The 57,671-nt window shown below is 70.5% G+C and carries 46 protein-coding genes (2 of these 46 cut by a window edge); 23 read left to right on the top strand and 23 right to left on the bottom strand.

Features of this window, described 5'->3' with window-relative positions; all coding sequences use genetic code 11:
• A protein-coding gene (locus WME96_RS27630; protein ID WP_437284577.1) for a hypothetical protein crosses the window boundary here: on the top strand, window positions 1-115 show its end. 326 nt of this gene lie to the left of the window's left edge; the window shows 115 of its 441 coding nt (coding positions 327-441); its start codon lies off the left edge, out of view; its stop codon occupies window positions 113-115.
• A gap of 37 nt (window positions 116-152) precedes the next feature.
• Window positions 153-764 carry an antibiotic biosynthesis monooxygenase family protein gene (locus WME96_RS27625; protein WP_437284576.1) on the top strand — a complete coding sequence of 204 codons (612 nt, stop codon included), beginning with the start codon at window positions 153-155 and terminating at the stop codon, window positions 762-764.
• 25 nt (window positions 765-789) lie between these two features.
• Here the strand turns inward: WME96_RS27625 and WME96_RS27620 are convergent, their stop codons facing one another.
• On the bottom strand, window positions 790-1,416 hold the full coding sequence (locus tag WME96_RS27620) for a TetR/AcrR family transcriptional regulator (protein ID WP_437284575.1): 627 nt from the start codon (window positions 1,414-1,416) through the stop codon (window positions 790-792).
• 100 nt (window positions 1,417-1,516) lie between these two features.
• On the opposite strand from WME96_RS27620, the gene WME96_RS27615 reads away from it, so the two are divergent.
• Together WME96_RS27615 and WME96_RS27610 are read left to right on the top strand one after the other, a co-directional pair.
• Window positions 1,517-2,587, top strand: a complete 1,071-nt coding sequence (locus WME96_RS27615) for a DUF6268 family outer membrane beta-barrel protein (RefSeq protein WP_437284574.1) — start codon at window positions 1,517-1,519, stop codon at window positions 2,585-2,587.
• Window positions 2,588-2,792: 205 nt separating this feature from the next.
• On the top strand, window positions 2,793-3,425 hold the full coding sequence (locus WME96_RS27610) for a MarC family protein (protein WP_433926894.1): 633 nt from the start codon (window positions 2,793-2,795) through the stop codon (window positions 3,423-3,425).
• A gap of 49 nt (window positions 3,426-3,474) precedes the next feature.
• Here WME96_RS27610 and WME96_RS27605 read toward each other — a convergent pair whose 3' ends face one another.
• Both WME96_RS27605 and WME96_RS27600 read right to left on the bottom strand, forming a co-directional pair.
• On the bottom strand, window positions 3,475-4,344 hold the full coding sequence (locus WME96_RS27605; protein WP_437284573.1) for a PAS domain-containing protein: 870 nt from the start codon (window positions 4,342-4,344) through the stop codon (window positions 3,475-3,477).
• Window positions 4,345-4,556: 212 nt separating this feature from the next.
• Window positions 4,557-5,504 (bottom strand): LysR substrate-binding domain-containing protein, encoded by a 948-nt coding sequence (locus WME96_RS27600; protein ID WP_437284572.1) that lies wholly within the window; start codon window positions 5,502-5,504, stop codon window positions 4,557-4,559.
• A 96-nt stretch (window positions 5,505-5,600) separates the two neighbouring features.
• On the opposite strand from WME96_RS27600, the gene WME96_RS27595 reads away from it, so the two are divergent.
• Together WME96_RS27595 and WME96_RS27590 are read left to right on the top strand one after the other, a co-directional pair.
• Window positions 5,601-6,515: an NAD-dependent epimerase/dehydratase family protein gene (locus WME96_RS27595; protein WP_437284571.1), complete on the top strand. Its 915-nt coding sequence runs from the start codon at window positions 5,601-5,603 to the stop codon at window positions 6,513-6,515.
• A 256-nt stretch (window positions 6,516-6,771) separates the two neighbouring features.
• Complete coding sequence (locus tag WME96_RS27590) at window positions 6,772-8,889, top strand: hypothetical protein (RefSeq protein ID WP_437284570.1); 2,118 nt, start codon at window positions 6,772-6,774, stop codon at window positions 8,887-8,889.
• Window positions 8,890-8,943: 54 nt separating this feature from the next.
• On the opposite strand, the gene WME96_RS27585 is transcribed toward WME96_RS27590, so the two are convergent.
• Entirely contained in the window at window positions 8,944-9,684 is a 741-nt protein-coding gene (locus tag WME96_RS27585) for a translation initiation factor IF-2 (RefSeq protein WP_437284569.1), read from the bottom strand.
• A gap of 759 nt (window positions 9,685-10,443) precedes the next feature.
• Between WME96_RS27585 and WME96_RS27580 the strand changes: the two genes are divergently transcribed.
• From WME96_RS27580 to WME96_RS27570, 3 genes are all read left to right on the top strand, one after another.
• Window positions 10,444-10,974, top strand: coding sequence for an N-acetyltransferase family protein (locus WME96_RS27580; protein ID WP_437284568.1), 531 nt, complete (start codon window positions 10,444-10,446; stop codon window positions 10,972-10,974).
• Between the two features lie 8 nt (window positions 10,975-10,982).
• Window positions 10,983-11,123 (top strand): RICIN domain-containing protein, encoded by a 141-nt coding sequence (locus WME96_RS27575; protein WP_437284567.1) that lies wholly within the window; start codon window positions 10,983-10,985, stop codon window positions 11,121-11,123.
• A gap of 310 nt (window positions 11,124-11,433) precedes the next feature.
• The gene (locus WME96_RS27570; RefSeq protein WP_437284566.1) at window positions 11,434-12,537 is read left to right on the top strand and encodes a glycosyl hydrolase family 8; all 1,104 of its coding nucleotides are present in this window, start codon (window positions 11,434-11,436) and stop codon (window positions 12,535-12,537) included.
• 93 nt (window positions 12,538-12,630) lie between these two features.
• Here WME96_RS27570 and WME96_RS27565 read toward each other — a convergent pair whose 3' ends face one another.
• Window positions 12,631-14,283 (bottom strand): serine/threonine-protein kinase, encoded by a 1,653-nt coding sequence (locus WME96_RS27565; protein WP_437284565.1) that lies wholly within the window; start codon window positions 14,281-14,283, stop codon window positions 12,631-12,633.
• A 730-nt stretch (window positions 14,284-15,013) separates the two neighbouring features.
• Between WME96_RS27565 and WME96_RS27560 the strand changes: the two genes are divergently transcribed.
• Window positions 15,014-19,891 carry a protein kinase domain-containing protein gene (locus tag WME96_RS27560; protein WP_437284564.1) on the top strand — a complete coding sequence of 1,626 codons (4,878 nt, stop codon included), beginning with the start codon at window positions 15,014-15,016 and terminating at the stop codon, window positions 19,889-19,891.
• 90 nt (window positions 19,892-19,981) lie between these two features.
• On the opposite strand, the gene WME96_RS27555 is transcribed toward WME96_RS27560, so the two are convergent.
• Window positions 19,982-20,806: an endo-1,4-beta-xylanase gene (locus WME96_RS27555; RefSeq protein ID WP_437284563.1), complete on the bottom strand. Its 825-nt coding sequence runs from the start codon at window positions 20,804-20,806 to the stop codon at window positions 19,982-19,984.
• On the opposite strand from WME96_RS27555, the gene WME96_RS27550 reads away from it, so the two are divergent.
• The gene (locus tag WME96_RS27550; protein ID WP_437284562.1) at window positions 20,769-21,197 is read left to right on the top strand and encodes a hypothetical protein; all 429 of its coding nucleotides are present in this window, start codon (window positions 20,769-20,771) and stop codon (window positions 21,195-21,197) included. The genes WME96_RS27555 and WME96_RS27550 overlap by 38 nt on opposite strands.
• 340 nt (window positions 21,198-21,537) lie before the next feature.
• Here the strand turns inward: WME96_RS27550 and WME96_RS27545 are convergent, their stop codons facing one another.
• From WME96_RS27545 to WME96_RS27530, 4 genes are all read right to left on the bottom strand, one after another.
• Complete coding sequence (locus WME96_RS27545; protein ID WP_437284561.1) at window positions 21,538-22,242, bottom strand: CTP synthase C-terminal region-related (seleno)protein; 705 nt, start codon at window positions 22,240-22,242, stop codon at window positions 21,538-21,540.
• Between the two features lie 129 nt (window positions 22,243-22,371).
• Window positions 22,372-22,935 carry a DinB family protein gene (locus WME96_RS27540; protein WP_437284560.1) on the bottom strand — a complete coding sequence of 188 codons (564 nt, stop codon included), beginning with the start codon at window positions 22,933-22,935 and terminating at the stop codon, window positions 22,372-22,374.
• Window positions 22,936-22,998: 63 nt separating this feature from the next.
• The gene (locus tag WME96_RS27535; protein ID WP_437284559.1) at window positions 22,999-23,952 is read right to left on the bottom strand and encodes a hypothetical protein; all 954 of its coding nucleotides are present in this window, start codon (window positions 23,950-23,952) and stop codon (window positions 22,999-23,001) included.
• A gap of 3 nt (window positions 23,953-23,955) precedes the next feature.
• Window positions 23,956-24,516 carry a hypothetical protein gene (locus tag WME96_RS27530; RefSeq protein ID WP_437284558.1) on the bottom strand — a complete coding sequence of 187 codons (561 nt, stop codon included), beginning with the start codon at window positions 24,514-24,516 and terminating at the stop codon, window positions 23,956-23,958.
• A 159-nt stretch (window positions 24,517-24,675) separates the two neighbouring features.
• Here WME96_RS27530 and WME96_RS27525 point away from each other — a divergent pair, with 159 nt between their 5' ends.
• The 5 genes from WME96_RS27525 to WME96_RS27505 all read left to right on the top strand — a co-directional run bounded on the left by WME96_RS27525 (window position 24,676) and on the right by WME96_RS27505 (window position 28,698).
• Window positions 24,676-25,512 (top strand): SDR family NAD(P)-dependent oxidoreductase, encoded by an 837-nt coding sequence (locus WME96_RS27525; protein WP_437284557.1) that lies wholly within the window; start codon window positions 24,676-24,678, stop codon window positions 25,510-25,512.
• Between the two features lie 176 nt (window positions 25,513-25,688).
• Complete coding sequence (locus WME96_RS27520) at window positions 25,689-26,066, top strand: metalloregulator ArsR/SmtB family transcription factor (RefSeq protein WP_433926860.1); 378 nt, start codon at window positions 25,689-25,691, stop codon at window positions 26,064-26,066.
• The gene (locus WME96_RS27515) at window positions 26,063-26,566 is read left to right on the top strand and encodes an SRPBCC family protein (protein ID WP_437284556.1); all 504 of its coding nucleotides are present in this window, start codon (window positions 26,063-26,065) and stop codon (window positions 26,564-26,566) included. The genes WME96_RS27520 and WME96_RS27515 overlap by 4 nt, the downstream gene beginning before the upstream one ends.
• Window positions 26,567-26,815: 249 nt before the next feature.
• Entirely contained in the window at window positions 26,816-27,853 is a 1,038-nt protein-coding gene (locus tag WME96_RS27510) for a hypothetical protein (RefSeq protein WP_437284555.1), read from the top strand.
• Between the two features lie 56 nt (window positions 27,854-27,909).
• Window positions 27,910-28,698 carry a phytanoyl-CoA dioxygenase family protein gene (locus WME96_RS27505; RefSeq protein ID WP_437284554.1) on the top strand — a complete coding sequence of 263 codons (789 nt, stop codon included), beginning with the start codon at window positions 27,910-27,912 and terminating at the stop codon, window positions 28,696-28,698.
• Window positions 28,699-28,750: 52 nt separating this feature from the next.
• Here WME96_RS27505 and WME96_RS27500 read toward each other — a convergent pair whose 3' ends face one another.
• From WME96_RS27500 to WME96_RS27475, 6 genes are all read right to left on the bottom strand, one after another.
• Window positions 28,751-29,581, bottom strand: a complete 831-nt coding sequence (locus tag WME96_RS27500) for a hypothetical protein (protein WP_437284553.1) — start codon at window positions 29,579-29,581, stop codon at window positions 28,751-28,753.
• Between the two features lie 193 nt (window positions 29,582-29,774).
• Window positions 29,775-30,764 carry a hypothetical protein gene (locus WME96_RS27495; protein ID WP_437284552.1) on the bottom strand — a complete coding sequence of 330 codons (990 nt, stop codon included), beginning with the start codon at window positions 30,762-30,764 and terminating at the stop codon, window positions 29,775-29,777.
• 76 nt (window positions 30,765-30,840) lie between these two features.
• Window positions 30,841-31,554 (bottom strand): ABC transporter ATP-binding protein, encoded by a 714-nt coding sequence (locus tag WME96_RS27490; protein ID WP_437284551.1) that lies wholly within the window; start codon window positions 31,552-31,554, stop codon window positions 30,841-30,843.
• Window positions 31,529-32,299 (bottom strand): ABC transporter ATP-binding protein, encoded by a 771-nt coding sequence (locus WME96_RS27485; protein WP_437292367.1) that lies wholly within the window; start codon window positions 32,297-32,299, stop codon window positions 31,529-31,531. Before WME96_RS27485 ends, WME96_RS27490 begins: the two co-directional genes overlap by 26 nt.
• A complete protein-coding gene (locus WME96_RS27480; protein WP_437284550.1) occupies window positions 32,299-33,267 on the bottom strand; it encodes a branched-chain amino acid ABC transporter permease in 969 nt (322 codons plus the stop codon). The genes WME96_RS27485 and WME96_RS27480 overlap by 1 nt, the downstream gene beginning before the upstream one ends.
• The gene (locus WME96_RS27475; RefSeq protein WP_437284549.1) at window positions 33,264-35,423 is read right to left on the bottom strand and encodes an ABC transporter substrate-binding protein; all 2,160 of its coding nucleotides are present in this window, start codon (window positions 35,421-35,423) and stop codon (window positions 33,264-33,266) included. The genes WME96_RS27480 and WME96_RS27475 overlap by 4 nt, the downstream gene beginning before the upstream one ends.
• Window positions 35,424-35,613: 190 nt before the next feature.
• On the opposite strand from WME96_RS27475, the gene WME96_RS27470 reads away from it, so the two are divergent.
• Window positions 35,614-37,308, top strand: coding sequence for a GH3 auxin-responsive promoter family protein (locus tag WME96_RS27470; RefSeq protein WP_437284548.1), 1,695 nt, complete (start codon window positions 35,614-35,616; stop codon window positions 37,306-37,308).
• A 173-nt stretch (window positions 37,309-37,481) separates the two neighbouring features.
• On the opposite strand, the gene WME96_RS27465 is transcribed toward WME96_RS27470, so the two are convergent.
• Window positions 37,482-39,125 (bottom strand): glycoside hydrolase family 5 protein, encoded by a 1,644-nt coding sequence (locus tag WME96_RS27465; RefSeq protein WP_437284547.1) that lies wholly within the window; start codon window positions 39,123-39,125, stop codon window positions 37,482-37,484.
• A gap of 752 nt (window positions 39,126-39,877) precedes the next feature.
• Between WME96_RS27465 and WME96_RS27460 the strand changes: the two genes are divergently transcribed.
• Window positions 39,878-40,714, top strand: coding sequence for a hypothetical protein (locus tag WME96_RS27460; protein WP_437284546.1), 837 nt, complete (start codon window positions 39,878-39,880; stop codon window positions 40,712-40,714).
• Between the two features lie 486 nt (window positions 40,715-41,200).
• Complete coding sequence (locus WME96_RS27455) at window positions 41,201-46,096, top strand: AAA family ATPase (RefSeq protein ID WP_437284545.1); 4,896 nt, start codon at window positions 41,201-41,203, stop codon at window positions 46,094-46,096.
• Window positions 46,097-46,102: 6 nt separating this feature from the next.
• On the opposite strand, the gene WME96_RS27450 is transcribed toward WME96_RS27455, so the two are convergent.
• Complete coding sequence (locus WME96_RS27450) at window positions 46,103-46,837, bottom strand: YbhB/YbcL family Raf kinase inhibitor-like protein (RefSeq protein WP_437284544.1); 735 nt, start codon at window positions 46,835-46,837, stop codon at window positions 46,103-46,105.
• 452 nt (window positions 46,838-47,289) lie between these two features.
• Between WME96_RS27450 and WME96_RS27445 the strand changes: the two genes are divergently transcribed.
• Entirely contained in the window at window positions 47,290-48,285 is a 996-nt protein-coding gene (locus WME96_RS27445) for a quinone oxidoreductase family protein (RefSeq protein ID WP_437284543.1), read from the top strand.
• A 37-nt stretch (window positions 48,286-48,322) separates the two neighbouring features.
• Here WME96_RS27445 and WME96_RS27440 read toward each other — a convergent pair whose 3' ends face one another.
• The 3 genes from WME96_RS27440 to WME96_RS27430 form a co-directional block, all read right to left on the bottom strand.
• The gene (locus tag WME96_RS27440) at window positions 48,323-49,828 is read right to left on the bottom strand and encodes a trypsin-like peptidase domain-containing protein (protein WP_437284542.1); all 1,506 of its coding nucleotides are present in this window, start codon (window positions 49,826-49,828) and stop codon (window positions 48,323-48,325) included.
• A gap of 252 nt (window positions 49,829-50,080) precedes the next feature.
• On the bottom strand, window positions 50,081-50,956 hold the full coding sequence (locus WME96_RS27435; RefSeq protein WP_437284541.1) for a haloalkane dehalogenase: 876 nt from the start codon (window positions 50,954-50,956) through the stop codon (window positions 50,081-50,083).
• Window positions 50,953-51,861, bottom strand: coding sequence for an RNA polymerase sigma factor (locus WME96_RS27430; RefSeq protein WP_437284540.1), 909 nt, complete (start codon window positions 51,859-51,861; stop codon window positions 50,953-50,955). The genes WME96_RS27435 and WME96_RS27430 overlap by 4 nt, the downstream gene beginning before the upstream one ends.
• A 288-nt stretch (window positions 51,862-52,149) precedes the next feature.
• On the opposite strand from WME96_RS27430, the gene WME96_RS27425 reads away from it, so the two are divergent.
• Window positions 52,150-53,631 (top strand): PQQ-dependent sugar dehydrogenase, encoded by a 1,482-nt coding sequence (locus tag WME96_RS27425; RefSeq protein ID WP_437284539.1) that lies wholly within the window; start codon window positions 52,150-52,152, stop codon window positions 53,629-53,631.
• A 74-nt stretch (window positions 53,632-53,705) separates the two neighbouring features.
• Here WME96_RS27425 and WME96_RS27420 read toward each other — a convergent pair whose 3' ends face one another.
• The gene (locus tag WME96_RS27420) at window positions 53,706-54,746 is read right to left on the bottom strand and encodes a hypothetical protein (RefSeq protein WP_437284538.1); all 1,041 of its coding nucleotides are present in this window, start codon (window positions 54,744-54,746) and stop codon (window positions 53,706-53,708) included.
• A gap of 469 nt (window positions 54,747-55,215) precedes the next feature.
• Between WME96_RS27420 and WME96_RS27415 the strand changes: the two genes are divergently transcribed.
• Both WME96_RS27415 and WME96_RS27410 read left to right on the top strand, forming a co-directional pair.
• On the top strand, window positions 55,216-55,587 hold the full coding sequence (locus WME96_RS27415) for a DUF4180 domain-containing protein (protein WP_437284537.1): 372 nt from the start codon (window positions 55,216-55,218) through the stop codon (window positions 55,585-55,587).
• Window positions 55,588-55,971: 384 nt separating this feature from the next.
• Window positions 55,972-57,051, top strand: a complete 1,080-nt coding sequence (locus WME96_RS27410) for a cytochrome P450 (protein WP_437284536.1) — start codon at window positions 55,972-55,974, stop codon at window positions 57,049-57,051.
• Between the two features lie 100 nt (window positions 57,052-57,151).
• Here WME96_RS27410 and WME96_RS27405 read toward each other — a convergent pair whose 3' ends face one another.
• Window positions 57,152-57,671, bottom strand: partial view of a glutathione S-transferase family protein gene (locus tag WME96_RS27405; RefSeq protein ID WP_437284535.1) — the 3' portion only. Its footprint extends 140 nt past the window's final position; only the last 520 of its 660 coding nucleotides appear in the window; its start codon lies off the right edge, out of view — the gene reads right to left on this strand; its stop codon occupies window positions 57,152-57,154.

Below are 57,671 nucleotides of genomic sequence, written 5' to 3'. Positions count from 1 at the left end.
CGTCGGCACGCCGGTGCAGGTGCGGAGCATGGGCCGCCGGACGAACTTCCACTCACGCCGCCTCGAGCGGACGTTCCCCGAGCTCGTCTTCGGGATCGTCTCGCGCGCCGACTGAGCTCCCCGCAGCGCACGCAACCGAAAGGACCATGACCATGACGACACGTACCTTGAATCCTGCGTCGACCGCCACGCTCGAGCGATCATCGCGCGCAATCGCCGCCGCCGTCCTCGCGGCGCTCGGGGTGACCCTGTCGGCGTGCGGCTCGGACTCCGGCGCGGCGACGCCCGGGCCTTCCGCCCCCGAGTGCACGGGCGGCGTGCTCGAGGCCGATCTGCAGGCGGAGCCGCTGAGCGGGCCCGGCGTCGATCCCGCCACCGGGAAGCTCCGGCCTGCCCCGGAGGGCTCGTCGTACACGGTCAGCTCGACCTACGGCATTCCGAGGCCGGGCGACGCCGTGATGGAGCGCTACGGGCAGATGTTCGGCGCGGTCCAGGCGCAGCTCGCGTCGCAGCGCGGGCTCGTGGCGATCCAGCTCGCCCAGTCGACGTCGTGCGGCTCCGGGCGCACGCTGGCCGTCTGGGAGTCGACCGAGGCGATGTACGAGTTCGTCATGAGCCCGGCCCACCTGGCGGCCATGGACGCGGTGGACGAGCTGGTCCAGCCCAACTACGCGGTCACCCACTGGGAGACGAACCGGGACGACGAGATGACCCTGGAAGAAGGCGTCCGTCGCATTAAGGCGAGCCAGGCCCCCACGCCATGAGCTGACGCCGCGGCGGCGCGCGCCGTCACCGCGCCGGTGAGGCGCTGGCCGCCGGGGGCGCCAGCGTCCGCCGCGCCAGCTCTTCCACGTAGGCGAGGCGGTCGGCCGGCGAACCGAGCGCGTTCAGCCCTCCATAGAGCCCCGCGAAGAACGCCGGGAAGAACACCGCCGACAGCGCGGCCACGACCCGCTGCGCGGCCGCTCGCTCCTCGAGCCCAGGCACGGCCGCCTGGACGAGATCGCGCAGGCGCTCCATCACGGGCGCGAAGAGCGTGGGGAACGGACCGCTGTAGTCGTCGGCGTGGAACGCGCCGTGGAGGTGGGCCCTGCCCACGTTCGGATAGCGCAGGCTGCCCTCGAGGTAGTAGCCGAGGAGCCCGCGGAGCGCCCCCAGGGGGTCGCCAGGCATCCGGGCGAGGAACTCGTCGGTGTCCTCCAGCATGTGCCGGATCGATCCCTCGAGCGCCGCCGCGAGCAGCGCCTCCTTGGACCGGAAGTAGTAGTTCACCGCGGCGATGTTCACGCCGGCCGCGGCCGCGATCTTGCGCACCGTCACCTGCCCGATGCCGTGCTTCTCGATCTGGTCGATCGCAGCGACGACGAGCCTCTGCCGGGGATCGTCCGCGTGGGCGGGTCGGTCTCTGTCGTTCATACAGTTGTTTGAAACGCACCTTGACAAGCTCGCGCACAAGCGTCAATGGTTGAAATGTTTGTTTCAATCACTTGTTTCATCCAGGGCTGGAGGTGCACCGATGATCGAGCGGCGGAGCTTTGCGGGGGGCGCGATGAGGCGGGCCGATCGTCCTGTCGCGCGCTCCCTCGCGGCGAGGCGAGGGGAGGGCGCCTCCCGCCGGCGCGCGCGGACCTCGCGGCTCCTCGCCCTGGCGGCGCTCCTGTGGGTGCTCGCGCCCGGCGTGGCGCTGGCCCAGTTCCCCGATCTCGTGGACCTGAGCGCGCAGTACATGCCGGGCGTCGCGCTCGAGGACCCGCGTCCCGCGCGGGCGCAGGTCACGTCGTACGAGGTGAGCGCCAATGTGCCGATCCCGCTCGGAGAGCGGACGTACCTGATCCCTGGGGCGACATACCACGTCGAGTCGGTCTCGTACGCCGGGGCGCCGCCCGGCTTCGACCAGCTCCGCGCGTTCCACTCCGTCGACGTCCCCTTGCTGTTCGTCCAGCTCCTCCCGCGCGACTGGTCGCTCTCGCTGCGCGTCGCGCCAGGGCTGGCGGGCGACTTCGAGGGCCTCGACGGCGGGCTCGCGCGCGTGAGCGGGCTCGCGCTGGCGACCCACACGCTCTCGGAGAAGCTCGTCCTCGGGGGTGGCGCGCTCGCGTCGTTCAGCTTCGGCTCGTTCCTCCCGCTGCCAGCCGCTTACGTCGACTGGACGCCGAACCCGTATTTCCGCCTCGAGGCCTTCGTCCCGGGCTTCGCCGCGGCGAAGCTCACGTTCTGGGATCGCCTCGAGATCGGCCTGCGCGCGGACGTGGCGGGGAACGCCTACGCGGTGCGCGACGCGCGCGTCACGGGCGCGTGGCCCTGCGCGGCCCGGCCGGACGACGACCCGGCGACCGCGCCGGATGAGCGGGTGGCGCGGCCCGAGCAGTGCGTCGACCACATCGCCTACTCGGTGGCGACCGCGGGCGTCACGCTGGGCGTGCGCGCCTTCTCCTCGGTGTGGCTGACCGCCCAGACCGGCCACAGCCTGTTCCGCCGCTTCGAGCCGATGAACGACGACGATGAGGGCATCCCCGGAGGCGGGCAGAGCATCCCCAACACGTTCTTCTTCCGCGCCGGCGTGACGTGGCGTATCCCGAAGACCTGAAGCGCGACCGGTCACCGCGCTGTCGCGGCGGGAGGGCGCCGGGCTGGACCGTCCGGACGGCGTCTACGTGCACGACGGTTCCCCGGCCCAGGCGTGTCCCGGGTCGGCGCGCGGCCGACGCGGGCGCTGACACCGGGAGCCCCACGGGTGCTACTGGATCCGCCGTGCGCTTCATCGAACCGTACGCCAGCGGTCACCCTCCGTCATGAGCGGGTACGTCTCGCTGTTCCTCATGTCGCTGTCGGCGGTCTTCTTCGTCGTGGACCCGATCGGCATCGTGCCGCTGTTCCTGACCATGACCGCCGACGATCCGCCGGAGAAGGTGCGGCGCACGGCGCGGCGGGCGTGCGCGGTCGCCGGCGGGCTGATGCTGTTCTTCGCCCTCTTCGGCGGCGTCATCTTCAAGGTCTTCGGCGTCTCGCTGGGCGCGTTCCGCGTCGCGGGCGGCATCCTGCTGCTGATCACGGCGCTCGACATGCTGCGCGCCCGCGCGTCCGCGACGCGCACCACCCCGCGCGAGGAGCAGGAGGGCATCGCCAAGGAGGACGTGGCGCTGGTGCCGCTGGCCATGCCGCTCCTGGCCGGGCCGGGCGCCATCGCCACCGTGATGGTGCTCATGGCGCGCGGGGGCAGCGACCTCGTCGCGATGGCGCTGGTGCTCGCCAGCGTGGTCATCACCTTCGTCGCCTCCTACTTCGTGCTGCGCGGCGCGGGGCTCCTGCAGCGGGCGCTCAAGGCGTCCGGCGTGGCCGTGCTCGAGCGCGTCATGGGCCTGATCCTGGCCGCCATCGCGGTGCAGTTCATCGCCGACGGCGTGAAGGCGCTCTGGGGCGGGTGACGCGGGCCTCCGCGGGGCCGCGCGCGGCGCGGCCGCCCCCCGCCGGGGCTCAGCGGGCGAGCGTGCCGAGCCCGCGCTGCGCGCCGAGGCGGCTCATCGCGTAGGCGAGCCCGCTCTGGAGCGTGCCCTGCGTGGTGATGCGGTTGAAGTCGACCCCGAGCCCCACCAGCGTCCGCGCGATCTCCGGGCCGATGCCCACCATCACGCTCCGGCAGCCGAGCAGCTCCGCGGCCTGCACCGCGCGCACCAGGTGGCGCGCCACGGCGGTGTCGATCGCCGGCACGCCGGTGATGTCGAGGATCACGAACTCCGCGCCTCGCTGCCCGATGGCCTGCAGCAGGCTCTCCAGCGCCTGGGCCGCGCGCCGGTCGTTGATCTCCCCGACCAGCGGCATGAGCAGGATCCCCTGCCAGATCTGGATGACGGGCATCGCCACGCGATCGAGCATCGCCGCCTGCGCGTCGATGATCGCGCGCTGCTCCCGGTTCTCCGCCGCGATCCGCTCGGCCTCCATGTGCCGCCGCTTCAGGTCGGTGATGTCCGTGATGAGCCCGCAGAGGCCGACCACCTCGCCCTGCGCGTTCTTCATCGGGAACTTGCGGGTCCAGATCGTGCGCGTCACCCCGTCCGAGCCCGTGGCGACCTCCTCGTTCTCGATCGGCTCGCCGGAGTTGAAGACCAGATCGTCGAAGCTCCAGAAGATGTCGGCCTGTGCCTTGGGCCAGTAATCCGGATCACTGCGGCCGATCAAATCGTCGTAGCGCTGCCCGATCAACCTGCAGAAGCCAGGGTTGCAAGCGATCCAGCGGTGTTGCCGATCCTTGACGAAGACGGGATCCGGGATGGTGTCGAGGACGAGCTGGAGGAGCTCGAACGATTTCCAGTTCGCGACGTCGATGCAGGGGAGCGAGAACACCATGCGGTCAAGCCAGTCTCCCCCCGGCCAGACTTCTTTTATCAGCCATCGTGGATGAGTCCGCAAGGCCCGAGATGGACGGATTCATGGCACCGGAGACATATGTTGAATTGGCGCGCTGCATGATGTCTTGAACGTATTTGGCCTTTCTAGTGGTAGTCACAATTTGTGTGGCTACTTGATGGAGAGACGCGCGCGGAGGCTCCGAGAGGAGCTCACGTGGAAGCCGGCGCGCTGCGGCGGCGCGCCGGGCGCTCCAGCGCCTTCGCCACGCGCGTCACCTGGTCGCGCACGAAGCGGATGGCCTCATCGTCCTCGACCGCGCTCCGCCAGAGCAGCTCGAGCGGCGCGCCCTCCGGGGCGACCGGCAGCGCCGCGATGCGGAGGCGGGGGCGCAGCGACGTGATCTCGCGCGCGACGATCCGAGGCACCGTGGCGAGCAGGGCGCTGCCCTCCACGACGGCGCCGATGCTGTGAAAGCTCGGCACCGACACCCGCACCCGCCGCTGCACGCCGAGGCGGTCCTCCATGACGCCGCGCAGATCGCCGTTGTACGAGACGATGACGTGCTCGTGCGCGAGGTAGCGCGCCAGCGTCAGCGGCTTGCCCACCCGGGCGTGGCGCGGATCGAAGAGGCACACGAAGCTCCCCGTGAACAGCGCGCGCCGCCGCGCGCCGGCCGGCAGCTCGCCCGCCACGGTCACCGCGAGGTCCACCGCCGAGGAGCCCAGCGCGTCGCCGACGGTGCGGAACTGCACCGGGATCACGACGAGCCGCAGGCGCGGCGCCTGCTCGGCGAGCGCGCGGAGGAGCGACGGGAGGAGCCACGCCTCGGTCGCGTCGGAGAGGCCGAGCCGCACCGTGCGCTCGCTCGTCGCCGCGTCGAACGCCGCCGGGGAGAGCGCGGCCTCGACGAGCGCCTCGAGGTGCGGCCGCGCCGACGCGAGCAGCCGCTGCCCGCGCGCGGTCAGCGCGAGGCCGCGCCCCGCGCGGACGAAGAGCGGCGCCCCCACCGCCGACGCGAGCCGCCGGAGCGCCGCGCTCACCGCGGGCTGGGTGAGGTAGAGGCGGCGCGCCGCCTCCGTGACGCTGCCCGCCTCGGCCACGATCACGAAGAGCCGGAGGAGGTTGAGGTCGAGGTTCTTATCATAACTTCCATTCATGATCTGTATACATCCTATTCACTCGACTTCTGTGTGGGGAGCCTTGATCTTTGGGGCGCGTGGGGCGAGGGGCTCACGGGGGAAAGGAACGTGCGAATGCGAATACTGATCACCGGCGCGACGGGGTATATCGGGTCACGGGTCGCGCGGCGGCTCCACGCGAAGGGACACGCGGTCCTCGCGGCGGTGCGCGACGAGGCGAGCGCGGGGCGCCTGCGCGACATGGGCGTGCCCGCGGAGCCGCTCCGCGCGTCGCTCGACGACGTGGACGTCCTCTCCGAGGCGGCGCGGTCGGCGGACGCGGCCGTGCACCTCGCCTTCGAGATGCGCGGGGGCGATCTCCGGGCGGCGGTGGCGCAGGAGCGACGCGTGGCGCAGGCCCTCGCCGACGCGCTGGCCGGGACGGGCAAATGCCTCATCGGCACGACCGCCACCGGCGTGGTGGGCAACACGGGGCCCGCCCCGGTGGACGAGGATCACCCGTCGGAGCCCGGCCACGGGGCGGCGGTGCGGCGCGAGGTCGAGGGCGATTACCTGGCCGCGGCGCAGCGCGGGATCCGGAGCGCGGTCGTCCGCCCCGCGATCCTCACCCACAGCGACGCGCCCCACGCCGTCGCGCCGAGGCTCGTGGCGGCCGCGCGCCAGCAGGGCGCCGCCCACCACATCGGCCAGGGCGAGAACCAGGTCACCAGCGTGCACGTCGACGATCTGGCAGAGCTGTACGTGCTCGCGCTGGAGAAGGCGCCGCCGGGGCGGATCTACAACGGGGCCGGCGCGAACGTGGCGACGGGCGACGTGGCCCGATGGACGGGCCGCGCCCTGAACGTGCCTGTCGCGAGCGCCTCGCGCGAGCAGGCGGCGGCGCTCTGGGGGCCGTTCTTCGCCATGCTGCTCGCGCTCGACAACCGGATGTCGAACGAGCGCGCGCGCAGCGAGCTCGGCTGGCAGCCCTACCGGACCACGAACACGCTGGAAGACGACATCCCGCTCCTCGCGGCGCGCCTCGCCTGAATCTCGCGAGCGCGAGCGCGGACCGCGGTGCGACACGAGCCCACGTGAGTCCTCGGCGAGCGACGAGGGTGACGCGTGTGACGCGTGTGACGACCGCGACGACCTTCACGGCGCGGGGAGAACGCGGCGTCTGCCGGTGATTTCGCTCGCGAGGCGGCGGCGCGGGGCGGTACTCTGTCAGGTTTCGAGCGCCACCATCGCTCGCCGCAGATCGGTCGGGCGGCGGGTCGCAACCTGCGCTCTCAGGAGGACGCCCTTGCACCAGCAACGCTCTGTCGCCTTCTCACGCTGGATCCCTGTCGCCGCGTCGGCCATCGCCGTCTCGAGCGCGGCGGGCTGCACCGCCGCGGGCGACGCGCCGGCCGGGGCCGCGCTGTCGGTCCGCCACGTGCGCGTCACGCAGGCCGACGTGGGCGCCTTGCCGCCGGGGGAGCGGCTGCGCCTCGACCTCGGCGCGGCCCGGGTCGCCTACCACGTGGCGCTCGACCCGGCGCTCGACGCCGACCGCATCGTGCTCGTCTCGGCGGCGGGCGCGGAGGCGTCGCTCGCGGCCGAGATCGAGGCGATCGAGCGGCGCGCGGCGGAGCCGCTCGCCACGGCCGACGGGCGGCTGCTCCTGACCGGGGACCCGACGGTGTTCGAGGAGCTCGACGCGGCGGAGCTCTCCGCGCTGCGCGCGCAGGGCGAGCTGGTGAAGCCGCTCGCGGCGGCGTCGCCGAACGCCAGGCCGCAGTCGACGGACCCGTGCGGTCGGTCGGGCGTGTACCTGGAGAGCGATCTCGCCGGGGGCGCCGCGGCGCTGAGCGTGTGGAGCGCGCACGTGGCGCTGATCTGCGAGCCGATCTGCGCGCCGGGGGCGACGGAGGCCTGCTACGGCGGGCCCGAGGTCACGCGGGCGGTCGGCGCGTGCCAGGAGGGCCAGCGCGCGTGCAACCTGACCGGCACGGCGTGGGGGCCTTGCAGCGGCGAGGTGAGGCCCGAGAGCGAGGCGTGCACCTCGACCACGGACGTCGATTGCAACGGGGCGGTGGGGTGCCTGCCGGGTCACCTCTGGAGCAAGCTCTTCGGCGACGCTGTCGCGCAGGCCGGCAACCGGCTCGTCTACGACATCGCGACGGACGCCGCGGGGAACCTGCTGCTCACCGGGAGCTTCAGCCGGTCGCTGCCCGTCGGGTCGCAGACGCTTGTGGGCGGGCGCGGGGTGGATGCGTTCGTGATCAAGCTCGACCCGGCCGGCAACCCCCTCTGGGCGCGCAGCTTCGGCAGCGACGGCCCGGACCTCGGCTTCGGCATCGCCACGGACGCGTCGGGCGACGTGATCGTCACGGGGTCGTTCTGGAACACCGTGGACTTCGGGGCCGGCCCGCTGGTCAGCGCGGGCGGGGCGGACGTGTTCGTGCTGCGGCTCGACGCGAACGGCACGACGCTCTGGAGCCAGCGGTACGGCGCCGCGGGCACGCAGCAGCCGGAGGCGATCGCGGTCGGCCCCGGGGGCGAGATCACGGTGGCGGGGCGCTACTATGGCCCGCTGGATTTCGGCCTCGGTCCGCTGCCGACCAGCGACATCACGAAGACGTTCGTGCTGCGGCTCGACGCCGGCGGCGTCCCGCTCTGGAGCCGGGGGTTCGACGTGGAGCACGTGATGTGGCCGAAGGATCTCGCGGCGGATGCATCGGGCGACGTGGTGCTCGCGGGGTGGACGCAGGGCTGGGTCGACCTCGGCGGCGGGCCGGTGAGCGGCGCGGGCGGGGACGACGGGTTCGTGGTCCGGCTGGCGTCGAGCAGCGGCGCGACCGTCTGGGGCCGGGCGATCGGCGGGCCCGAGGACGACCAGGTGACGGGCGCGGCGCTCGACGGGGCGGGCGGCCTCGTCGTGGCGGGGTGGTTCGGCGGGCAGGTGGGCCTCGGCGGGGGCACGACGCTGACGAGCGCGGGGAGCACGGACGCCCTCGTCGCGAAGCTCGACGCGGGGAGCGGCGGCGTCCTCTGGGGCAAGGCGCTCGGGAACGCGTCGCAGCAGGACGCCAGCGCGCTCGCGCTCGACGGCGCGGGCAACATCGTGCTGCTCGGGCATTACCGGGGCGCGGTGGACCTCGGCGGCGGGCTGATGACCTCGTTCTCGGAGTTCGCCATGAGCCGCTTCCTGGCCAGGCTGGACCCGGCGGGCTCGCTCCTGTGGAGCCGGGGGCACGCCTTCCAGACCTACTCGCTCCTGTCCGGCGCCGAGGACGAGCGGGGCCTCGCCGTGGACCCGGCGGGGAACGTCTTCTTCAGCGGCGTCGCGTTCGACACCGCCTGGGCGGTGGAGTACGGCGGCGGGCTCCTCACCCCGCTCGGCAACATGGACTTCGTCGTGGCGAAGTACGCGCCGTAGCCCGGCGCGCGGGCGCGCGCAGCCGCACGTTCCTTGGCGGGCGTCGGGCCGCGGCTATCGCGGAGCGCCCGCGCGCCGCATCAGCCCGTCGATGCAGCCTTGCCAGGCGGCGGGCTCGAGGAGCTGCGACGGATCGTCGGACGGCTCGCCCTGCGCTGCTTCTCCGGCCGCGCCCATGGCAGCCATGAGCCCCCGCAACCTCGCGCGCTCGCCGCGCACGAGGCACTCCACCATGCTGGCCGCTTGCACATAGAACAGGACCGCGTCCTCCGAGCGGAGCGTGTACGGGATCGCCCGCTCCATCACCTCCAGCGGCATGGGGTCTTCCCGTATCCGACCGAGCCAGTTCGGTTCGAGCCACCACGCTTCGCGCGCGACGTGCATGGCGATTCCCTCTTGCACCCAGGTCGGCCCCAGCATTCCGTGGCTCATCAGCACGTGGTGCGTGTACTCGTGCAGAACGCTGGTCTGTACATCAGCGTGCGTCATGACCACGTGCATCGCGCCGTCGTAGTAGGCGACCACGTCGCGGTTGGTGCACGCGGCAGCCACGAGCAGCTCCGCGTCGAAGTACGCGAAGACGTCCGGACGCTGGGCTTCGAGGTTCAACTGCACGAACACCTCGCGCTCCGCCTGGTCGAGGTGATGCAGGAGGGGCAGGTGCGTGCCCTCCGGCAGCCTGGGGTCGACATACACCCGCCCGGCGCCGCCCCAGTCTTCCTGGTCGAAACGCGAGATCAGCGTCTCTCTCGCCCGGGATGCCTCGCCGGGGTCCGTGCACAGCCCGGGCTGCAACCTCCGCCGGAACGAGGACTGATCCGCGCGGCGCCCGCGGCGGGGGGCGGTGTCTGACGTCGCGGGGACCTCGGCGCGCTGGAGGTCGGCCGTCCCCTGCTGGACGGGTGAGAACGGGGGCTCCGGCGAGCTCTGGCCTTCCGGCCCCAGCGCCGTCAGCGCTGGCGGCTGGAGGGGAGCCGCTGACCGCGCGAGGGGAGCCCCGCCGGGCGCCGGCTGAATCGGCGCGGGTGTGGCGTTGTGCTGGCTCGCGCGAAAGGCTGCTCGCTCGGGCGCCGACGCGCCCGAGGGGGCCGCCGACGGGATCGACCGATGTCGGCCAGAGGTGCTCGGAGCACCCGATCGTCGCGCCACCCACGCGACACGCGCGAGCACCGCGACGACCACGATCAGCCCGAGGCAGAGAGCGAGGCGGCGAGCAACCGTCACAGCACGGGAGCGGCAAATGGTGTGCCGCGCACTCTTGTAGGACGTGGAGCGCGTTCGAGCGGCTCGTCTTGCTTCATCTCTGTCGACCTGTCACCCGCGACGGCCATCGCCGACGATCTGGCACGACGGGTTTGCTCGATCAATCGGGACCCCTTCGTGGCGGTCGACGGGCCAATGCTCGACGGACCCATCGATGGGGGTCGGCCCGGGGCGGCGCGACGCGAAGGACCGGAGTCGCAGCATGGCAGGCCAACCGGTCGGGAACGCGTCTTGCCGCGCCAGCGTGCACGAAGTAAGTGCCATGGAGTTCGCCACGCGAGAGGGGTTCACATGGCCGACACGTTCCGCATCCGCCGCGCCACCTCCGACCCGGCGGTGGCCGAGGCGCTCGCTGACGTGCTGCTGGACTGCGTGGAGAGCGGCGCGTCGGTCGGCTTCATGCACCCGCTGCCGCGCGCCAGGGCGCTCGCCTTCTGGCAGAGCACGCTGGCCAGCGCCGAGCGCGGCGAGCGCCTCGTGCTGGTGGCCGAAGACACGGAGTCGGGCAGCATCGTGGGCACGGTACAGGTCGTGTTGACCATGCCCGACAACCAGCCGCACCGCGCCGACGTGGCCAAGCTGCAGGTGCACCGCAGCGCGCGCCGCCGCGGCCTGGGTGAGGCGCTCGTGCGCGCCGCCGAAGCGGCGGCGCGCGAGGCGGGCAGGACGCTGCTGGTGCTGGACACCGTCACCGGGAGCGACGCAGAGCGTCTGTACACCCGCCTGGGATGGCAGCGCTGCGGCGTGATCCCCGGCTATGCGCTCTGGCCGCGAGGCGGGCTGTGCAGCACCACGGTGTTCTACCGGGAGCTGCCCGGTTGATGGATGGTGTGCGCGATGGCTATCACCGCGTCGTCGCGCGACACAGCGGCAAGTGCCTGGACGTTGTCAGCAGCTCGACCGCCGACGGGGCGGTCGTGAAGCTGTACTCTTGCAGCAGCGACACCAACCAGCAGCGGGAGACGTGGTGACGCAGGGAAGTACGATCACGCTCCCCCGGTGACGATTTCGCGAAGGATCGGCGAGCCTCGCCTCATTCAAGGCGCAGGAGGTGGCCAGGGCACGCGCCTCTCCTGATGTCGCTCTCTCGATCAACGCGTCACCAACCTGGAGGTTGCTTCCATGTCCCTTTCTTCCTCATCGGCCGCATCGTCGAGGCGAACCGGACCGCTGAAGCGGGTGCTGCAAGGGCTGACGCTGGCCTTGCTCGGCGCTGCCGGCAGCGCACAAGCCCAGACGCATCCGTTCGGCAGCCACCATGAGGCCTACCACGCGTCGACCTTGCGCGTATCAGCCGGCCAGGCCGCGGCCGACAGCGCGACGGCGAGCTTCTACTGGCAGTGGAAGAGCCGCTACGTGGAGGCCGGTTGTCAGCCGGACGAAGTCCGCATCCGGGCCAGCACGGGCGACGGCGCTCACGTCGTGTCCGAGGGCCAGGGCTACGGCATGCTCATCGCCGTGATGATGGCCGGGCAAGACGCGCAGGCCCAGGCGATCTTCGACGGCCTGCACCGCTACAACCGCCGCCACCCCAGCCAGAACAACCCCGACCTGATGGCGTGGGCGCAGGACGCCAGTTGCCGCGACATCCTCGATCACGACTCGGCCACGGACGGCGACCTCGACATCGCCTACGCGCTGCTGCTCGCGCACGAGCAGTGGGGCTCCGGCGGCGCGATCGACTACGCCTCCGAGGCGACCCGCGTGCTCAACGCGATCGCGGCGAGCAACGTCAACCCGACCACGAAGCTCGTCAACCTGGGTGACTGGGCGAAGTGGCCGGACGATCCCACGTATTATTACGCCACGCGCAGCTCCGACTGGATGCTCGGCCACTTCCGCAGCTTCATCGGCCGCGCCGGCACCGACTGGTCGCGGGTGTTGAGCTCCCACCAGACCTTGATCGAGACGATGCAGAACAGCCACGCCAGCGCGACCGGCCTGCTGCCCGATTTCGTCATCAACACGCACACGACGCCTCGCCCCGCCGCGGCCAACTTCCTCGAGGCGCCGCACGACGGCCGGTATTCCTGGAACGCGGCCCGCGTGCCGTGGCGCCTCGGCATCGACGCGGCGATCAGCGGCGACGCGCGCTCGCGCGAGGCGGTCGGCAGGATCAGCCGCTGGATCCGCGGCAAGACCCGGGGCAACCCGAGCAGCATCCGCGCCGGCTACTACCTCGACGGCCGCGCGATCGAGTCCTACAGCGACATGGTGTTCATCGCGCCGTTCGCGGTCGCGGCCACCGCGGATTCCGGTGGTCAGGCGTGGCTGGACAGCCTGTGGAGCCACATCGTCGCCGCCGCTCCCGTCGAGGACTATTACGGCGATACGGTCAAGCTGCTGGCCATGCTGTGCGTCTCACGCAACTGGATGACGCCGTGATCGGGCCCGGGCAGCGGCACCGCTGCCTGCCTCCCAGCCAGGCCAGAGCCAACCCCGCGCAGGTCGGCGTGATCCACGCCGGGGCTTCTCCGCTCAGAAGATCGCGCTCTTCCGCACGCCCGCATCGTTCGCGCGTTGCCGCGACGGGGCTCCGCCCGTGCTCCGCGGCGCCTCGGTCGCGCGCGCCGGCCGCGCCGCGGCGGGCCGCACCGCGGCAGGCCTCGGCGCGGCCGCCAGCGGCGCAGCCGCCAGCGGCGCAGCAGCCGCCAGCGGCGCCGCAGCCGCCAGCGGCGCCGCAGCCGCCAGCGGCGCCGCAGCCGCCAGCGGCGCCGCAGCCTGCGCCTGCGCCGTCCCCGTCCCGCCCGGCGCGCCGGTCGAGCACGCGGCCGCCTGGGGCGCCCTGGGCGTCTGAGCCCCAGGGGCGCGGCGCGCGGCGGCGAGCACCCCGTCGCTGACCGCCAGCAGCGCGGCCGTGCTGCCCTCCGACCGCTTCCAGGGCAGCGCCGTGACGAGCGCCAGCCCCATCCCGAGCGCCATCATGAGGCCCGCCGCCGCGAGGTGCAGCCCGGTCCGGCGCGCCGGCGCGGCGGGCGCCCGCTCGGCCGGCGCCTCCGGCACCCCGGCCGCGGCCACGAACGCCGCGATCATCGGCCCGATCGACGGGAATCGCTCCCCCGGATCCAGGGCGAAGGCCCGCGTGAACCAGGCCTCCAGCTCCGGCGGCGCTCCCGGGCACAGCGTCGACAGCGGCGGCCGATCGCTGGCGAGGATGGAGGCGAGCACGTCGGCGATCGTGCGGCCCGCGAACGGCTGCTGCCCCGTGAGCGCCACGTGCGCGACCACCGCGAGGGCCCACATGTCGAGCTGCGGATCCGCGTGCCCGGTGCACGTGTGCTCCGGGCTGAGGTACGCCGGCGTGCCCAGCACCACGCCCTCCGCGGTCTGGCGCGGGAAGTCGGCCGGTAGATCCTGGCGAATCCACTTGGCGATGCCGAAGTCCGCGACCTTCGCGCGCAGGCGTCCGTCGCGCCCCTCGCGGAGCAGGATGTTCGACGGCTTGATGTCCCGGTGCACGATGCCGAGTCCATGCGCGACCGAGAGCGCCTCTCCGATCTGGCAGAGGAGCGCGCCGAGTTCACCCGCCGGCACCCGCCCTCGCTCCTGGATGAACTGCCGGAGCGATCGGCCGCGCACGTACTCCATCACGAGGTACGGGCCCGCCTCGGGATCCTCGCCGGCGTCGTGCACCGTGACGATGAGGTCCGTCTTCCGCCCGATCTGCGCCGCGACCTGCGCCTCGAACCGGAAGCGCTCCATCATGTCGATGGCAGGGTCCTGGCGAGGCAGCACGAGGAACTTGAGCGCGACGTCGAACCGCCGGACGCTGTCGTGCGCGCGCCACACCTCGCCCATCGCGCCCTGGCCGAGCGGGTGCACGAGCCTGTACCGCCCGGCGACGACGCGGCCTCGCGCGAGCGGGGCGCGGCCTTTGTCGCGTCCGGGTCCGCGCGGAGCGGCAGGGCGCGGCTGCGGCGCCGGCGGGGCGAGCGTGACGGCCTCGCGCGCGCCGACCGGCGCCGGCGGGGCGAGCGTGACGGCCTCGCGCGCGCCGACCGGCGCCGGCGGATCGGGCGCTCGACGCGACGAGGGCGGCAGCAGCACGCCGGTGATCTTCGTGTCGCCCCCGCGTCCCAGACCGGTTCCTGTGCCCGTGGGAGGACGACCTGACGTGGGAGGCCGGGACATGTCCGCAGCGTATCTCGAACGCGCGGACCTTTGAATGGCGAACGCCCGGGATCTCTCGCGCAACCGTACCTGCACGCTCGCACGACAGCGTCGCAAGGCGCAGCTCCGCCGCATTTATCGACGCATGCTGCCGGCGCCACGGCGCGCGCGCCGCACGGTGCACGGGTGCACGGGTGCACGCACGACGTGTCGCCCCTTCATGTGCCCCGGTCCGCCGCGGATGTGGGATGCGTGCTCGCCGAGGCGCAGCGCGCGCCGCATGGCTCGCGAGCGCGGGCGCGCCGCAGCTCGTCCTGCGCGCACGCGCGCGAGCTGCCAACCGTGCATGACCGGCCGCCCCAGGGCGACAGGGGCCAAATCTGCACGATGTCACGGTGCGCTCCTTCGACTCGCCCCGACTCCTCCGGAGTTGGCGTTGGTTGCATTACAGTCCTGCCCCGAGTCCATTTACCCGGATGCCGCAAGGGTGTTATGCAACAAAGATGGGCAGGGAAGCGATTCCGCGGTCAATCCGCGGCATGCGCGCGATCGGACTCAGAGGGTATATCGGGCGATCCCGGACGGTGTCTGGCGGGGCTCTGGCCGCTGCACCCGAGCGCCATCGGCTCCCCACGGCCTGCTCTCTCTTGCGACGCTGTCCAGCGATCGAGCGACGGCGACCCACCACCCACCCTCTGCGAGCGGCCTCCACGGAGAGACCCGCTGTCGCGATGGTGTGGTGGAGAGGACGATGATCAGCCTTACCCATTACACGATCACGGGCGAGATCCAGAGCGACGTCGAGACCGTCATCTATCGTGGGTACCGGAACGTGGACCGGGCGTCCGTCGCGATCAAGGTCTTCAGGAGCGAATACCCGACGTCCCGGCAGATCGCCAAGCTCCGGCACGACTACGAGATCACCAGGGACCTCGACCTCGCCAGCGTGGTGAAGGCGTACGGCCTGGAGCGGGTGGGCGCGAGCCTCGCGCTCGTCACCGAGAGCCTCGAGGAACAGCCGCTGAGCGACGTCCTCCAGCAGGCGCAGTCGCTCGGCCTGAAGACCTCGCTCCAGATCGCCGATTCCATCGCGGACGCCGTGGACGCGATCCACCGGCGCCACATCATTCACAAGGACATCAAGCCGCACAACATCCTCGTCCGCATGGACACGCGCCAGGTGAAGCTGATCGACTTCGGCATCGCCACGCGCCTCTCCCAGGAGATCCAGCGGGCCAGCAGCCCCGACTCGCTGGAAGGGACCCTGGCCTACATGTCACCGGAGCAGACCGGGCGGATGAATCGAGCCCTCGATCACCGCACCGACCTGTATTCCCTCGGGGTTACCCTCTACGAGATGCTGACGGGCGCGCCGCCTTTCCGGGCGACCGACCCGCTGGAGCTCTTGCACAGCCACATCGCCAGGCAGCCGACGCCGCCGCACATGCGGTCGCCCGGGGTCCCCGAGGCGGTCTCGAACATCGTGATGAAGCTCCTGTCCAAGGCGGCGGAGGATCGGTACCAGAGCGCGCACGGCCTCAGGGCCGATCTGCGTGAGTGCCTGGAGCAGCTCGAGGCCACCGGCCACATCAAGCCCTTCCCGCTCGGCCGGTACGACCGCGGCCACGGGCTGCTCATCCCGCAGAAGCTCTATGGACGCGACGGGGAGATCGCGGCGCTCCGCGCCGCCTGGGAGCGCGCGAGCCGGGGCACCGCCGAGCTCGCGCTGATCTCCGGCCACGCCGGCATCGGCAAATCGGCGGTCGTGAGCGAGCTGCACAAGGTGATCGCGGACCGGCGAGCGCGCTTCATCGCGGGCAAGTTCGACCAGTTCAACCGGAGCATCCCGTACGCCTCGCTGGCGCAGGCGTTCCGGGATCTCATCCGGCACCTGCTCGCCGAGCGCACGGAGCCGCTCACCCGGCTCCGGCGCAAGCTCGCGACAGCCCTCGGCCAGAGCGCGCGGGTCCTCGTCGAGCTGATGCCGGAGCTGGAGCTCATCGTCGGTCCCCAGCCGCTCGTGCCCGAGCTCGGGGCGAGCGAGTCCCAGAATCGACTCGACCTGGTCTTCCAGCGGTTCCTCCGCGTCTTCGCCACGGCCGACCATCCGCTGGTCCTCTTCCTCGACGACCTGCAGTGGGCCGATCTCGCCTCGCTCAGGCTCCTCACGCTGCTCCTGTCGGATCCGGAGCGCGGCTACCTGCTCGTGATCGGCGCCTACCGGGACGACGAGGTGGACGCCGGCCACCCGCTCTCGGCGGCCCGGGCAGAGCTCCGGGAGGCGGGGACGAGCGTCGTCGAGGTCAACCTCGATCCGCTGCGCCTGTCGGACATCAATCAGCTCGTCGCCGACGCCCTCGGCTGCGACCAGGAGAGCTCCGCCCCGCTGGCGAAGCTCGTCCTCGACAAGACCCAGGGGAACCCCTTCTTCATCAATCAGTTCCTCGCCTCGCTCTACAAGGACCACCTGCTCACCTTCGACGCGTCCTCCGGCGCGTTCTGCTGGGATCTCGAGGGCATCCGGAGGGCGGGGATCACGGACAACGTGGTCGAGTTCATGGCGAGGAAGCTCCGTCGGCTCACGCCGCGCACGCAGCGGATTCTCACGCTCGCCGCGTGCATCGGCCACCGGTTCGACCTGGGGACGCTCTCGATGATCGACGAGCGGCCGCCCGCCGAGACGGCCGCCGACCTCTGGGAGGCGCTCCGGGAGAACATCGTCCTTCCCCTGGACACCGAGTACCGGTTCGTCCACGTCACGCCCGATCCGAGCGGCGAGGGCGGGCTCGCCCCCGTGGACATCGATGTCTCGTACAGGTTCCTGCACGATCGCGTGCAGCAGGCCGCCTACTCGCTGATCGAGGAAGATCTCAAGCAAGATCTCCACCTGCGGATCGGGCGCCTGATGCTCGCGCAGCGGGAGCTCGGCGATCGAGACGAGAGCCTGTTCGACACGGTGAACCACCTGAACCTCGGCGCCTCGCGGATCACCTCGCCGGCCGAGCGGACGATCCTCGCGCGCTTGAACCTCGCCGCCGGCACGAAGGCGAAGGCGTCGGCGGCCCACGACGTCGCGGCGGGCTACCTAGCGGCCGGGGCGTCGCTCCTCGGCGAGGAGGGCTGGGACCAGGCCTACGAGCTCACGTTCGCGCTCCACCTCGAGCGCGCCGGCTGCGAGTTCCTGAGCGGCCGCTTCGCGCAGGCCGAGTCGCTGTTCAACTTCATCCTGGCCAGCGCCAGGACCCACCTCGATCGCGCGCACGTCCACGCCCAGCGCCTCTTGCTCTTCAACGCCGTCGCGCGGTTCGACGAGTCCGTGCGCTGCGCGCGGACGGCCCTGGCGCTGCTCGGGATCGAGCTGCCCGCAGGGGACGATCGCATCAAGGCGGCCCTCGAGGCGGAGCTCGCGGAGGTGCCGATCAACCTGGCGGGCCGCCGGATCACGGACCTGTTCGACGCCCCGGAGCTGACCGACCCCCGGCACAAGGCCGCGCTGACGATCCTGACGAACGTGAGCGCGGCCATCCTCGGCGCGAACCCCGCCCTCCACGCGCTCGTGTGCGTCAAGCACGCCAACATCTCGCTGAAGCACGGCCACTCGGAGGTCTCCGCCTGGGGCTACCTGATCTACGCGATCGTCCTGATCGAGCTGGGTCGCTACGGAGAAGCGTACGAGTTCGGCAGGCTCGCGATGGATCTCAACGAGAAGATGAGCGGCGCCGTGGTCTCCTCCAAGGTGAAGTCGAGCTTCGCGATCTTCGTCTCTCCCTACCGGGAGCCGCTCCGCCTGTCGTTCTCGTACCTCTCGCAGGCGCACCGGGACGGCATCGAGGCGGGGGACTTCCAGTTCGCCAGCTACTCCCTCTTCCACGGGGTCACGAACCGGCTGAGCCACGGCGTCGAGCTCACCGCGATCGCCGAGGAGATCGAGCGGTGCCTCCCGTTCCTTCAGCGCACCAGGGACGTCATGTCCAACCTCATCGTGTCCTCGTCCCGGCAGATGATCGCGAACCTGCGGGGCTGCACGCAGGGGCACCACACCCTGAGCGATGGAGTCTTCGACGAGGCGGAGTTCGACGCGGTGATCGGCGCGCCGAACCACGAGTTCATGGCGGCGTTCTATCACATCCAGAGGGCTCAGCTCGCGTTCCTCTACGGGGATCACGAGCGCGCCCTCTCCCTCATCGCCCTGGCGGAGCCGCTGCGACCGTACCTGGCGAACATGTGGATGTCGACCGAGGTGCCGTTCTACGCGTGCCTGATCATGCTGGCGCTGTACCCGACCGCGCCGGCCGTGGACCAGGCGCGCTACGCGCGGGAGATCGAGCGCCACGAGGCGGACATCGCGGTGTGGGCGGACAGCTGCCCCGAGAACTTCCGCCACAAGCTCCTCCTGGTCTCCGCCGAGCGCGCGCGCGTCTCGGGCGACGGCGCGGCGGCGATGGATCTCTACGAGAAGGCGATCGCGGCGGCCCACGAGAGCGAGTTCCTGCACCACGAGGCGCTGGCAAACGAGCTCGCCGCCAGGTTCCACCTGGCGAGGGGCAGAAAGAGGATCGCGCGCGCGTACATGGCCGACGCCCTCCACGGCTACGCGCGGTGGGGCGCGGAGGCCAAGGTGGCGCAGCTCAAGGACAGGTATGCAGAGCTCGCGCCGCGGGGCGCGGATGCCGTCGTGGCCGCGCGGACGATGACGCCGGGGCCGAGCGTCGCGGCCGGCGAGGACCTGGAGCTCGCGACCATCGGGAAGGCCTCCCAGGCGACCTCCGGCGAGGTCGAGCTCGACAAGCTCCTCCGCCGGGAGCGCGAGGCGGCCGAGAAGCGGATGGCGTGCGGCTTCGCGCACGAGATCCAGAGCGCGCTGGAAGGAGCGAGGCTGGCGCTCGCGAGGGCGCTCGGGCAGGACGAGGCGGCGTCGCGGCCGAGCCTCACCTTCGATTCAGGGGTGGAGCTCGGCAAGCTGCACGAGGAGCTCAGCCTGCGCTTCGCCGACGAGGAGCTGGATCGGATCACGGACCGTCTCCAGCACATCTTCGAGAACCAGGAGGCGCTCGACGCTGCGCTGCGGCTGGCGTTCAAGGCGACCACCCGGGCGCTCGCCATCACGAAGAAGATCGTGGATCTGTCCAGCGTCACGGACGGCGAGGGCGCGGCGGAGCCGATCGACCTGAGCGAGCTGATCGAGAGCGCGCTTGTCGATCTCCGGCAGACGCTCGACGGCTCCAGCATCTCGATCCGCGAGGACGTCGCGGCATCCCTGAGCATCGTCGCGGACCCGACGCAGTGCTACGCCGTGGTACAGAACCTCCTGAGCAACGCGCGCGATGCCGTCCTCGAGCGGTATCCGCGCGGCGGCGCGGGCGTGATCGAGATCAGGGCGAGGGCCGAGGGCGAGGCCTGCGTCATCCAGGTGACGGACAACGGCGTGGGCATCCGGCGAGAGAACCTCGGGAGGATCTTCGACTCCTTCTACTCCACGAAGCCAGAGACCGGCACGGGCCTGGGTCTCGCCATCGTGAAGCGGATCATCGACGTCGCCGGGGGCACCATCGACGTGCAGAGCGAGTGGGGGAGGGGGAGCGAGTTCACCGTCACCTTGCCGAACTCACGCCAGCCCGGTGCGAGGTGAGGGGTGTGAGCGAGCACGAGCTCGTGGGTACAAAAGCGCGCGAGCCCCCTCGACCGAGGGAGCTCGCGCGCTCATCGCGTCAGCCTGGTGTCAGTTGCGGCCCAGGAACTCCATCAGCCACTGCATGGCCGGGCGCATGTTCCCGTTCGAGTGCTGGATGCCGGTGTTGTCCCGCCACGTGGTGCCGACGATATAACCCCAGAGGGTGATGCCGGGGACGGAGGGGTGATTCCAGAACATCGTGAACTGCTCCTCCATCACCTGCTTCTGCCGGTTGTCGTCCGCGATGCCGATGTCGTACTCGGTGATGTACACGGGCTTGCCCAGCGCGGCCATCTTGTCGATGTACGACTTCACGGTGGGGGTGCTGATCTTGTACGCGTCGTGGGCCTGCGCGCCGAGGGCGTCGACCGGTGCGCCGGCGTCGATCACGGCCTTCGCGATCCTCATGAAGTTGTTGTGGTCGTTCTCGTACTCGATGTTGTTGTAGTCGTTGAAGATCAGGACCGCGCCCGGGCAGAACTCGCGAGCCCACTTGAAGGAGTTGACGATCCAGTCCCAGCCGCTGGCGCCGTCGCCGCCGATGCCGTTCTTGTAGGAAGGGGTGGTGTGGGGCGGCGGCTCGTTGACGACGTCGATGTACTTCGTGTCGGGGTAGCGCTCACAGAACGTCTTCATCCAGTCGCGCACGGCGTTCCGCTGCTGATCCGCGGAGAGACGCCCGACCCAGTCCGGCTGCTGGCTGCCCCACACGAAGACGTGGTGCTTGAAGATGATGTTGTTGTCCTTCGCGTACTTGTAGATCGCGTCGAGCTTGCTCCAGTCCTTGGAGCCCTGGGTCCTCTCGACGGAGCCCCATTTGCCCTCGTTCTCGGGCGTGATCTGGTTCCAGTACTTCGCGAACCCGTCGCGCACGGCGCCGCTCGTCGTGATGTTGCCGACGAACTTCTCGCTGCTGGGGGCGCCGCCCGTTCCGTCGCTTCCGCCGGTCCCGCTGTTCGAACCACCCGACCCGCCGCCGCCTTCGCTCGAGCTGCCCGTCGAGGTGGTGGTCGTTCCAGGGCCTCCGGTGCCGCTGGTGACCGACGCGCTGCTGCTGGCGGTCGTGCTGGCGCTGGTGGTGGTGCCGGAGCTGACGGTGCTGCCGGCTGCCCCCGAGCCGCCCGTGCCCTCATCAACCCCGCCGTCGCCACCAGAGCATCCAAAGAGGGCCGCGACGCCGAGCGCCATCCACGTGGTGCCGCACAGCCATCGAGAAGAACGGTTCTTGTTCATTGTGCACTTCCGCAAGTTGGGTGGTTGGTGAGTCTCGAAGCGAGGGAGCCGATGGCAGCGGTGCGAGCCGGCGCGCACCCGCTCTGCGAACTACGTGCCAAACAGCTCGGCACCTACAATTCCCTCCTGCCCTGGAAGTGATCACGACACGCACACGAAAGCCGCGGTCACACGGCGTTCCGCGTCGATGGGAATTATACCGTGGTATTGCGAGATCCGACCCAGGTTGAGCCGACCCGGGTTGAGGGTGGTTGGTTAGATTCGACCCAGGTTGAGCCGACCCGGGTTGAGGGTGGTTGGTTGGCCGGCTTACGCTCAGGTTGCCCAACCTCGGTCGAGCCACGGCGACTCCAACCCGGGACGGGCCGGCCTCAACGAGCGCGCGCCGCGCAGGCCCGGAGGAGCTCAGCCACCAGCGGCGGAAGGCGACCGGCGAGCGCGGCGCGCTCCGGCTGGAACAGCGTGGCGACGAAGAACGGATGTCCGTCGAGCTCCACGGCGCGCACATCGCCGGCGTCGTCCTCCGCCCCGACCCGCAGCGGGCCCGAGACCAGCGCGGCCTGGAACGCCGGGTTCAGGCCATAGCGGCAGCGGTACCCTTCCGTCGCCTCCGCGCAGCCGTAGGCCTGCGCGATGCGGGTGCCGGCGCGGAGCCGGACGGCGCCGGTGGCCTCCACCAGCGAGCACTCCAGCGGCGCGATCACGGCGCGCTGCGCCTCCGGCGCCGTCTCCGCGTGCTCGGCGTCCGACCAGCCCAGCACATGGCGCGCGTACTCGATGATCGCGTGCTGGAAGCCGCCGCAGGTGCCGAGAAAGGGCCGCCGCTGCTCGCGCGCGAAGCGGATCGCGCGCAGCGCCCCATCCATGCTCCGGTACGGGCTCGCTGGCACGCACCAGAGGGCGTCGTAGCCCGCCACCCGCGACGCGTCGGTCACCTCCTCGGTCGGCACCCACTCGAACGAGAGCGGCACGGCCAGCGCCTCTCCCGCAAGTCGCAGCGCCGCCGGGATGGCCCGGTGCGCGGTCACCCCGTCATCGCGATCGCCGACGAGCCCCAGCCGAATCACCGACATCATGCGCCTCACCAGAGATCCCGACGTGCGGGCAAGAGGGTCCTCGTCTCGATCCTACGTTCCACAGGGCGGAAGCGTGAAAGCGACATGGAGGTCAACCTCCTCGCGCCGTCCACCCAGCGCACCGCCGTGTCAGCCAGGCGGCCTTCGTGCGTAGAGGAAGCGAGCGTAGCCGATCTCGGCGGCGTTCTTCGTCAGCTCGATGTTCACCCACGCCACGACGTCACCGAACGGACGATCCTGAAACGGCCACCGGGCGCGCTGCGTCGACCGCAGATCGTCGTCCGTGACCCGATCGAGCGCCGCGCGCCACTGTGCGTGCAGGCCGCCGAGCCACGCGCGCACGCCGTCGGCGTCGCCGGGCCACGTCACGCTCTCGCGGGAGAGCGCTCCGTCGCCGAACGCGTGGTCGAGCGCCATGGACCACCAGAAGCCGATATGCCACGTCACCCACGCGATGCTCGGCGGGCCGAGGTCGTATCCCTCGTGATCAGGCCAGTCGGCGCGCCACGCGCCGCCCGCGGTCTGATGGACGTGCAGCCCCGCGTCAGCAGGGCGCCACAAGCACTCTTCGGTGGAGAGCCCGTCGAGGTGATAGCTGGCGAGCTGCCACGCGATGTCGAGCTGCCGGACCAGATAGCCACGGACCTCGTTGGCCTCAGGCTGCGTCGGCGCGCCAGGGCTGTCGCTTCTCATGGTCCAGAGCCTAGCAGCACGCCCGTACCCGGTAAACCGCCGGACCCGCCGCGCGCGCCGCCGTCATGGCTGCTGTAGCCGCTCCGCGTGCTCGGCCAAAAGCCCGCCGAGCAGGTGAAGCTCGAGATACGACCGCGCCAGGTCCGTCGCCCCGGGTAGCTCCTCCTTCTCGTCGCCCAGCACCACCCAGCCGCCGCCTCGCTCGAACCGGAACGAGAGGGTCTCCCCCTCCTCGAGCCCGCGCTCGCGCACCCGCCGCAAGATCGACACACCTTCCAGCCCGAACAGGAACAGATCCCGGGCGATCACCTCGTCGAGCCACCGCTTCGACAGCGCGGTGAGCGACAGCTCCCACGCCCCCTCGCGCAGCATCTCCGGCACCGACCCGCGGCGGATGAGCGGCGCGTTCGCCGCGTCGAGCGACACGAGCTGCGCCCGCGCCACGCCGTGATGGACCCCGAGGGCCCCGAAGCCCACCGACAGATCCGCGATTCGATAGCCCACCTGCGCCGGATCCTGCGCCACGCCCTGCAGCAGATCCCGCGTGGCCATGATCGCCTTCACCACGCGCAGGGCGAGCGACGGGCGCAGGCACAGCGCGCGCGTCCTGTCCGGCGTGAGCGCGACGACGCGGGTGACCGCGTCCTGCACGATCACCTCGAAGGGATCGAACTCGGCCGCCACGAGGGGCTCGCTCGCGCGCATGTGCCGGTGCAGATCGAACGAGAAGGCGCGCCCCTTCTTGAGCACCTTGAGGTGCACGCTGAAGGGGCTCTTCCGCCCGCTCGCCGTGGTGCCCTCCGCCAGGAGGAGGACATCACCGATCACGGTCTTCTCCGGGTAAACGTGATCGTTATAAAGAACGATGCGCCGCGCCTCGGTGTCCAGGTCGACGCGGGAGCGATCATCGTCGAGGGCGAGGCGATTGCCGTCGTGATCGCCGCGCGTGCCGAGCCCGGCGAAGGGGCAGCGGACGCGACCCGCGAAGTGGTAGACCCCTCGATCACAGAAGCGCACGGATCACCCCCAATCCCCGGAGGCCACGCCCTGGCGAAAGACGCGCGCGGAGGCCCACTCCGCGACGAGCAGCGCGCCCAGCGTGACGCCTGCCATCAGCAGGCGCGCCGACCAGGGCGTGGGCGCGAAGACCGCCATTTCTCTGGACGGGCGGTGGGCGAGGTTCACGTTGAGCGCCGGGTCGGTCGCGACGAAGCTCAGCGCCAGCAGCGCGACGAACATGGCCCAGGCAGCGAGCGCGCTGCCCGACGGCAGGCCGCGCTGCGCGAGGTGGAGCGCGGCCGCCGCGGGCGGCGCGAGGTGCGCGGCGACCGAGAGGAGCGTGGCCTTGCGCGTGGCGACGACCTCGATGAGCCACGCGGGGATACCGACGCCCACGGAGAACACGAACGCCGGCCCCACCAGCCATCCAGCGCCGGCGACCAGGCCGAGCGCCACGGCGAGGGCCGCGACGTGGCAGGCAAAGAGCATCTCACCCATCCTGCCGGTGCCGCGCTTCTCCTGCACGTACCTGGCCAGGATCGCGAAGATCGGCAGGGCGCACAGGACTTCAAGGGCACGCACGCGCGCAGGGTACCGCGCGGCGCCGCCGGAAGGGAAGCGGATCGCGGGCCCACGCGAGCGCGGCAAGGACGTTCGACATCCGTCGACTACCCCGTCGGACGAAGCTGGGTAATAGTGACGCCTCGTCTGCTTCACGAACGCACGGAGGAGGAGGGAGCGATGTCGAAGATCGCACTTGTCACAGGCGCGAACCAGGGCCTCGGTTACGCCATGGTCGCCCGGCTATGCCAGGACTTGCCGGCGGGCAGCACCGTCTACCTGGCGGCGCGGGATCAGGAGCGCGGCGAGGCGGCCGTCGCGAGCTTGCGCGCGCAAGGCCTGCAGCCGTCGCTGGCCCGGCTCGACGTGACCGACGACGCGAGCGTCCAGGCCCTGGCCGAGACGGTGGCGCGCCGCCACGGCGGGATCGACATCGTGCTCTCGAACGCGGCAGCGCGCATCGCGAAGGATCGGCCGCAGGCAGCCCAGGTCCGCACCTTCATCGACACGAACAACCACGGCACCTACCGGATGATCCGCGCCTTCGGGCCCCTGCTGCGCGACGGCGGGCGGCTCCTCATCGTCGCGAGCGCCTTCGGCTCCCTGAGCAAGCTGGATCCGCGGCTCCATCACCACTTCGACCCCGCCGCGCGCTCTCTCGAGGACATCGAGCGCGTCATGGACGAGTACGTGGAGCTGGTGGAGCGCGGCGACGCAGAAGCCCACCACTGGCCGGCGTGGATCAACATCCCGTCCAAGATCGCCCAGGTCGCCTCGATGAAGGTCTACGCGCGCCAGCGCCAGGACGAGGCGACGCAGCGCGGGATCGTCATCGCCGCGCTCTGCCCCGGGCTCGTCGATACCGATGCGTCGCGCCCGTGGTTCGACGACATGTCGTCCGCGCAGTCGCCGGCGGATGCCGCAAAGAACGTCCTCTGGGTCTGCACGCAGCCCGCCGAGTCACCGCGCGTGTACGGCGAGCTCGTCCAGCATCGTCGGATCATCCCCTGGGTTTGAGACAGCAGCAGGGCGCCGAGCCCGCCTGCTGGAGCACGCGGTCGAGCGATGGCTGGATCCGAGTCCGAGGTACGGGACGAGCGCGTCGTACCGCGCGTTCGCCCTCTTCGCGGTTCCGCATCGACGCGCGCCGCCGCGATTGACGACGCGTAACGAGTCGGTTACACATCACGCCGATGGACGCGGTTGCCCAGGCGCTGGCGGATCCGATCCGGCGGGAGATCCTGCGGATCCTGCGCGACCGCACCGCGTCGGCGGGCACCATCGCCAGCGCGTTTTCGGTCAGCCGCCCGGCCGTCAGCCGGCACCTGCGGGTGCTGCGCGAAGCCGGCCTGGTGCGCGACGTCTCGCGCGGCCGCGAGCGCGAGTACAGCATCGTCCTCGGTGCGCTCGATGAGCTCGAAGCGTTCCTGCGCGAGCTGCGCGCGGAGAGCCCGTGGCACCGCCGCTTCGACGCGCTCGAGACCGAGGTCCACCGCGTGCGCCGACAGAGGCGCATGGCCACCGTCGACCCGCCCCGCAACGACACGAAACGAAAGAAGGAGACAGCATGAGCCCCCGACCCACCGGCCGCGTCCGAGGCACCGCGACAGGCGCCGATCTCGTGATCAAGCGCAGCTTCCGCGCTCCCATCGAGGACGTCTGGCAGAGCGTCACCGCCTCCGAGTGCACGGCGCGCTGGATCGGCCCGTGGGAGGGGGAGGCGGGGCCCGGCAAGACGGTGCGCCTCCAGATGGCGTTCGAGAAAGGGGCGCCGTCGTGCAACGTCTCGATCGACGCATGCGAGCCGCCGCATCACCTCGCGGTCTCGATGAAGGATGACTACGGCGACTGGCGGCTCGCGCTCTCGCTCACGACGAAGGGGGAGACCACCGAGCTCACCTTCGTTCAACACCTCACCGATCCAGCGCTCGCCGGGGACACCGGGCCAGGATGGGAGTACTACCTCGACATGCTCGTCGCCTCCCGGCTCGGCGAGCCGCTGCCGGACTTCTCCGATTACTATCCGGCGCAGCGTGCCTACTACCTGGGCGACGCGCGCACGGGGGAGTAGCCCAGCCGCGGGAGGGAGCCCCTGCGCGCATTCCGGCTCGAGCGGCGGCACACCGGCTGGCGGCGGCGGGTCCGGAGCCTTCGCCGGAGGATCCGGTCGTCGCCGGGCCCGCGACGCGGGGCTGCTCGAGCGTCGGTCGCGGAGCCCGCTGCGGTGCCGCGCCGCCCGGCGTCGAGTTTCGTCGGATCCGGTGAGCCGTGACGGCCCCCGGCGAGGACTTCACCTCCGGAACATGCCTGGAGGGAATCCATGAAGCGTTGGATCACGGCCGTCGGTGCGCTGGCGATGATGAGCGGCGGGTGCGACCCGATCGTGTTCGGTCCCGTCGAGCCTCAGCCGACCGAGGAGCCGCCGCCCTCGCCCAACGCCCTCGCGATGCGCGCCGGCGACTGGATGCTCTCGCTGGAGGGTCGCTCGACATCGAGCCTGGGCCTGGCAGAGAATCTCCTGTACCCGGCGCCGCATCCCGACTCGCTCGTCCTTTTCTTTAGCGAATCCGTCCAGGAGTGCAGCCGGCCGCTGATCCATTGGCCGACCCCCTGTGTTCGAGGCGCGCACCCGTTCTGGCAGGTCATCCTCCTCATCCCGCCCGAGCTCAATCGACCCGGATTGATCGACCTCAGGGACCATCGCATCCGCATCTACCACGGCGTCGTGACGCCCGATTGCGGTGGCGGTTTCGGCTTCAGCCCCGGCACGTGGGGCGCCTCGGGGAAGTGGGAAAAGACGCTCGAGATCGTGAGCAGCGACCCGGGCTCCGTCTCGGTGAAGCTCGACTGGGGGGAGCCATCTCTCGGCTGGGGACAGATTGACGGGGACTACACCGCCGCCTATTGCAGCGCCGCGCCGCCCGTGAGCCCGCCTTCGCCCGGGCTGGCGTTCACGGGCGCGCGCGGCTCCACGACCTCGGGCGCCGTCGCAGCGCCGGATGCCGGCGCGCTCCACCTGACCCTCGGGAGCGCAGCCACGAGCTGCGAAGATCCGTTGTCCCCCATCAATTGCACCGGCACCTCGCGCGTGACGCTGCGCCTCCCGCCGTCGCTCCAGCAGCCCGGGATCATCGACCTCACCGACCCGGCGATCGACGCGTCCTTCGCCGTCTCATGGGGCTCAGCGGAGCTCTGCGATGCTTACGACCATGTCACCGGATCGTTCGATGGGGGCACGGTCGAGATCCTGAGCATCGACGCAGGCGGGGTCCTGGCCAGGGTGTACGGGTCCTACACCAACCTCGACTTTGGCGGCTTCGACGCGGACGGGCTCTATGCCGCGTCGATCTGCCCGTGAGCCGCTCTCGGCGGCTTGCACCCTTGCGGCGCGCTGGATAGGGTGGCCCACGCGCCATGATGACCGAGCTGAGCCACGCGCAGATCGAGCACTTCATCACCGAGGGATTCGTGCGGCTCGATGCCGCCTTTCCCCGGAGCCTCGCCGACGAGGGCCGCGCCATCCTGTGGCGTGACACCGGGTTCGATCCGCTCGAGCCAAAGACATGGACGAAGCCCGTGATCCGGCTCGGGCTGTACGGCCAGCGACCGTTCGCCGAGGCGGCGAGCACGCCGGTGCTCCGCGCCGCGTTCGACCAGCTGGTCGGCCCCGGTCGCTGGCAGCCGCAGACCGTGCTCGGCACGTTCCCCATCCGCTTTCCGTCGCCCGACGACCCGGGCGACGCGGGCTGGCACGTCGACGCGAGCTTCGGCACCGAGAACCCCGACTTCATGACGTGGCGCGTGAACGTCGCGTCGCGCGGCCGCGCGCTGCTCATGCTGTTTCTCTTCTCGGATGTCAGCGAATCCGACGCGCCGACCCGCATCCGCGCCGGGTCGCATCTGGACATCGCGAGGCAGCTCGCGCCCGCAGGCGAGCAGGGGTTGACGCTGCGGGAGCTCGCCGCGAACGGCTTCGCGGAGACGGCGCATCGACCGGAGGTGCTCGCGACGGGCGAAGCGGGGACGGTCTACCTGTGTCATCCGTTCCTGGTCCACACGGCGCAGCCGCACCGAGGCACCCGCCCGCGCTTCCTGGCCCAGCCGCCCCTGCTGCCGGCCGAGCCGCTGCGGCTCGAGCGCGAGCACGGGGACTATTCACCCGTCGAGCAGGCCATCCGCGGGGCCCTGAGCGGGGGCCTCTGACGGGCCGCCACGATGGGCGACCCGACGGAGATGGGCCCACCGATCCTGGTTCTCAGCGCGACGCGTACGCCGATGCGGACGATGTCGACCAGATCGGTCCCGTCGTCCACGTCGCGGGCAAGGCCGAGAGGTTCGACTCGGCGCTGCTCTCCGAGGTGTACGCGCCCTCTTCCCGATCGCGGAACCTCGGGGCGCCGCCGCCTTCGGGGCCGAGGATCGCGATCCAGTACGGCTGGCCGGCGACGATCGACACCGGCGCCACGTCCACCGAGTGCCACCCGGGGTTGTGGTACAGGTACGGGATCGTGCCTTGCGTCAGCAGCGTGCCCGGATGACCGCCGTTGTCCGTGTAGAGGCCAACGACGATGTTGACGGCGGTGTTCGCGTTGTCGACGTACAACGTGAGCACCGAGGCCGTACCCGAGGCCGTCGAGGTGTACTGGAACGCCTCGGCCGAGCCATCCGGATTGCTGTCCGGGTTGCTCTCGATCGTCCCGTCGCCGACGAGCGGGCCCCCGGGGCATGAGGTGTCGGGGTTCGCCATGATGCCTCCGCCGCAGTCCCGGAGCGAACCGCGGCAGACGCCTTCTCCGCACTCGTCGGGCTGCGGATCGCACATGATGTCGGCGACCAGGCAGCCGCCGTAGCAGCCGCAGTAGACGAACCCTTCCTGGCACATATCGCAGCTCCGCTCCGGACAGGTATCGCCCGTCGCGACCCAGAGCCCGCAATCGCAGTACTTGTAGCCGTCGCACACCGACGGGTCGCTCAGGCCCTCGGCATGCGTGCCCTTGTCCTCGATCGGAGCGCGGCCCGCGTCCATCACGCTGGTGCAGCCGGCGCCGAGCGCGCAGACGAACGCCAGCGGTGTGGACCATCTCATGACGCGTGTCGCCTGCCTGAAATCCATCGTCGTCCTCTTTCTCCAGGGCGAAAGATCATGAGCGTGGTCGTCAGCGCGGGTATGTGTACTATTCCACCTGCGAGCAGGCCCGCTGATCTTGCCGGTGAATCAGTGGAGTTCACCCTGGGCGTGCCGTCAATCGCGGGCCGCCGACGAAACATTACTTAACAGATCAGGGCACCGGGATCACTTGGCCTTCCGGGTGCGCCGGGTCGGTCGTCTCAGCCCACGTGTTGTTCTGCCAGAGGAAGCGCTCAGGATCGGCGGCTTGCACCTCCGTGTCGGGCGTGCCCTCCCGATCGGCGGAGATCAGCCCGTAGTAGAAGCTGTCGCCGTGCTGATTCCCGATGAACCGGACGCGCGTCGGCATCCCGTGGCCCTGCTCGCGGTTGTAGAGGGTATAGTTGCCGCCGTCGATGAAGTTGTCCTGGACCAGCACGTCATCGGTCGCTCCGAAATCGCAGGTGATGTTGATCGCCGCGGTCTCCTCGCCGTCGTGCTCGATGCGGTTGCGGAGCAGCGACGTCGGCTGGGTCGTCCCGTAGATCTCGATCTGATCGCGGTGCGCGGTGCCGTCGTAGGGGATCGGATCGTGGAGGTAGTTCTCCTCGACATGGCCGCCGTTCAGGCGCATCCCGTTCTCCTGTTCCGACACGTCGTTGCGCCGGCATACCCCGTCGCCGCTCGTCGTCAGATCGATGCCGATGGTCCCCGTGGTGCCGCCGTGGATCGTGTTCCACTCGATGCGCCAGCCCGAGGGGTTCGTCTCGTACCCGACCCAGATCCCCCGCGCGTCGACCGCACCGTCGAGGTCGACGTCGCAGCATCGGACCGTCACGTCGTCGGCGAGGATCTTGATCGCGCCGACGATGCGCTTGTTCTCGATCACGGTCCCTGGAACATCGACGATGCGGGGCCCATCGTAGTCGGTGAGCTGACCGCACGGCAGCCCCGCCGCGATCGCCCCCGCGATACCCGTGTTCGCGGCGCCGATGTCGCGACCATGGGCGACGTCGCCGGCGTGTCCGCCGCCCCCGCCGGACGTCGACGCGCTCGCCGTGCCCGAGGACGCAGCGTCCCCGTTCTCCTGCCCCGAGCAGGCGATCAGGATGGCGAGCGGCGCGGCCAGAAGGAGAGGGGAGGGGCTCGTTCGTCCGTGCATCTCCGCAAGGTACCGCCCGCCCGGGCGCGCGGGAAGCTGGCCGCGCGCGGCGAGCGCCGCCTGCTCCCGAGTCGACTCACAGCCCCAGATAGGCCCTGCGCACCTCCTCTTTCTTCGCCAGCTCGCTCGCCTCCCCCTCCAGGTGGACGCGCCCCTCCGCCAGCACATAGGCGTAGTCGCTCACCGCCATGGCCATGGCCACGTTCTGCTCGACGAGGAGCATCGTCAGCCCCTCGGCCTTCAGCCGGCGCAGCGACTCGAACAGATCGAGCACCAGCCGGGGCGCGAGGCCCAGCGACAGCTCGTCGAGCATCAGCACCTTCGGGTCGGCCATCAGCCCGCGGGCCACGGCGACCATCTGCTGCTCTCCGCCGCTCAGCGTGCCCGCCTTCTGCCCGCGGCGATCCGCGAGGCGCGGGAACATCTCGAACACGCGCTCGAGGTTGCGCCGCGCGCCCGGCTGCGCCCGCCGCGAGAAGGCGCCGAGCTCGAGGTTCTCCTGGACCGTCATGTCGCTGAAGAGCTGCCGTCCCTCCGGCACCAGCACGAGGCCCTCGCCGGCGCGGGCATGCGCGGGGAGCCGCGTCACGTCGTGCCCCCCGAACACAACGGCGCCGCTCCACGTCGGAAGCAGCCCCGTCACGGCGCGCAGGAGCGTCGTCTTGCCAGCCCCGTTCGACCCCACGAGGGCCGTCAGCTTCCCCGGCTCGAGGCGGAGGCTCACGCCCCACAGGATCTGCACCTCCTCGTAGCCCGTCGTCAGATCAGTCACTTCGAGCGCGGCCGCCATCCGAGCCTCCTGCCAAGAGCTCCTGCCCGAGCTTCGGGTCGCCGAGGTACGCCTCGATCACCGTCGGATCCGCCGCCACCTCCCGCGGCTCCCCCGCGGCGATGAGCTTGCCATGGTCCAGCACCACGATCCTGTCGGAGAGGCTCATCATCGCCTGCATGAGGTGCTCGATCATCAGGATCGTCACCCCCTGGCCGCGGAGGAGGCGGATCATGTCGATCATCCGGGCCACCTCGGCGGGATTGAGGCCCGCGAGGACCTCGTCGAGCAAGAGCAGGTACGGCCGCGCGGCGAGGGCGCGGGCCATCTCCAGCCGCTTCTTCTGCGCCACGTTCAGGCTGCCGGCGAGCTGCGCGGCCCGCTCGCCGAGGCCCACGAGGGCGAGCACCTCGTCCGCCACGCGCGCCGCAGCGCCGCGGCCGTGGCGCTCGCGGCCATAGCAGGCGCCGAGGATCACGTTCTCGCGGACCGTGAGATCGTGCAGCGGCCGCACGATCTGGAACGTGCGGGCCAGCCCGAGCTGCGCCACGCGGTACGGCGGCCGGCCGGTGATGTCCTGCCCGCGGAAGACGACACGGCCCTTCTCCGGCGCGTTCACGCCGCTCACCACGTTGAAGAGCGTTGTCTTGCCCGCGCCGTTCGGGCCGATGAGGCCGACGATCTCCCCGTCCTCCACGCCGAACGCGACGTCGCTCAGCGCTTGCAGGCCGCCGAAGCGCTTCGATATCGCCTGCACCTCGAGCATCATTCGAGCACCCCCCGCGCGCGCGGCAGGCGCGCGCGCAGCCAGCCGACGACCCCGGACGGCACGAAGAGGACGATGAGCAGGAGCACGCCCCCTGCGAAGGCGAGGTGGAGATCCTTGAAGAGCGGGGTCGTGAGCAGGAAGCTGCGGAGGCGGTCGTACGCGGCCGCCCCGAGGATCGGCCCGAGCGCCGTCCCCGCGCCGCCCAGCATCACCATGACCAGCGTCTCGATGGACATGTGCAGCCGGAAGGCGTCGCCCGGCTCGACGTTGCCGTTCTTGAAGAAGTAGAGCGTGCCGGCGACGCCGGGGAAGAACGCCGACAGCACGTAAGCGAGCGTCTTGAGCCGCGGCGCGTTGACGCCCATGACGAGCGCCGCGTCCTCGTCCTCGCGGATGCTGAGCAACCCGAGCCCGAACCGCGAGCTCTTCACGAGCAAGCTGACGGCGACCACCACCACCGTGACCAGCAGGAGCAGCGAATACGTGAGCCACAGCGCGTCGGCCGGGCCGCCGTACTCCCCGTAGACCGAGAAGTTGATCGACAGGCCCGTCGCGCCGCCGAAGAGGGACACGTTGTTCACGAACGCCCGGGCCGCCTCGTTGATCCCGATCGTGGCCAGGGCGAAATAGGCGCCCCGCAAGCGCAGGATCGCGAGGCCGAGGACGCCGGCCAGCGCGGAGGCGGCGAGGCCGCCGGCGAGCATGGCGAGGTAGAGGGAGACCCCCCGCTGGCTCAGGAGGTAAAAGCCGGTGTACCCGCCCAGCCCGAAGAACACGATGTGGCCGAAGTTCACGTAGCCCGTGTACCCGAGCAGGAGATTGAGGCTGGACGCGAGCGTGACGAACGTCAGCAGGGTGAACATCGTCTCCCGCAGCGTGTCGCCGCGCGTCGCGAGGGGGAGGGCGCCCAGCCCCACGACGAGGAGGAGCGTCAGCCAGAAGGCAGGGTGTCGATGGGCGTTCATGCGCGGGCTCCAAACAGGCCGCTCGGGCGGAGCAGCAGCACGAGGACGAACAGGACGAACTCCACCACAGGCACCCAGCTCACCGGGAGGAACACGGGGATGAGCCCCTCCAGCATGCCCAGCAAGAGCCCTCCGGCGAGCGCCCCGAGCGGGTTGCCGAGGCCCCCGAGCACGCCGATGACGAACGACTTGAGCTGATACGACTCGCCGCTCAGGATGGTGAAGGGGAAGAACGTGGCGATGAGCCCGCCGGCGGCCGCCGCGAGCATCGTCCCGAGCCCGAAGCTGAGCGCCAGCACGCGGGAGGAGGGGATGCCCATCAGCTCCGCCGAGGCGCGGTTGCTCGCCACCGCGCGGATCGCCTTGCCGAGCCGCGTCCGGCGGAGAAACAAGGTGAGGGCCGACGCGACAAGGACGGCCATCAGGGCCGCCATGAGGCGCGTGCCCGGGAGCGCCACCGGGCCGAGCCGCGCCGTGCCGAGGGAGTAATCGATGTTGCGCGGCGTGGTGGTCAGGAGCGCCGTGCCCAGCCCGATGAAGATCATGTTGACGGCGAACGTGGCCAGCAGGGTCGTCAGGTGGTGCGGCGCATGGACGACCCGGTGTACAGCCACGGGGTAAATCAACAGCCCGAGCAGCAGGCCCCCGCCGGCCACCGCGACCAGCCCGAGGTAGGGGTTCAACCCGAGGTGGGTGAACAGGAAGTAGCTCGCGAACATCCCGAGGGCGACGATCGCGCCGTGGCTCAGGTTGATGATGCGCAGGATGCCCCAGATGAGGGTCATCCCCATCGCGGCAAGGCCGTAGACGAACCCGAGCATGAGCCCGTCCACGAGCGACGTCAGCAGTCGACTGGGGCCCGCGGCCGCCTGCTCGCGGGCGGGATACAGGGCCTTCGCCGTGCTGGCGTCCGCCGGCCAGACAACGCGCTTGACCATCTTGCCCTGCTCGTCCTTCTGCCACTGGATGTACACCATGTCGTGGCCGATCTGGCGGCCATGCCGCTTCGCGCTGGTGTCGTATCTCGTGTGGCCGAAGAAGGTCAGCATGTCCGTGCCGTCGAGCGCCTCCTTGACCTTCGCCGTGTCCAGCGACCCCGCGCGCGCGATGGCCTGCTCCAGGATCAGCCCGGCTGCATAGCCCCCGGCGCCGTGGTACGACGGCGTGTCGCCGAACCGCTCCGTGTACCGCGCGACGAAATCGCTCACCGACGGGCCGTGCCACGGGAGGCCCGCCGCGCCGGCGGACTCGGGGCTGTATTTCACGGCGGACTCCCACTGGCTCGGTCCGATCACGCCGAGCGCCGCCGCGCCGAGCTCCCCGAACCGCGGCTCCGGCGGCGCCACGAGCAGCGCGATGAACTTCGCCTGAATGCCCTTCTCCGCGAGCTGCCGCGCGAAGGTGCTTGTATCGGCGAAGTGGCCGCCGCCCATGATGGCGTCCACGTCGCCCGGCATCCTGTTGATGAACGGCGCGAAGTCCGTGGTGCCGCTGGCATAGCCCTCGAAGAGGACGATCTCGTATCCCTTGCCCTCGCCGTGGCCCTTCGCGGCCGTGGCCACGTCGGTGGAGAACTTGTCCCGCTCGTGGACGATCGCGACCTTCTTCGCCGAGGGATCGAGGTGGGCCAGCAGATCGAAGGCGCCGGTCAGGTAGCGGCTCGCGGGCGTGTAGGTCATGAAGGCCAGCGAGTAGCCCTTGTCGTGGGTGGAGTCCGACGAGGCGCCCGCCGTGACCATGACGCGGCCATACTGCTCGGCGATGACGGCGGCCGCGTCGGTCAGCCCGCTGCTGTAGGGGCTGATCAGGAAATCGGCCCTGTCCTCGTTGATCAGCCGGGTGTAGAGCTGCTGGACTCGGTCCTTGTTGCTCTCGTCATCATAGAACCTGATGTCGAGGGTGACGACGCTGCCGTCGGCGAGGCGGATGCCGCCTGCCTTGTTGACGTCGTCCACCCACATCTTGATGCCGTTGGTCTGCCGGGTCGACTCGACGTTGACGTTCCCCGTCAGCGACGCCGTGAACCCGACGATGGCCGTCCGGGAGCGGGCCGCCGTCCCCTGCGGACCGGGCGCGCCGGATTGCGCGCTCGCTGTCGAGGTCGCGCCCCACGCGATCGCCACCAGCGTCAGGATGAACAGGGCCAGCTTTCGCATCGCGGCATCCTACACCGCGGCGCCGGCGCCCCCTCCGGGAAAGCCCGCTGGCCCGCGACCGGACGCTGGTCGGCTCGCCGGGAATGGCCGCCGGCCGGGCGCCGCCGCGTGCCTTGGTTTTCTCGGCTCGATCGGGCACAGTGGGCCTCTCTCGCCGCAGCGTCGCTCAACGCTGCTCAGGAGCTCCCGTATGCGCTCGATCCTGCCCACGCTGCTCCACTCGGCCTTCGTCGGCGTCAGCCGGCTCGCCAGGCTGCGCTTCGAGACGCAGGCCCACCGGGCGGGCGCGGTGAACGAGCGCCTGCTCCTGGACATCGTGAAGCGACACAAGGGCACCGAGTTCGGGCGACGGCACCATTTCAGCGCGATCCGGACCGCGGGGGACTTCCAGCGGGCGGTGCCCATCGCCACCTACGACGACCTCCGCGCGGATATCGAGCGCATGGCCCGCGGGGCGCGGGGCGTGCTCACCGCGGATCCTGTCACCGCGTTCGCGCTGACCTCGGGCACGACGGGCACCCAGAAGCTGATCCCGATCACCGCGCTCACGCAGCGCCGGCTCGGGCAAACCCTCCTCACGAGTCGTGGCATCCTGTTCAACGCGCTCCCCGCGTCGAGCGAGGACAGGCCCGCGGCGGCGTTGATGAGCGCGCTCTTGACCGGCCGGACCGAGGGCGGCTTTCCGACCGGCTCGATCTCCTGTTACATGATGCGCGCCGCGCTCGAGCGGCGACCCGGAGCGTGGGCGTCCCCGCCCGAGGCCTTCCACGTCCCGACCCAGGCCGACGCGCTCTACCTGCACCTCCTGTTCGCGCTGGCGCAACCCGCGCTCGGGACGATCGTCGCGCCGTTCGCCTCCGGCCTCCTCGATTTCTTCCAGGTCCTCGAGGCGCGCTGGCCTGCGCTGGTCGAGGACCTCGGCCGCGGAGCGCTGCGCCCCGACGTCGCCGTGCCGCCCGAGCTCGCGCAGCCGATCCGCGCCAGGCTGCGGGCCGATCCCGGGCGGGCGAGCGCCGTGGCGAAGCAGCTCGAGCGGGGCCTCGACGGCGTCGCCCGGCGGCTCTGGCCGGGCCTCACCCACGTATCGGGCGGCACGAGCGGCAGCTTCCGGATCTACGCCGAGAAGCTCGCGCGCTACGTCGGCGATGTCCCCATCTACTCGCCCTTTTACGTGTCCTCGGAGGCGATGCTCGGCTTCAACCTCGGTCTGGGCGCCCCTGTCTACGCCCTCCTGCCGAGCTCCGCCTTCTACGAGTTCATCCCTGCCGACGATCTCGACGCCGAGCGCCCCTCGGTCCGGCGCATCGACGAGCTCACCGAGGGGGAACGGTACGAGATCGTCGTCACGACCCACGGCGGGCTGTACCGCTACCGCATGGGCGACGTGATCGAGGTCGCGCGACACCACCGTCGCGTGCCGGTGGTGGAGTTCATCCACCGGCGAGGGTGCCTGCTCAACATCGCCGGCGAGAAGACGTCCGAGCACGCGATCCATCGCGCCCTGGACGAGGCGCTGTCAAAGGAGGCCCTCGGGCTCGTGGACTTCTCGACGATGGAAGATGCCGAGTCCGCGCCCAAGCGCTACGTCGTGTTCGTTGAGCTCACCGAGGGCAGCCGGCCTGCGTCCGCCGAGCGGCTCGCCGGGCGGATCGACGACGCGCTCCGCGCGGCCAACCCGTACTACGCCACGCTCCGGGGGCGCCTCGGGCCGCTCTCGCTCCACGTCGTGCAGCCGGGGACGTTCCGTGAGCTGCGCGAGCTCTTGGTCCGCCGGGGCGCCTCGCCCAGCCAGGTGAAGGTGCCGCGCGTGGTGACCGAGGGCCCGCTCGCGGAGCTCTTGATGGCGCGCCGCGAGGCCGCGCCGGAGCCTGCGGTCGCGCCCTGACGGGCCTTCTGGTCTCGGCCCCTCCCGCCGTCCGGGCGCGCGGCGCCGCGGCGGCGTCGCTGTCGAGATGGCCCCCTGGTCGCCGGGACCGCCAGCCGCTGCCGGCTGAAGCCACAAAAAGTAACCGCCCGCAAGCCGAGGCCTGCGGGCGGTCTTCATGATCCGCGATTCGTCTACTTCAGGCGGGCCAGCATCTCGACCTTCTCCGAGTCGAGACCCGTCCAGGTGCCCCAGCCCGACTTCTCGGCATCGGTGTACGCGTGCTCGTAGATGCCACCCGTATCACCCGACTCGGGGTTGATGGACCAGTACGTGAAGTCCGTCATCTTCCTCTTGATGAGGTAGTCCACGTAGATGTTCTGCCACTCCCAGTCGTAGCGCTTGCCGGCGGGCAAGTGCGCCCACTGCTGGGCGAGGGGCGGATCCATCTCGTTCTTCGGCCAGTCCTTCACGCCGCCGAACTCGCCGGTGATCACGCAGAAGTTCTGCTCGTGCAGGAACCCGAAGTGCTCGTCCCACTGCTTCTCCAGCTTCGCGACGGCCTCCGCGTTGCTCCGCTCCACGATCAGCCCGCACTTCGCCTCGGCGGCCGCCTCGTCCTCGAGCCCGACGCACTCGGGCTTGGACTGATCGACGTGCTGCTTCTGGACGAACACGGCGGGACCGTAGGTGTGGGGCGAGAAGCAGAGCCGATCCTTGGGGACCTGGATCGGGTAGGCCGTCTGCCCGTAGAAGTTCTCGCCCCAGTTCGGGTTGAGGTTCTCATCGCCGTGGGGTTCCGGCTCCAGCGTCAGGCCGGTGGCGCCCGGGGGCTGGTGGCTGCCGGACACGCCCTGCACCACCGCGATCATGTCGTTGTTCTCCTCGGCGATGACGTCGTAGCACGCCTTGGCCATATCGGCCCACTCGGCCCAGGAGTACTTCCACGGCTCGTTGAAGCAGTCGATGCCGATGATGTTGTTGATCCCGAGCTTCGCGGGGAGCTTCGCGATCGTGCGGATGTCCGCGAGCCACTTGTCGAAGTTGTAGGCGTCCTCGCCCATCGTGCAGTTGTAGTCGTCCGCCTTGTAATCGTAGTTCTCGCGGGCGCTGTCCACGTAGGGCGGGGCATCGTCGAGCCGGCCCGCGCGCCACCCGAGGTGGTTCGAGCAGGAGTGGATGCCGATGATGACGTTCAGGTTGTTCTTGGCAGCCTGCTTGAGGAAGTCCTCGAGCGCCTCGTACGCGTTGGCGTACGGATAGACGTCCGGATCGTTGTTTTTGATCCGGGGGGTCATCGTGCTGTAGTTGCCGTCCGGGTGGTTGGCGACCAGGGTCTGCGGCGCGATGGGGAGCCGGATCGTGTTGAACTTGAGCGCAGAGCTCGTGAGCTCCTTCATCGTCATCTCGATCGTGCGCGGGGCGTTGTTCTCCGCCCACCACATCGACCCGATGAAGAGCTCCATGGCGCCGGGGCGCTCGAGATCGTCCTGCCCCTCGAGCCCGAACCAGTTGCCGCCGCGAACCTGGATCGCGGTGCCGTCCTGCGTCAGGCGGCCGTCCTTGACCCGGAACCTGCCGGCCGGCGAGCCATCGGTCTCCGGCGTGGGCTTCCCATCCGGGTTGGTCGTGCCGCCACCACCGCCCGTCGGCGTGCCCGTCCCGGTGCCGCCGGCCGGCGTGCCCGTCCCGGAGTCCGCACCGCCGGTGCCGCCCGCCGGCGTGCCCGTCCCGGTGCCGCCGGTCGGCGCGCCCGCCCCGGTGCCCGCACCGCCGGTGCCGCCCGCCGGGCTCCCGGTCGCCCCGCTCGAGCTGTCGCCGCCGCAGCCGATGGCCATCAGACCAGCGATGGAAAGGGAACACAAGAAGATATGGCTTCTTCGGATTCTCATGGCTTCGCTCTTTTCGTTAAGCACAAATTCAGTACAAGGTACACGTCCCGAGCGACCACATCCGTGGTGCGACCGTAAGCCAGTCCAAGATCGTCAACTGGTCGCGCTCGGAACTCGACCCTGAACCGAATTCGCAATCAAGCAACACCGACGGGTTGCCAACCGGGCTCGTACACTACCCGTCTAGAAACAAGGGGTCAAGACGGGACTGTCCCTACGGGCCGGGGACCAAATTATCAATTGGGCGTCTCTTTCCCGCGAGAGTGGATCGTCGGCGCGGGCTCTCGGCCTGGCCAGAGGCCAGCCCGTGGGGCGCGTGTTGCTCTGAGGATGGGACGGCCGCGCCAGGGGGCCTGGCCTCGGATCGCGCTTGAATTCCCCAGCCGTCGAATCGCAATCGGCGCATCGCGTTCACGTCAGACGCGCAGCGTCATCGATGCTGAGCTTCATCAGCCGCCGAATCGCAATCGGCGCATCGCGTTCACGTCAGACGCGCAGCGTCATCGGTGCTGGGTCCACTTCGGGTGAAACGTTTCAGCGAAGGGAGATCGGCGCGGCGCGGCGGGCGGACGCGTCGGTTCTCCGGGGGAGGGGGCGCATGACAGGGCGCCGCTCGATCGGAACCCGAGCGGCGCAGGCGCGGGTCGAGGAGAGTCACCCCGTCACCGCCGGGCGGCTCATGGCGGTATGCTGCCGTCATGGACTGGAAAGAGCGCTGTCGCGCCCGCCTCCGCGAGCACCTCGACCCGCACGGCGACCTCGCTCCTCCCTGGGAGCGCTTCCCCGATTACGAGCGCCACACGCTCGGGTGGCGCATGGGCGCCGGTGAAGACTGGATGGGGCTGTGGGGCGCCTTTCTCGATCAGCTCGCTCCCGACCTCGAGACCCGCGCCGCCTACCTGAGACGCCACCCTCCGGCGCCGGTGAGCTGGGCAGACGCCGTTCATGACGTGCTCTATCCCACGGAGCGATCCGAGGACGACAGCGACGACGAGGACGATCCGGCAGCGACTGCCCAGCGCCGCGCCGCGCTCCTGGAGCAGGGCTTCATCGCGTCCGACGTCGCTTTCACCACGTGGCTCGGCCAGCAGAGGGACGTGCGGTGGCCGTGGGAGCGCGGCGCGACGCCCGAGGACGCGGCCCGGTACGACACCCGCGAGCTCTGGTTCTGGTCGCGTCAGATCGCCGGGCTCCGGAGCGCCGGCGGATGGAAGCCGCCGATCGTGCCGGAGACGTGGCGCGCCTGCGCGCGAGCGCTCGAGAGCGGCGACGCAGGCCCGGTCGAGCCCCACCGCGGGCTCAGCTCGCTCGCACGGTTTCTCTGCGCCGGAGACGTGAAGGCCCCATGGCAGCTCGGCCTGGATCTCGCCGACTTCGCGGATTCGTTCGATGACGACATGGGCTACGTCGATGCGTTTCGCCTGTGGGGGATGTCGGCCTTCGACGACGCCCACCAGCTTCGCCGCTATCTCGAGGCCACGCGCGCTCCGCAGGACTGGAGGGCCTGGGCAGAGGAACAGCTTCCTGTCGATTGAGCCGCGACAGGGAGCGCCGGCACACGAGGGCATGATCCCCGAGCGCGCGGAGCGAGCGTACATGCTGCGCCGATGAGCGCACCTCGGGCATGCCTCGCGGGTCGCGAGCGGTCTCCTCCATGGCGTTACGGATCTACCCAGGCCGCACGAACGAGCGCCTGGTGGCCTGGGTAGATCCGCTGGAATACTCAATGAAATTGATAAGATAGGACGATGGTTCCCGGCCCGGCGAGGCCCGCTTTCCCCCTTGCTTGGCCGGATCACGCCGTGGTAATTTTTGGGGCGTCCTGGACGCTCTGGGAGGGAAGGCAGGCTCCAGGACACGCGGAGACACTCTCCTCCTTCGTGCCTCCTGCGCTGTTGCCGCGGTTCCCTCTCCTCTTCGCAAGGCCGTTGTCCAGCTCCTCCGTCGGCCCGTAGGGTCGAAGGGGGCGCTCACACGCTCATGCGCCAGCGGGCCAGCGCGGCGCTTCCTCCCGATCGGCAATGCTCACCCTACCCAGCTACCACTCCGTCATTCACTTCGACCCGACCGACGACTCCGCCCGCTACCGCGCCATCCGCGCGTCCGACGGCGCGCCCGTGGTGCTCAAGGTGCTCGGCGCCGGCGCGTCGCGGATCGTGGACCGCGCCCGTGTCAAGCACGAGTACAAGCACATCGCGCGCATCGAGTCGGAGCGTGTCGTCAAGGTCCACGGCGTCGAGGAGCACGAGGGTGACCTCGTCGTGATCCTCGAGGACGCCGCCGGGGAGGAGCTCGGGAGCTTCCTTGCGGCGCAGGGCCAGCTCGACGTCGATCGATGTGTCGATCTCGCCATCTCCATGACCGAGGCGGTGCGGGTGCTGCACGGACACGACATCGTGCACGGCGCCGTCAGGCCGAAGAGCTTCGTCGTCGGCGGCGACGGCCAGGTCCGGATCCTGAACTACGGGGTTGACGCCGCGGTCAATCACGAAGGCACGTCGCTCTACAGCGAGGCCTTCATGGCCGACGTGCTCCCCTACCTCTCGCCCGAGCAGACCGGCCGGATGAACCGGAGCGTCGACCACCGCTCGGATCTGTACTCGCTCGGCGTGCTGTTCTACCGGATGCTCACCGGGAGCCTGCCGTTCGAGGCGAGCGACCCGCTCGAGCTCATCCACGCTCACATCGCGCTCATCCCCGATCACCCCGCGGCCCGGCGCGCCGATGTCCCCGCCCCGCTCGGCGACGTGGTGATGAAGCTGCTCTCCAAGGACGCGGAGGACCGCTATCAGTCCGCGAGCGGCCTGCTCGCCGATCTCCACGAGTGCCGGCGGCGCTTCGCGCAGGGCCGCCGCCTCGAGCGCTTCGAGCTCGGCCAGCGCGACGCCGCGTACCTGCTCCAGATCCACCAGCGGCTCTACGGCCGCGAGGAGAGCATCGCGCGCCTCACGGCGGCCTTCTTCGGGGTCCTGGGCGGCGCGCGCAAGGTCGTCCTCGTCTCGGGCTACTCGGGCATCGGCAAGTCGTCGCTCGTCCAGGAGATCCTCAAGCCGCTCGCGCGCGAGAAGGGCTATTACATCAGCGGCAAGTACGACCAGTACAACCGCGATCGGCCGCTCGGCCCCGTGCTCCAGGCGTTCGACGCGCTGCTGCGGCAGATCCTGTCCGAGAGCGAGGAGCGCATCGCGCGCTGGCGGGCGGCGATGATCCAGGGGCTCGGGAACAACGCGCAGGTCATCTGCGAGGTCCTCCCCGCGCTCACGTACCTCGTCGGCCAGCAGCCGCCCGTGCCGTCGCTCGGCCCCGTCGAGGCGCAGAACCGGCTGAACCTCACCTTCCAGAAGTTCGTCTCGGTCTTCACCGGGCACGGGCGCCCCGTCGTGCTCTTCCTTGACGATCTCCAGTGGATCGACGCCGCGAGCCTGAGCCTCGTCAACGCGCTGCTCGAGGGCGACGGGCTCGGGGCGTTCTTCTTCTGCGGCGCCTACCGCGACAACGAGGTGAGCGCCGCGCACCCGTTCATCCGCGCCGTGGAGGACCTCCGGAAGACCGGCGTCGAGATCGAGCCCATCGTGCTCACGCCGCTGGAGCTCCCGCACGTGACGGCGCTCCTCGGCGACAGCCTCGGGCGCCCGGACGTCGGGCAGCTCGCGGCGCTCGTGCTGAGGAAGACCGGCGGGAATCCGTTCTTCATCAAGCGCTTCCTCAAGTCGATCCACGACAGCGGCGCGCTGTCGTTCGACCAGGCCGGCCGCTGGTCGTGGGACCTCGAGGCGATGAGCGCCCTCGAGTACACCGACAACGTCGTCGACCTCATGGCGAGCAACATCCGCCGCCTGCCCGCGCCCACGCAGGAGGCGCTGAGGCTCGCGGCGGCCCTCGGGAACCGCTTCGATCTGGGGACGCTCTCCACGATCAGCGGGTGCTCCGTCGACGAGCTCTACGCGCGCGTCGAGCCGGCGCTCAAGGAGGAGCTCATCACGAGCGACGGGGCGACCCACCGCTTCGTCCACGACAAGATCCAGGAGGCGGCCTACTCGATGATCCCTGTCGAGGAGCGGCCGGGGCTCCACCACCGCATCGGGATGCTCCTGCGGGAGGCGCTCGGGGCCGACACGCGCGGGCTGTTCGACGTCGTGAACCACCTCAACCGCGCGGGCGATCTGATCAGCGGCCGCGCGGCGCGCCTCGACCTCGCGCGGATGAACCTCGCCGCGGCCGAGCGGGCCGAGGAGAGCTCGGCGTTCGACGCCGCGCTCAAGTACCTGGCCGAGGGGATCGCGCGGCTCCCCGACGATCCGTGGGGTGCGGAGTACGAGCTCACGTTCGCGCTCACCACGAAGGTGGGGCTCATGCAGGTGCTCGCCGGCCGCCCCGACGAGGCCCTCGTCACGCTGGACGGGGCCGTGGCGCACGCGGCGAGCCGGCTCGACAGGACGCGCGCCTACGGGGCCAAGGTGAAGGTGCATGTCCTCAAGGGCGACCTGTACGCCGCCCTGACCGAGGGGCTCGTGGCCCTGCGGCTCTTCGGGATCGACCTCCCGCCCTTCCCGTCGGACGAGGCGGTCGCCGGCGACGTGGAGGCGACGCTGAAGTTCCTCGACGGCCGCTCGATGGAGTCGCTCGTCGGTGTGCCGCGGCTCCAGGACCCCGAGATCGCCGCCCTACACAGCGTGCTCGAGGAGATGATCTCGTCCTGCTACTTCCTCGCCAGCAACAACTTCGGGTTCTGCGTGATGAGGATCCTGCGGGACACCGTGCACTACGGCGTCTCGCAGAGCTCGGTCTTCTCGTACGTCGTCTTCGGCCAGATCCTGTGCGTCAGCGGCCGTATCCCGCTCGGCTACGCCTTCGGCGAGGCCGCCGTCGAGCTCCTCCGGCGCTATCCGGACAAGCGGAACGACCCGATCCTCGCCTGCATGTGGGGCGGGTTCGTCATGCACTGGCGCACGAGCTACGCGAGGGGGCGCGAGATCCTGCACTCCGGCATCCACGCGGGCCTGGAGACAGGGCAGTACATCTGGGCGTTCTACTGCATGGTGAACGCGAACACGAGCACGCTGCTCCTCGGCCTGCCCCTCGCCGAGATCAAGGCGGAGTCGAGGTCGCTGCTCCCCCTGCGAAAGTTCGACAGGTGGAATTTCATCACCTGGATGGTCAGCGCCATCGGCCAGCTCTGCGAGAACCTCATGAGCCCGGATCCGGGCCCGTCGGACCTCGCCGGCGAGTGGATCCAGATCGACGAGATCGTCGCGGCCGCGGCGGCGATCAACAACCAGGCTTCCCTCTTCTTCGCCCTCTTCTACCGGCTCGTCCTGCGCCTGTTCCAGGGCGATCACGCGGGGGCGGCGGCGCTCGCGTTCGAGGCGAACCCCACGATCATCGGGATCGCCGGCTGGCAGGGCAACCCGCCCTTCCACTTCTACGGGGCCGTCGCCCTGATCCTGGCGGCCGAGGGCGCGGATCCGGAGACCCGGGAGAAGTACCTCGAGAAGGCCCGCGCGATGGGCGAGAAGGTCGCCTTCTGGGCGAGCCACGCCCCCGACAACATGCGGCACCGCCACCTCCTGCTCTCGGCCGAGCTCGCGCGCGTGGGCGGCGACAGGCGAGGGGCCCTGGAGCTCTACGACGAGGGCATCCGCGCGGCCGCGGACGGCGGCTACCTGCACGACGGCGCGCTGGGCAACGAGCTCTGCGCGCGCGCCTACCTCCAGCTCGGGAGGACGACGCTCGCGCGCGCCTACATGATCGAGGCGCACGCGCAGTACGCGCGCTGGGGCGCATCGAGCGCCATGGCCCGCCTCGAGCGCGATCATCCCGATCTCCTCGTGAGGCGCGAGTTGCCCGCCCTGGCGAGCGCGCCTGTCGTCGTCCGGGAGGACCTCGACCTGCGCAGCGCGCTCAAGGCATCTCAGGCCCTCTCCGGGGAGATCGTCCTGCCCCGGCTGCTCGAGGCGCTGATGCGCATCATGCTCGAGAACGCCGGCGCGCGCCGCGGCTTCCTGATCCTGAAGGACGAGGGCCGACTCACCATCGAGGCCGCCGGCGACGTCGCGGACGACCGGATCGAGCGGATCGCCTCGGCACCGCTGGACTCCCGCCCCGACCTGGCGACCAGCGTGGTTCATTATGTCGCGCGGACTGCGGAGAGCGTCGTCATCGACGATGCCCCGAGCCATCCGTCCTTCGCCTCCGACCCGTACGTCAGGGCCGCTCAGCCGAGGTCGATCCTCGCCTCGCCCATCTTTCATCAGGGGCGCGTGCTCGGGATCCTCTACCTGGAGAACGCGGTGGCCAGCGCCGCCTTCACGCGCGACCGCGTCGAGCTCCTCGGCCTCCTGTCGACCCAGATCGCCGTGTCGCTGGAGAACGCCCGCCTCTTCGCCCAGCTCGAGGACAAGGTGGAGGCCCGCACCGCCGAGCTCAGCGAGGCGCACGCCCAGCTCGGGGAGCTCTATGCGGCGCGGGAGCGCGAGCAGGAGGAGAGGATGCTGGAGCAGCGCGCCCTCATCGAGCAGCAGCGCGAGGTCATCCACGCCCTCTCCGCCCCCATCCTCCAGGTCTGGGACGGCGTGCTCGCCGTGCCGCTCGTCGGCGCGCTCGACAAGGAGCGCGCCGACGAGCTGATGCACAGCCTGCTGCTGGCGGTCTCGCGCGGCGACGCGCGCTTCGCCATCCTCGACACCACCGGCGTCGAGGCGATCGACGAGGCCGTCGCCGATCACCTCGTCCGCATCGTGCGCGCCGTCCAGCTCCTCGGCGTCCGGGCGATCGTGACCGGGATCCGCCCCGCTGTCGCGCGGACGATGACCTCTCTGGACATCGACATGCGCGCCCTGGGCACGCACGCCACCCTGCGCGAAGCCCTCAAGTTCTGCATGCGGAGCCTCACCGCCGCGCGGCGCGCGCCGCGCTGACGCCGCTCATCGGGGCGGGGCGGCGTCGGACGTGCCGGTGAGCTTCGCCTTCGCGAGGTGGCTCGCCTCGAGCTTGGTCTCCGCGTCCTTGACCGCGGCCGTGCCGGTGCCCGTGATCGTCACCGACTCCTCGCCGAGCGCGTAGATCGTGAACTCGTAGGTGTCGGTGTTGGCGTTCCCGCCGCCGAAGTTCGGGCAAGGCCCGAGGTAGTTGCTGTTCTGCATGGCGCCGATGGACGCCGCGTTCTTGAACTCCTCGGGCAGCGAGGTGACGTCGGCCGGAATGTTGTAGATGACCCAGTGATAGCCGTTCATGTTGGGCGGCGTCTTGGTCGTCAGGGTGACGTCGATGAAGGTGATGGCGTAGCTCTTCGTGCCCGGAGGCCCTGCGGTCCAGTGGAGCTCCGGCAGGAGGCTGCCGTTGAAGCCGGCGGCCGCGCAGGTGTACTTGTCGCCGAACTCCGCGCCTTCCGTGTGATTGGGGCTCGTGAGCGTGAATTCACCAGAGGACGTGTCGCCGCCGCCGCCGCCGTCGCCCGTCGAGCCGCCCGCGCCGCCGCTCCCCGACGTCGCCGTCGTCGAGCCATCCGCGCCGCCGCTCCCTGACGTCGCCGTCGAGGTGCTCGTGGGGCCGGCCGAGGTCGCGCTGCCGGTGGTGCTCCCGCTGCTCGTCGCGCCGCTCCCGCCCTCCCCCGACGGATCGGGATCGCTGCTGGAGCAAGCCAGTGCGGCGAATGGCACGCCTGCGAGGACGAGGACTCGAATGGTACGAATGAGCCTGTTCGTGATGGTCTGCATTGGCGGACTATGTCACGTTCGCATTCCGGCAGCGATGACAGCGCGCTTCGTGTCACGATAAATATCCGCAAATCCGCGGCATATTTCCCGGAACAGCGCACAGTGGGTGTCGTTCGGTATTGCGTTCGGCATTGTGAACGTTCACTCGGTTCTGGCCGGCCTCATCGACAGCCAGAGAGCATGTTCGGCTGCGGAGGAGATTTGCAGAGACAGCCTTCGAAGCCGGGCGCCCTCGCTCCTCGCGTCGTCACATCGCCACGAACCGGTCGCCCACGGCTCGAGCAGGACGAGCACGGGGTGCAGCTCGGCCGGCGATCGGTAGCCTCGGCGGCCGCCGGGGATCACACTGCGCCGGCGCCGCTGCAGGTCGGCGCCGATCGTGAGGAGCGCAGCGCATGAAGGCAATCGGAATCCATCGTCACGGCGACGCCTCGCAGCTCGCGCCGCTGGAGCTGCCCGCGCCGGAGCCGGGGCCGCATCAGGTGCGGGTGCGGGTGGTCGCGTCGTCCGTCAATCCGGCGGACGTCCGGGCGCGCTCGGCAGCGCCCGGGCCGCGCCGCATCGAGCGGCAGTTCCCCGTGGTGCTCGGCTACGACGTCTCCGGGACGGTCGACGCGGTCGGCCCCGGGGTCGACGACCTCGCTGTGGGCGACGAGGTGTTCGGCTCGCCGAGCCTGTTCGGGCAGGGCGCGAACGCGGAGCTGGTGGTGGTCGACGGCCGCACGATCGCGCGCAAGCCGGCGGCCCTGTCGCACGAGCAGGCCGCCTGCCTGTCGCTCGCCGGCGTCACGGCGTGGGAGTGCCTCGCGCGCGCGCAGCCCCCGGCCGGCGCCACGGTGCTTGTCACCGCGGGCGCCGGCGGGGTGGGGCACCTCGAGGTGCAGCTCGCGCGGCACCTCGGGCTGCGCGTCGTGGCGACCGCGAGCCGGCCCGGGTCGATCGCGCTGTGCCGCGAGCTCGGCGCCTCGGTCGTGCTCGATCACGCGACGCAGGACGTCGGGCAGGCCTGCCGGGACCTGACCGGCGGGGCGGGCGTGGCGGCGGCGTTCGACAACGCCGGCGGCAGCGCGCTGGATCAGGCGCTCGACGCGGTGGCGCCGATGGGCACCGTCGTGAGCATCGTGCCGACGCCGGCGCCGGTGGCAGACAGGCTGTTCATGAAGGCGGCGTCGCTCGTCTACCACGTGATGGGCGCCGCCTCGATCTGGCGGCTTGACCCGCGCGCGCAGGGCCGCGCGCTGGCCGCTGTCGCGGCGCTGGCGGCGCAGGGCCACGTCAGGCCTGTGGTCGCCGCGAGCTATCCGGTGCGCGAGCTCGCGCAGGCCCACCGCGCCATCGAGTCGGGCCGCACGACCGGCAAGATCGCGATCCGCGTGGCCGACGGGTGGTGAACCGCGGGGCGCGAGGGCCCGCCCGGCGGGCCCGGGATCAATTCGCCGGCGGGATGAAGAGGCCCGGGCACGGCTCGTCGCCGAAGACCCGCACGCCGAGACGGTACATCGTGATCTTCGGGTTCGGCGCCCAGTTCCAGCTCAGGCCGCCGTAGGAGCGGTCGTTCGACTGGTTGAACGCCTGCCAGCTCGACGCGTGGAACGCGACGCGGAACTGGTCGGTGGTCGACGACGGATCCACCGAGATCGAGGGGAGCTCCACGTCGAGGTAATGGGTCGCGCCAGCGCACCCTCCGCCGGGCACCTCATGAAAGCTCATCGTCGGCGTGCTCGAGCAACCCCAGCACTCGGCCGCGAGGGAGCCGGGCGGCTCCTGGGTGAAATAGTACCGTATGGTCGAGCCCCAGAGATACACGCTCTCGGTGCCGGTATTGCGCACCTGGAGGCCCGGCGTCACCCAGTTCGGCTGCGGCGTGTGCTCGTCGTACAGCACCTCGAGCTGGCAGTCCGCCGGGCAAGAGGCGGTGTTCTCGCCGCTGCTGCAGATGCCATCGCCGCAGGAGCAGTCGCCCGGGCACGAGGTCGGGTTCTCGAGCGGGCCGCAGGCGCCGTCGCCGCAGGAGCACACGTCGGACACCGTCTTCTCGCACATGGCCTGGACCGCCTGGAAGGCATAGGTCGCGTCCTCGCCGCGGCAGGCGTTGTCGGCGCACGTGTTCGGGCGCGCGCAGCCGTCGTCCTCGTCCATCACGAAGTCGATCGCGCCGCGGGACAGGACGCCCACGAGCTCGTGCGTGTTGAGATCGAACACGCCGGAGCCGGAGTTGCCCACGAACGTGTCCAGGTTGCTGACGAAGAACTCGAGATCCCCGTCGTTGCTGCGGACCGCGGCGCCGTCGGCCAGCTTGAGCGGCAGCCCGCGGGGGAAGCCGTGCACCACGAGCGGGGTGCCGACGGCCAGCGGCGCGCTCGACACGCGCACCGCGGCGGGCGTCCGCCCGACGACGGGCCGGTCGAGGCGCACCACCGTGTAGTCGGCGCCGCTCGGGTCCCGGTACCAGGTGATGAAATCCACGCAGCGATAGACGTCGTCGCTGGTGATCTGGCCGAGCTCGCCGGCCGGGGTCATCGCGTAATCGAAGACGAAGCGGCTGTCGCCGCAGTTGTTGATGCAGTGCCCGGCCGTCAGCACCAGGTCCTCGTCGATCAGCGTGCCGCTGCAGTCGGCGAGCGCCGGCTGCGCGGCGAAGCGCTCGTCGGGGCACACGCCGTCGCGCTCGATCCACGTGGGCCCGGCGATCTGGATGTCGTTCGGGTCCGAGTCGTCGACGGCCGAGGTGGGGATCAGCGCCACGGTGAAGTCCCGCGCGCGCTGGGCCCACGCCGGATCCGAGTACGTGAACGGCTCTTCCCTGTCGTCGTCGCCGTAGATGACCTCGGAGCGGATCTGGCCGGTGGTCTCGTCCTCGACGGGCGCCGAGCACGCCGCGCCGGCCCCCGCGAAGATCAAGCCAGCGTGAAAGAACAAACGGAATGTCTTCATGGCAAACTCCTGGTAGGCAATGCAAGGACGCTCGGGCCGGTCTCGAGCACGAACTCGACACCCGAAGAATGCTGGCCTGCACAGGGCGCGTACGGCGCATCCGAGCAGGTCAGTCGGGGAGTCTATTGGGCAGCGCAGCGCGCTCCAATGATCATGCGACATGGGCCTCATGCACACCGTGCATCGGGGTGTCACGTCATGTGCGGTCAACGCATGTCGTAGCCGTTCGCGCGGCCCTGCTCCTGCAGCGCCTCACGATGGCAACGTCGGCGCCCAGTCGCCGATCGCCTGGGCGATCTCTCCTGGCGAGTCCTCCTGGACGTAGTGGGCGCCGCGCACCGTGACCTCGCGCTGGTTCGGCCAGCGCCGGCACGCGTCGCGCAGCGCGCCGATCAGGATCCGCCCCGGCTCGGCGTTGATGAACAGCTTCGGGACGGGCGTGGTCGCGAGCCAGCCGGCGTACTTCTGCACCTCGGCGCAGACCGCCGGAGGGTGGCCCTCGATGGGCAGTTGCCGCGGCCACGAGAGCGTCGGGCGGCGCGACTCGCCGGGCGTCCGGTAGGGCCGGCGGTACTCGTCGAGCTCGGGCTCCGTGAGCCCGCGCAGGACGCTCGACGGGAGGATCCGCTCGACGAACACGTTCTCCTCGAGGACGAGGCGCTCGCCCTCGGGGGATCGGAGCCGCTCGAACAGCGCCCTCGCGCTCGGGGGCCAGCCGTCCCACGTCATCGCGCCGACGATGGCCTCCATGTACGCGACGCCGCGCACGCGCTCCGGGTGCCGGCGCGCCCAGTCGAACCCGAGCGCGGAGCCCCAGTCGTGCACCACGAGGATCAGGCGCCGGCCGGGCGCGAGCTCTTCCAGGAACCCGTCGAGGAACTGCCGGTGCTGGAAGAACGTGTACGCATCGGGGCCGCTCGGGGCGAGCTTGTCCGAATCGCCCATCCCGATGAGGTCGGGGGCGACGCAGCGGAAGCCCTCCGAGAGCGGCGCGATGACGTTGCGCCACAGGAACGACGACGTGGGGTTGCCGTGAAGAAACACCATCGGCTCGCCCGCGCCGCGGTCGACGTACGCGATCGTGTGCCCGTTCACGCGGGCGCGCTTCTTCTCGCTCTGGATGATCATGGGTCCTCCGGCGCTCGACGCGAGCGCTCGGAGCGGTCAGGGACCGCGTCGCTCCCGCGTGTGACCGGAAATCGACCGCTCGCCTCCTGCGCGCCCGACAGCGAGCTCGCCGACGCGACCAGGGCGCGCACGCGCTCCGCAAAATCCTCCGTAGATGAAAATTTTGGCTGCGTGCGGAACAGGTCCAGCGACAGCCGGATCTGGCGGATCTCGCCCTCGGCGCGGAGCACCTCGAGGGTCGTCCTCGTCGGCGCCACGGCGTAGTTGAGCCGAGCCGGGTTCACGCAGCGCCGCGCGACGTTCAGGTTGACCTGGTACGCGCAGCGACACGGGTTCGTCGGATCCGCGACCCCGCAGTGTCTGGCCAGGAAGGCGTCGAGCGTTGCCCGCGCGCGCGAGAGGCGCTTGCGGAAGGCCACCTCCGAGATGCCGAGCACGTACGAGGCCTCGGCGGCCTCGAGCTCGCAGATCGCCCCGAGCACGAGCGCGATCCTCTGCGGTCGATCGAGCGCCTGCAGCATGGCCTGCGTGCACCCGATGAAGACCTCCTCCTCGAGGAGCCGCTCGTCGGCGAGCGCGCGCGTGTCGGCCTCGATCGCGTTGGGCGGCTGCCCGAGATCCTCGTCCGCGAGGGCCTCGAACGTCCAGCGCCGCCCGCGCCTCCGCAGGCGGAGCAGGAGGCGCGTCGCCACGCGGTACGCCCAGGTCCGGACCGAGCTCTCGCCGCGAAACGTCGGGAGCTCCATCACGATGAGCAGGAGGATCTCCTGCGTCGCGTCCCGGGCCGGCTCGGGCCGGCCAAGGAACCGCAGCGCGAGGCGGTACATCGGATCCTGGAGCGCGCGCACGAGCTGATCGAGGGCGTCGGGGTCGCCTCCTCGCGCGCGCTGCGCCAGCGCATCCATGGAGGTGTCGTCGCGCGCCGTCGGCGAACCTTGCTTCCCGCCCAGGTCTCCTGAGTTTTCTGGCTCCGTGATGAACTGGCTCACGGAGCCGACGGTACTGCATGATCGAAATGGAGACTTGCGGGAATGTACCTCGGCCACACGTGCGACGTTGACGAGACCCCATGAGGGTTGCCCTGGCTTGTGCACCGCATCACTGTCTTTTGCCGCGAGCACGGGAAGTTCACGTGATCTCAAGGACTGCAGACCGAGACGGAAGTCGGCCCGTTTTCGGCTAAGATGGGCCCCATGATGAAGCAACGAACGACCCTGGCTTTCTGGCTGGCTCTCGCGCTCGTGAACGGCGCCTGTGGCGACGATGGCTCCTCCAGCAGCGGTGATTCCCCGCAGGGCTCGGCGAGCTCCGGTACGGGTGCGCAGCAGGGGAGCAGCAGCTCCTCGGGCGGTGGAGGTTCACCGGCGGGCGGGACGACGGGCACGAGCACAGGGACTGGAACGGAGGCGGGCACGACCGGGAGCGGCGGCGCGCCGCCGGCCGGCACCGGAGGCGGCGGCGGAGGCGACGAGCCGCCGGTGTGCAACGCGACCGCGGCGCCCGACGTCGGGAAGCTGGCGCTCGCGCCGGTGGTCACCGGCGTCGACAGGATGGTCTACGCTGCGCAGCCGAAGGGGTCGAGCGACTGGTACCTCGTGCAGCAGACGGGCAAGATCCGCGTGTTCACGGGCGGCGCGCTGCGCGAGGAGAACTTCCTCGACGTGAGCAGCCAGATCCAGCTCAGCACGGGCGCCTTCGACGACGAGCGCGGACTCCTCAGCATCGCGTTCCCGCCCGACTACGCGACGAGCGGGAAGTTCTACATCGCGATGACGCCGACCACCGGCACCAACATGAACCGCGATGTGGTGCTCGAGTACCAGCGCTCGGCGGGCAATCCTTACGTGGCGAACGAGACGCCCACGAAGACGATCCTGCGGCTCGACGCCTCGGCGGTCAACCACAACGGCGGCCACGTCATGTTCGGGCCCGACGGCATGCTCTACGTCGGCACGGGCGACGGCGGCGGGAGCTGCAACAGCGACAAGCCCGGAGGATCGCAGGACATCAACTCGCTGTTCGGGAAGCTCCTGCGGCTCGATCCGAACGCGCCCGAGCCGTACGCGGCCGCCGGCAACCCCTTCGACGGCAGCGCCGCGCGGGTCTGGCATTACGGGCTGCGCAATCCGTATCGGTTCAGCTTCGATCGGCTGACCAAGGATCTCTACATCGGCGACGTCGGCCAGGATAGTTATGAAGAGGTCGACTTCGTCCCTGCCGGCGTGAGCGGGCTCAACTTCGGCTGGGCGGCCTTCGAGGGCAACCATGCGAATACCTGCAACGGGCGCACCCTCCGCGAGGGCACGACGGACACGAAGCCGATCGTCGACATCGACCGGCGCCGCTCCGCGACAGGGCCGTTCCGCGATTACGTGTCGGTGATCGGCGGCTACGTGTACCGGGGCGCCGCGCTGCCCCAGCTCCGGGGCGTGTACCTGTTCGGCGACTACACCGGAGAGCGCATGGGCGCGATCATGCAGTGCGACACGCAGACGTCGCCGATCACGCAGATCCTCAAGAACCGCGATCCGAACACGCCGAACGCTCCCGCGTTCGCGCGCCAGGGCGGCCTGCCGACGTTCGAGGACCTCACCGCGATCGTCGAGGACAACGACGGCGAGCTCTACTTCGTCGCGAACCGCAACAGCCTGGTGAAGATCGTCCCTGAGATGTGAATGGCTGCCCGGCGCTGGCCGCGGACGTGCGGCCGGCGCCGGGCGGTTTTATCCGCCCTCTTCCGGAGGGCGCTTCAGGGCCCGGGCGGCGGGTAGCTGGCCTCGGTCATGCCCTGGATCCAGCGCACGACCGCCTGAACGCCCGCTTCGTCGACCTTGTGAGTCCCGATGCGCGGCATCTGCCCCTCGAAGCCGCGCAGCTCCTGGCGGGCGACGAGCAGGCTGCGGGCCGGGTCGCCCGGGCGGATATCGTACCAGTAGCTGGGATCGGTGTTCTCGAGCCCCTCGTACTTGGCGTTGTCGGCAGGGCGCCTGTTGATGCCGGTCGTGACGGCGTCGGTCGTCGCCACGCTGCCGAGGTCGCCGGCCTCGAGCCGCAGGTAAAGGCCCGTGTCCCGCGCCGGCGCGTCCACGCTGTCGTTGTGGCAGCTCACGCCGCAGTTCGCGTGCATGTAGCCGAGCGCCAGGCGCTCCACCTCGTCGCCCGGGATCGACAGGGCGAGGTTGCTGCCGCCGTCGACCAGCCCGGCCTCGACGAGCTTCTCGCGCGTGAGCCCCTCGGCGCCCGGGCCGAGCATCAGCGCGTCCCAGCCGAGGACATAGTCGCCGCGCCCGGAGTGGCACTCCTTGCACTGATCGCGCGTCGGCACCGTGTGGCCCGTGCCGTACAGATCGACAACCCCCGTGTCGTTCTGCATCTGGATGGCCTCGCGCCCGTCCTCGGACCACACATAGCTCGTGTAGAGCCAGCCGTCCGGCGTCTTGCGCAGCAGGCGCGTCTCCGCGAGACGCATCGCGCCGTCAGCGCCCTGCACCTGGAACTCCTTCCAGAACTGCGTCCCCTCCGGGTACACGAAGGCGTCGGGATCGCTCGCGTCCACCTTCTGGCCCGCCGGGATCGACACCCAGCGACGCTTCGCGGCGCCGTCGCTCCAGAGCTCGATCGCCGGCTTGTACTCGAGGACACCGCACGCGGGCTCGCGCCGGTCGAAATCCCCGTAGAGGCCCGTACAGCGCAGGTCGGCCGGCAGCGCGCCGTCGGGCGGCGCATCGCAGTTCACGCCGGTGGGCATCACGAACTCGGCGCAGCCCGGGCCGCCACCTGAGCCGTCCACCTGCGTACCGCCTCCGCCATCACCCGCGGTGGCGCCCCCGCTGGAGCCCGTGCCGGCGCTGGACGGCCCCTCGCCATCGCCCGGATCACATGCGGCCGTAAATAGCAGCGCAAAGAAGAACGTTCCTTTCCCAACAACGCGAATCAGCATGCGCGCGATTCTGCCACAGAATGGCGCGCTCGGCGCCGTTCCTTGCGATCCCGCCGAACAAAATGGTCACGCATGTGGGGGTGGATCTCCGAAGGAATCTTTTGCTCGAGCTGAATGACGGGCGGCCACATGAGCCAGCGAGTCGGCCGCGGTGAGCCGCGGTGACACGAGTCCGACAGACGCTGGCGCCTCGTCCGGCCCTCGCGCGGGGCCTGTACAGCGGCCGTCTCCCGACGTTAGCCTGGGCGCGGGCGCAGCGGATCGCGATGCCAGGCAGCCCGCGCCCGGGCGGCCAGCGAGGGAAGCGATGGAACTGACGGTGGTTGACGAGGGAGGCGTGCAGTTCGTGGAAGGCGCGCCGGATCAGCGGCTCATGGCGAGCGTTCACGACGTCGACCGGGTGCTCGAGGCATGTTTCTCGGGCGGCGTGAGCGGCGCCCTCCTCCACGCGCCGAACCTGACGGCGGCCTTCTTCGACCTCAGCTCGGGAGAGGCCGGGGCGATCCTGCAGAAGCTAAGGAACTACTGGATCCGGCTCGCCGTGGTGTGTCCGCCGGGCAGCGTCAGCTTCAGCAGCCGGTTCGGGGAGCTGGTGGACGAGGAGCGCCGCGGCAAGCACTTCGGGGTGTTCGAGGCGCGCCACGACGCGGTCGAGTGGCTCCGCCGCACGTCGGACGCAGCGCCGGTGTGACCCCCGGGCGGCCGTCGCTCGGCTCGTTCCGCTTCCAGGTCGTGACCACCTGAGCGCGTGACGCCCCCTCGGCGTCGCCCGGCCTCAGGGCTGCTGACGCCCCGTGGGCGAAGTGCTGCGCTCCAGGAGTGCTTGCGTGCAGGACGCAATTTATGGGACCGTGTGTTGTCTACCTTAGCGTCGGGGCCTACGGAGGGGGCGGGTCGAGAGGATCATCCTCCCGGCTTGATCGCCGGTGTGTGCCTCGCTCGCGCGACGAACCGGGAGGCAGCCGCGATGAATTTCCCTGTCAATGTGTTGGCCCCAGAGCTGCGTGCGAATCCGTACCCTTATTTCGCCGAGATGCGGCGCGTGAGCCCGGTTTGCCAGGTCGAGCCAGGCGGGATGTGGGCAGTCACTCGGTACGAGGACGTGCTCTTCGTGATGAAGAATCCGGCGCTCTTCTCGTCCGAGGGCTTCAAGGTGGCGTGGCAGCCGCCCTGGGTGGGATACAACCCGTTCGCCAACTCGCTGCTGGCCATGGACCCGCCGTCGCACACGCGGCTGCGCGGCCTGATCCACCGCGCGTTCGGGGCCGCCACCGTGGCCCGCGTCGAGCCGCGCCTCCGCGCCGTCGCCGCCGATCTCACGAACCGGCTCGTGGAGGAGACCGATTTCGTGGAGGCCTTCGCGCACCCGCTGCCGGCTCATGCCATCGGTGAGATCCTCGGGCTCGATCACGCCCTTCACGCCCATTTCAAGCGGTGGGCCGACGAGTTCGTCGCGATCACGCCCGAGATCCCGAGCCCGGAGGACGCCGCGCGCGTGCGGGCGACCATCGCGGAGCTGACAGGGTACCTCATGGAGGTCATCGAGAAGCGGCGCCGCGCGCCCGTGGACGACACGGTGAGCGATCTCGTCCGCGCCGAGCTCGACGGACAGCGGCTGACGGACGCCGAGATCGTCGCGTTCCTCGTCACGCTCCTGATCGGCGGGCTGGAGACCACGACGCACCTGCTCGGCAATTCGCTCCTGTTCCTCGCCGACCACCCGGACATGATGGATCGGCTGCACGCCGAGCCCGGCCTGACAGCCCTGTTCGTCGAGGAGATGCTCCGCTATGACGGCCCGGTCCAGACGCTCCCGCGCATCTCCACCGCGGACGTCGCGCTGTCGGGGGTGACCATCCCGCGCGGAGCGCTGGTGCTCCCGATCGTGGCCTCCGCCAACCGGGACGAGGCGAAGTTCAAGGATCCGGATCGGTTCGACCTGCACCGCGGCTCGCAGGGCGGGCTCAACTTCGGGCACGGTATCCACTTCTGCATCGGCGCGGCGCTGGCCCGCATGGAAGCCAGGGTGGCGCTGGACGCGGTGATCGCGCGGTTCGGGCGGGTCGAGCGCGTGCCGGGAGAGATCCGCTATAACCGCACGCTCACGATCCGCGGACCGATCGCCCTGCCGCTCCGGTTCACCTCGCGGCGGTGAGCGCCGCTCGCCGAGCTGACCATGATCTCGACGGCGCGGCCCATAGGGAGCGTTCTTCCAGGCTATCTCCCGGGAGCCGCGCCTCTTGCCTATCGAGCGCTCAATCGCGGTCCGGGGCGCCCAGCGGGAAGAACGAGCGGTAGGGCCTCGCCTCGTCGATCGCCCGCGCGAAGGACGGTCGAGCGAGGAGCCGCCGCCGGTACGCGCGGACGTTCGGGAACGCCTCGCCGATCGGGTGGGCCCAGTCGGCGTAGAACAGCGCAGGCCCGGCAGCGCAGTCCGCGAGGCTGAAGGCATCGCCCGCGGCCCACTCTCGCCCGGCCATCGCGCCGTCGAGCCAGCGATAGGCGGTGTCGAGCAGCTGCCGCGCCTCGGCGACCCCCTGGGGATCGCGGTTCTCCGCGGCGCGGATGCTGTCGAACACGAGCTTCTGCATCGGCGTCATGACGTAGTTGTCGAAGAAGCGATCCATCATCCGTACATCGAGCGCCGCCCGAGGGTCGTCCGGGAGCAGCCGGAAGGAGCCAGGGTGATGGAGATCGATGTACTCGACGATGATGCTCGCCTCCACCACCGTACGGCCCTCATCGAGGAGCAAGGGCATGCGCTTGAGCGGCCAC

The sequence above is a fragment of the Sorangium sp. So ce406 genome (assembly GCF_051474675.1).
GTDB classification, from domain to species: domain Bacteria; phylum Myxococcota_A; class Polyangia; order Polyangiales; family Polyangiaceae; genus Sorangium; species Sorangium cellulosum_G.
Note: the sequence above shows the minus strand (reverse complement) of the source record. Positions and strands in the feature narration are given on the sequence as shown.

Bases quoted from the DNA above. Each gene is read 5' to 3' on its own strand.
- WME96_RS27625 (WP_437284576.1), top strand. From the start codon at position 153: ATGACGACACGTACCTTGAATCCTGCGTCGACCGCCACGCTCGAGCGA.
- WME96_RS27620 (WP_437284575.1), bottom strand. From the start codon at position 1,416: ATGAACGACAGAGACCGACCCGCCCACGCGGACGATCCCCGGCAGAGG.
- WME96_RS27615 (WP_437284574.1), top strand. From the start codon at position 1,517: ATGATCGAGCGGCGGAGCTTTGCGGGGGGCGCGATGAGGCGGGCCGAT.
- WME96_RS27610 (WP_433926894.1), top strand. From the start codon at position 2,793: ATGAGCGGGTACGTCTCGCTGTTCCTCATGTCGCTGTCGGCGGTCTTC.
- WME96_RS27605 (WP_437284573.1), bottom strand. From the start codon at position 4,344: ATGGTGTTCTCGCTCCCCTGCATCGACGTCGCGAACTGGAAATCGTTC.
- WME96_RS27600 (WP_437284572.1), bottom strand. From the start codon at position 5,504: ATGAATGGAAGTTATGATAAGAACCTCGACCTCAACCTCCTCCGGCTC.
- WME96_RS27595 (WP_437284571.1), top strand. From the start codon at position 5,601: ATGCGAATACTGATCACCGGCGCGACGGGGTATATCGGGTCACGGGTC.
- WME96_RS27580 (WP_437284568.1), top strand. From the start codon at position 10,444: ATGGCCGACACGTTCCGCATCCGCCGCGCCACCTCCGACCCGGCGGTG.
- WME96_RS27565 (WP_437284565.1), bottom strand. From the start codon at position 14,283: ATGTCCCGGCCTCCCACGTCAGGTCGTCCTCCCACGGGCACAGGAACC.
- WME96_RS27560 (WP_437284564.1), top strand. From the start codon at position 15,014: ATGATCAGCCTTACCCATTACACGATCACGGGCGAGATCCAGAGCGAC.
- WME96_RS27545 (WP_437284561.1), bottom strand. From the start codon at position 22,242: ATGATGTCGGTGATTCGGCTGGGGCTCGTCGGCGATCGCGATGACGGG.
- WME96_RS27540 (WP_437284560.1), bottom strand. From the start codon at position 22,935: ATGAGAAGCGACAGCCCTGGCGCGCCGACGCAGCCTGAGGCCAACGAG.
- WME96_RS27525 (WP_437284557.1), top strand. From the start codon at position 24,676: ATGTCGAAGATCGCACTTGTCACAGGCGCGAACCAGGGCCTCGGTTAC.
- WME96_RS27520 (WP_433926860.1), top strand. From the start codon at position 25,689: ATGGACGCGGTTGCCCAGGCGCTGGCGGATCCGATCCGGCGGGAGATC.
- WME96_RS27515 (WP_437284556.1), top strand. From the start codon at position 26,063: ATGAGCCCCCGACCCACCGGCCGCGTCCGAGGCACCGCGACAGGCGCC.
- WME96_RS27510 (WP_437284555.1), top strand. From the start codon at position 26,816: ATGAAGCGTTGGATCACGGCCGTCGGTGCGCTGGCGATGATGAGCGGC.
- WME96_RS27505 (WP_437284554.1), top strand. From the start codon at position 27,910: ATGATGACCGAGCTGAGCCACGCGCAGATCGAGCACTTCATCACCGAG.
- WME96_RS27500 (WP_437284553.1), bottom strand. From the start codon at position 29,581: ATGAGATGGTCCACACCGCTGGCGTTCGTCTGCGCGCTCGGCGCCGGC.
- WME96_RS27495 (WP_437284552.1), bottom strand. From the start codon at position 30,764: ATGCACGGACGAACGAGCCCCTCCCCTCTCCTTCTGGCCGCGCCGCTC.
- WME96_RS27490 (WP_437284551.1), bottom strand. From the start codon at position 31,554: ATGGCGGCCGCGCTCGAAGTGACTGATCTGACGACGGGCTACGAGGAG.
- WME96_RS27485 (WP_437292367.1), bottom strand. From the start codon at position 32,299: ATGCTCGAGGTGCAGGCGATATCGAAGCGCTTCGGCGGCCTGCAAGCG.
- WME96_RS27480 (WP_437284550.1), bottom strand. From the start codon at position 33,267: ATGAACGCCCATCGACACCCTGCCTTCTGGCTGACGCTCCTCCTCGTC.
- WME96_RS27475 (WP_437284549.1), bottom strand. From the start codon at position 35,423: ATGCGAAAGCTGGCCCTGTTCATCCTGACGCTGGTGGCGATCGCGTGG.
- WME96_RS27470 (WP_437284548.1), top strand. From the start codon at position 35,614: ATGCGCTCGATCCTGCCCACGCTGCTCCACTCGGCCTTCGTCGGCGTC.
- WME96_RS27465 (WP_437284547.1), bottom strand. From the start codon at position 39,125: ATGGCCATCGGCTGCGGCGGCGACAGCTCGAGCGGGGCGACCGGGAGC.
- WME96_RS27460 (WP_437284546.1), top strand. From the start codon at position 39,878: ATGGACTGGAAAGAGCGCTGTCGCGCCCGCCTCCGCGAGCACCTCGAC.
- WME96_RS27455 (WP_437284545.1), top strand. From the start codon at position 41,201: ATGCTCACCCTACCCAGCTACCACTCCGTCATTCACTTCGACCCGACC.
- WME96_RS27445 (WP_437284543.1), top strand. From the start codon at position 47,290: ATGAAGGCAATCGGAATCCATCGTCACGGCGACGCCTCGCAGCTCGCG.
- WME96_RS27440 (WP_437284542.1), bottom strand. From the start codon at position 49,828: ATGAAGACATTCCGTTTGTTCTTTCACGCTGGCTTGATCTTCGCGGGG.
- WME96_RS27435 (WP_437284541.1), bottom strand. From the start codon at position 50,956: ATGATCATCCAGAGCGAGAAGAAGCGCGCCCGCGTGAACGGGCACACG.
- WME96_RS27430 (WP_437284540.1), bottom strand. From the start codon at position 51,861: ATGGATGCGCTGGCGCAGCGCGCGCGAGGAGGCGACCCCGACGCCCTC.
- WME96_RS27425 (WP_437284539.1), top strand. From the start codon at position 52,150: ATGATGAAGCAACGAACGACCCTGGCTTTCTGGCTGGCTCTCGCGCTC.
- WME96_RS27410 (WP_437284536.1), top strand. From the start codon at position 55,972: ATGTGGGCAGTCACTCGGTACGAGGACGTGCTCTTCGTGATGAAGAAT.